Genomic DNA, 57,671 nt, shown 5'->3' with positions numbered 1-57,671 from the left:
AGCTGCCGCCGTTGGTGCGGCTGCTGGAGATGTCGATTCGGGTACTGCCGGCTGCTTTTCCGTACTGTCGGGCGCGGGAGGGTCGGCCGATGCGCCAGGCGCTTTCGACGCGGCGGCCACCTCCTCTTCCTTCTCCATAGTGCTTCCTTTCGCTTTGGCGATGTTGTTAGATAAACCTAACTTACTCCTTGGAGAAGGCGAGTGCAAGGGGAAATATGCAAGAGCGGCTACGAGGAGCGAACGCCGGAAAAACGGGCTTCCGTTGCGCTCGGGTGCTGCCTGCGGAGGAGGGTGCGGGCGCTTGGTCGTACGGGACAGCGTTGCACCGTTGGAGAGAAGGCGGCGGGAAAGGCGAATGTTTCACGTGAAACATTCGCCTGTGATCTGCGAATACCCGAGCATGGCACAGCGAGGGTTGCGATCAGGAGGGTGAACCTTGTGTAAGGGCGCTGGGGTGTCAGCGTGACAAAAGGGCGGGGATGCTGTCACGTCCAGGTTGGTGGATTTTCGGCGAGGCGCGCATGGCGTAGCCCGAAGGGCGAGAAGGGAGCGCCTCGTCTGCCTTTGTGAGGGGGGCGAAGCGGCACGTGCGCGCGGGATTGTGGGACAACGTTGCGCTTGCCGTGAGAAAGACGAGGAAGGGCGGTCGTTTCCCATGAAGCATTCGCCCGTGATCGGCGAACACTCGAGCATGATGCAGCGAAAGGCGCGAGCGAGAGGACGCGGGGCGGCCCGTCGGCAAAAGGCCCGGGTGGGAGAGTGTGACAAAAGGACGGGATGCTGTCACATCCAGGTTGTCGGATTCCGACGAGGCGCAGGGCGCGGCTCGCGAGGGAGGACGTGCGCACCGATTAGCCATGCGCGCCTCAGGCGGCCCGTCAAACGCCTTCTCTGACAGGTGCGGTAAAAATCCACAAGTTTTCTGACGATATTTTACCGTTTTGGCTACGGAAGGCGGCTACGGATGCGATTTTCATGCGGTTTCGGTAAACTATCTTGAATTTGTACCGAATTTCTTACCGTTTGGGGGGTTCGCGGCAGGCTATCGCGCCTTTGGGTGCCTAATCCGGTAAAATATCGTCGAAAAGTTGTGAATCCGTTACCGTAGGCGATCCGATTCGCGGTTTGCAAATCTGTCGCCGCAGATGCTTGCTACATAGCTTGTAACCCCATGGCCGCGAACCGGTTGCCGCGCGGTTTGCGGATTCGTTGCCGCATGCGTCCTGCTGCGAAAGGTGAGTTGTCCGCACAGCCTTCGCAAGCCGGAACCTCCGCTTTTCTGAGCTCCCTGTGTGTCGGGTGAGTCTGGATAAGTTGAACAGTCCAAACGATGAACGGGAGCGAACGGGAAGTCGGCGGGTGGAAGCGGTTCGCTTCTGTTCTGGCGAAAGTATGATCTTTATGGTAAATACTGAGTGGCGTCCTTGCGGATGCCCTTCTCGCGGACAATCATCACAGCGGAGTTGGGAGCGGATCGTCGCACGCACTGCGCAACGGGCGTGCAGCGCACGCTACTGGAAGCGAAGCGCAAGGCGTCGGGTGCAGCGAGCCAGGCGCAAGGGCACTCATTCGCCGGGCGCAGCGGGCCGAATGTCCAGACATCCGGCCACCGAGCACAGCGGGCCGGACGTCCAAGCGCCCAGGCGTTCGAGCGACCAAGCGCCCAGGCGTCCAGGCGCCGCGCGCGGGCGCTTTCCGGTGCCGCCCGCCTCCGCAGAGGGCCGAAAGCGACGGGGAGCGTAGAGGTGATCAAGCGCTACACGGGACAGACGGTATACGATGCGCTCCAAGAGCGCTTGCGCTTCGTGTTCTCCGAGTTCGACAACGTGTTCGTGTCGTTCTCCGGCGGCAAGGACAGCGGGCTTTTGCTGGAGCTTGTGCTCGACTTCCAGAAACGGCACTGCCCCGAGAAACGCATCGGCGTGTTCCACCAGGACTTCGAGGCCCAGTACAGCGCCACCACCGCCTACGTCGAGCGCACGTTCGACCGCCTTGAGCGCGAGCCCGCCGTCGAGCCGTACTGGGTGTGCCTGCCCATGGCCACGCGCACCGCCCTCAGCAGCTACGAGATGTTCTGGTACCCCTGGGACGACGAGCGGCAGGAGGCGTGGGTGCGCCCTCTGCCGAAGCGGCCGTACGTGATCAGTCTCGAGAACAACCCGATGACCACGTACCGTTACAAGATGCACCAGGAAGATCTCGCGCGCCAGTTCGGCCGGTGGTACCGCAAGGCGCACGGCGGCGGCAAGACGGTGTGTTTGCTGGGCATCCGGGCCGACGAATCGCTGCACCGCTACAGCGGCATCGTCAACAAACGCCACGGCTATCAGGGCGCATGCTGGATCACCGAGCAGTTCAAGAACGTGTGGAGCGCCAGCCCCCTCTACGATTGGTCGGTGAGCGACGTGTGGCACGCCAACGCCCTGTTCGGCTTCGACTACAATCGCCTGTACGACCTGTACTATCTGGCCGGCGTTTCCCCCGACCAGATGCGCGTGGCGTCTCCCTTCGGCGATTCCGCGAAGGACAGCCTCAACCTCTACCGCGTCATCGACCCCGACATCTGGGCGAAGCTCGTCGGACGCGTGCAGGGGGCCAACTTCGGCGCCATCTACGGGCGCACGAAAGCCATGGGCTATCGCAACCTGGAGCTTCCCAAAGGGCACACGTGGAAGTCGTTCACGTTCTTTTTGCTCGAGACGCTGCCGGAACGGCTGCGCGAGAACTATGTGCGCAAGTTCAAAACGTCCATCCAATTTTGGTACGAGACGGGCGGTGGCTTGGACGAGGCGGTCATCCAGGAGCTGCTTGACCGCGGCTACCGCATCCGCCGCAACGGCGTGTCGAACTACACGCTCAACAAGCGCTCGCGCGTGGTGTTCGTGGGAGAGTTGCCCGACAGCACCGACGACGTCAAGTCGACGAAGGACATACCTAGCTGGAAGCGCATGTGCTACTGCATCTTGAAGAACGACCATATCTGCCGGTTCATGGGGTTCGGGCTGACGCGCGAGCAGCAGCGCCACGTGAACGCGCTCAAGCGCGAGTACGCCGAGGTGGTTGAAAGGAAGGCGGTCGGATGACGTTTCAAAGCCCCGTGTACGGCGTTATCGCCGTGCCCATCGAGAAGGTGAAGCCGAACACCTACAATCCGAACTCCGTCGCCCCGCCGGAGCTTGAGCTGCTCTACGACAGCATCAAGGAGGACGGCTACACGATGCCCATCGTGTGCTACCATGACGAGGAAACCGACGAGTACGTGATCGTGGACGGCTTCCATCGCTACCGCGTCATGCTCGAGCACCCCGACATCCGCGAACGCGAGGGCGGTTTGCTGCCCGTCTCGGTGATCGACAAGCCCATCGACTGCCGCATGGCCAGCACCATCCGGCACAACCGGGCGCGCGGCTCGCACAGCGTGGACCTCATGAGCAACATCGTGGCCGATCTACATGAGCTCGGCCGCTCCGATGCGTGGATTTCCAAGCATCTGGGCATGGACCGCGACGAAATACTGCGCCTCAAGCAGATCACCGGCCTTGCGGCCCTGTTCAGGGAGGCCGATTTCGGCGAGGCGTGGGAGCCTCAGGAAGAAGGCGCGGATGCGTCTGCGCCCTCCGGACGCATCGCGTCTGCGCGACCGACGGCAGCGGCCAGCTGAGAGGCGGCGTCTGAGAGAGTCCGAGAGCCGCTCGTCGCAGGGAAGGTGCGGGGAAGGTGGCTGCCGGCTGCGTGCGTGCAGGCGGGGGAGGACGCTTGGCGCGCGGGCGCGCGCGGCGGGGCGGTGGCCGACGCGGCGAACGCGTCGGGAGGGGTGCTTGGCGCGGGCGCGCGGCGGGAGGCGCCGTGGGGCGTGCGGCGATGAAACAGCTAGGGAGCGCACGACGGTCGCAAGGGGCGGCGGTTGTGGCAGAGAACGTGAAAGGTGGCAGTCATGCGCAACGGTACGCGGCGCTTTGCGATTGCGAGCTGGGTGTTCGTGGCGCTGTGGGCGGCGTTCATCTTCTTCATGTCGTCGAACACCTCCACCGGCCTCAACGAGGGGCTGGGCGTGTTCTCGCGAATCTATCAGGTCATGAAGGACGTGCAAGCCAGTCTGCTGGGTCCAGGCGTCGACGTGCTCTCGTCGATTGCCCACTTCTGCGAGTACACGGTGTTCGGTGCGCTGTTGGCGAACGCGCTGCGCTGCCATATGCCGCTGGGTCGTGCGTGCGTGCTGGCTATTGTCTGCGGCAGCCTCTACGGCGTTACGGACGAGTTCCATCAGCTGTTCGTTCCGGGGCGCATGTGCGACCCGCTCGATTGGCTGGTGGACACGGCGGGTTCGGGCTTGGGGTCGGGCCTTGCGTGGCTGGCGCTCGGACACCGCGCCCCGCGCGCCAGATGCGATCTGCGTGACGGGGGCAAGCGCTAGAGCAGACGGGAATGGCGCGTCCCCAGAGAAGAAGAGAACGTGCGCGCGGGCTTTGCCTCGTGCGCTTCACGCGTTTCGTCGGTTGGCGCGCTTAACAACTCTTGAGGCGTCGTGTCCAGGGCGTCGGCGATGCGCACCACCACGTCAAGGCGGGGGTTCGCCGTGCCGTCTTCGATTTTATTGAGAAACGGACGACCGATGCCCACCATGAGCGCAAAGCGCTTCTTGTTGATCTTCGCTTGCTTGCGGAGACGTTGCACGTTCGCGGCGAAAACGGGCGCGAAGCGAAATCGCTCCGCGTTTTCGTCGGCCACGCTCTGTCTCTGCCCGAGATCCATGAAAGACAGACTACCCGCGCGCGCTCGGCCTCCTGTAACCGCGCGGATACGTTTCGATGCCTTTTTGAGAAATGTGGGGTTTATACCCGGGCCGTGACCATTTTATGATGAAGCCGCAAGGGTGTTACAATACCCTCTATATGCGAGAATTTTATGCGTGCGATCTCGTGTAACGTTTATGCAGATGGGTCGCGGGAAGCGCTGGTTCTCGGAAGCGCGCGACAAAACGAACTTCGACGCCGCATGCTGCGCCGAAAGGGGACGCCGGTTGCGGTGGGCGGGATATCGAACCTGCCGAGGCATCGAAGTTGCAGAGGAGAACGTATGACACCAAGGAATTCCCGGACGAACCGCCCTGCGCCGCGATCATCGCGAGAGCCCCAGTCGGCCCGTGCCGCTCGATCCGTTTCGCGCGCAACGCAATCCGAGCGTGTCGCTTCGTCTGCGTATCGGCCCGCATACACTCCGGGTAGCCAAGGTCGCAGCGCGAATGGCTCGTATGGGCGCCAAAGCGCGGCGAGCCAGTACTCGCGCACGAACCCGAACTACACTGCGGCGTCGTCGAAGCGGGCGAGCCGCGGGAAGAAGATCGCGCTGTGCGTGGTGGCCGCCGTTTTGGTGGCGGTCATCGGCACAGGGACGGCGTTCGCGCTGTACATCAATTCCATCAACGATCAGCTGAACCACGGGACGAAGACCCAAGAGGAGCTTAACGCCATCACTGATGTGCTCGCGCCCAAAACCTCGAGCAATTTCACCGAGCCGTTCTACATGATGCTCATCGGCTCGGATCGGCGCGTGGGCGACGATTCGATGGGCGCGCGTTCCGACACGAATATCGTCGTGCGAGTCGATCCGACGCAAAATCTGGTGACGATGGTGTCCATTCCGCGCGACACGTGCATCGAGATCGATGGCTACGGACAGAACAAGTTCAATGCCGCCTACAATTACGGTGGGGCGGCGGCCACCATCCGCGAGGCAAGCGAGCTGTGCAACATCGAGATATCTCACTATGCGGAAGTCAACTTCGAAGAACTGGTGGCGTTGGTGGACGCGGTTGGCGGTGTGGACGTGGAGGTGGACGAGCGCATCGACGACCCTGACGCTGGCAGCATCGTCATCGAGGAGGGTACGCAGCACCTCGACGGCGAGGCGGCGCTTGTGTTCGCCCGCAGCCGCGCGTACGTCGACGGCGACTTCACGCGCACGGCCAACCAGCGCAAGCTCATCATGGCTCTCGTCGAGAAGGTGCTTGCACTGCCGGTGACCGATCTTCCGGGCGTCATCCAGAGCGCTGCGCAGTGCGTGACGACGGATCTTTCGGTCAGCGACATTCTCTCGCTCGCTCAGCAGTTCAAGGATGAGGGTGATCTGACCATCTATTCGGCTATGGTGCCTTCCACAACGGGCTACATCGGCGAGGTGTCGTACGTGTTCACCGATGAGGCTGCGCTTAAGGAAATGATGGAAGTGGTTGAGGCGGGTGAGGATCCCAGCGGTATCGTCTCGTCGGGCGTAGTTTCGACGCCGGGTGCGTCGTCATCGTCGTCGGGTACGTCATCGTCGTCGAGCGGCGGTTCCAGCACGTACGACTACTCGTACAATGATGATTCCACGTACTACGATGATTCGGGCTACACGGACAATAGCTATTACGATCCCAATTACGGTTACGACACGGGCTACGATTCCGGGTATGTCGACCCAGGGTACACGGATCCCGGTTACAGTTCGGGGTACGATGCGGGGTACGCAGATCCCGGATACGACTCGGGGTACGTTGACCCCTCCGCTTACGCGGCGGGCGGTATGGCGGCGTAACGAAAGCATCGCCGCCGTCTGGGCGTTTCGCTTTTGATCCTTTGCTTGTGCGAATATGTGCGGCCCCGCTTCTCTTCTTGGGAAGCGGGGCCGCTTGGCGTGTTTGGCGTGCTTGACGCGTATGGTCGGGAGGATACGTGCAGCCGCGTCTTTACGCGGTGGCGTAGCCGTCGGGGTTGGTGGACTGCCAGCGCCAGCTGTCGGCGCACATGCGGTCGAGATCGTATTCGGCCGTCCAGCCCAGCTCGTCGCGCGCCTTGTCGCACGCCGCGTAGTTCTCGGCCACGTCTCCCGCGCGGCGTGGTTTGATCTCGTAGGGGATCTCGTGGCCGCAGGCGCGCTCGAAGGCGCGGATCACGTCGAGCACGCTTGAACCCTTCCCCGTTCCCAAGTTGAAGATGCCCACGCCGCGGCGCGTGCCGTCGGCTGCAGGTTCGCCCTCGATGGAGCCGAGGCCGATGGCCTTGCCCGTGCCCACTTTGCCGCCCATCCAATCGAGCGCCGCCACATGCCCGCGTGCGAGGTCGACCACGTGGATGTAGTCGCGCACGCCCGTGCCGTCGGGCGTGGGGTAGTCGTCGCCGAACACGCCCACGCACGCCAACTTGCCCACGGCCACCTGCGCCACGTAGGGCAGCAGGTTGTTCGGGATGCCTTTCGGATCCTCGCCGATGAGGCCGCTTTCGTGCGCGCCGATGGGGTTGAAGTAGCGCAGCAGCACGACGTTCCACTCGTTGTCGCCCACGTACAGGTCGGAAAGCACCTGCTCGAGCATGCTCTTCGTCCAGCCATAGGGGTTCGTGGCGTCGTGCTTGGGGCAGCTTTCCGTGATGGGGATGAACTCCGGCTCGCCGTACACGGTGGCGCTTGAGGAGAACACGATGTTCTTCACGCCGTGATCGCGCGCCACATCGCACAGCACGAGCGTGCCGGCCACGTTGTTCCAGTAGTACTCGAGCGGCTTGGCGACGCTCTCGCCCACGGCCTTGAAGCCGGCGAAGTGGATGATCGCGTCGATGTCGTGCGCGTCGAAGATGCGGGCGAGCGCGTCGCGGTCGAGGATGTCGTCTTCGTAGAACACGAGGCGGCTGTCGTCGGGGGCGAGCCCGGCGATGGCGCGGACGCGTTCGAGCGCCACTTCGCTCGAGTTGCTGAGGTCGTCCACCACCACGACGTGGTATCCGCGCGCGAGCAGTTCGACCACCGTGTGGCTGCCGATGAATCCCGCGCCGCCCGTCACGAGCACGCAGGTGTCGGCGTGGTCTTTGGCGAGGCTTCTGTTTGCCATTGAAGCTCCTTCCCTAGCTTGTGGCGTCGGCGTTCGGTAGGTGCCTTCCGCGAAGGCCGGCGGCCCGACGCGCCCTCTGTCGATGCGCCTTTTCTTCTGATGGTTCTGCTGTCATGGTATCAGGTGCGGCGAGATGCGGAAACCCGCGCCCCCGATGTTTCACGTGAAACATCGGGGACGGGCGGCGCGGGACAGGAGGTGCGGACGGCGGCGGTGCGTCGCAACGCGTCGGGTTGGATTGAGGTCGGATCTCCGTGACAAGCGCTTGCCCTCTACCCGATCTTGCCGACCTGCTGTCCTTCGACTTGCGGCGACCTGACGATCAGCGAGCGACCTGCGGCCCGCGACGACCAGCGGCCCGCGACGACCAGCGATCCGCGGGAGACCTGCGATCTGCCGACCTGCGATCGGGCGAGACGGCGACGGCAGCAAGTAGCGGCGACGACCTGCAGCGCCCTACGGCGCCCTTGCTGCGATCAACACGCATCAGGGCAGCACAGCGCGGCGGGGCGGCACGGCAGCCTGCCTGGGGTACGGTTTTGCAAATTATCCTTGACAAAGGATAATCTAACAGCTACACTAAGGGAGTGGAACAAACCGCCTCCGACGGTTTCTCCTCGTTTCACTCGTCCGTGCACAGGCCGCCTCCCCCGCGGCCTGTGCCGCGTTTTGGGCCGTTTTCCGCTTCGGGTGCCCCCCGCATCGAAGTCTCCGCGTTCAATGATCCCGCTTGCGGCGTGTTCGGTTCCGTTTGGGTTTCGCTGCCCCCTTCCTAACGAGGTGTTTTTTCGCGATCTTGGCGGGGCGTTCTCTTGCGATTCGCCCTGAGCGGCGGGTGCCGACCTATGGCCTTGGATGTTTCACGTGAAACACCCGAGGGACTCTTTCCGATGCTCGCTCGCTTGGCTCTCTTCTTCTTTTGCCCTCGCGCCTCCCTCGCTCGCTTCCGCATTGTTCGCCTTCCCGTTGTGGCATCTCCGCTGCTCCTCCCGTTCCTCCTGCTCCTTTCGCTCCTTTGCTTTCTCGCCTTCGCGCCCGCGTCTTTCGCCTGCCTTCTAACCCGTCTCTTTTTTCTCTCTCCCCTCTTCTCTTACCCCTCCGTTGCCGTCGTGTATTCGGATGTTTCACGTGAAACATCCGTTCCCTCAAGCGTGCTCGAGCGTCGTGCGATATACTGTGGCATCATGGTGCGAGAAAGGAGCCCCGTGGCAGACATACATTTCGGTACCGACGGATGGCGTGCCATCATCGACGAGGATTTCACGAACGACAATCTGGTGCGCGTGGTCGATGCGGCGGCGCGCGTCTTCAAGGAGGATGCGCTGGCGGCGGGCCGCGCGGACGATGCGCCAGGCACGCTGATCGTGGGGCACGACTGCCGTCGCGACGCGCATGCCTATGCGCAGCTGGCAGCCGAGGTGGCGGCGGCGCACGGCTTTCGCGTGAAGCTCACGCAGGACTACTGCCCCACGCCGACGCTGTGCTGGTCGGTGGCGCAGGATGCGGACGCGGTGGGCGGCATCATGCTCACGAGCAGCCACAACCCGGCCGAGTACCTGGGCGTGAAGCTGCGCATGGCCGACGGCGGCGCGGCGGGCAAGGACTTCACCGACCGCGTGGAAGCCGTGCTGCCCGACGAGGTGCCCGCAGCACGCGGGGCCTACGAGGAAGTCGACCTCATGACGCCCTACCTCGCCGCGCTCAAGGAGCGCGTGGACACGGAGGCCATCCGCAATGCCGGCTTGCGCGTGGTGGTGGACCCGCTGTACGGCGCCGGCCGCCACTATTTGGCCGATCTGCTGCGCGATCTGGGCGTGGAGGTGTGCGAGATCAACAACGACGCCGACCCCACGTTCGACGGCTTGCACCCCGAGCCCATCCCGCCGTGGGTGGACCGCTGCATCGCGAAGGTGCCCGAGCTGGGATTCGACGCCGGTTTCATCAACGACGGCGACGCCGACCGCATCGGTGCGGTGGACGAGCGCGGCAACTTCGTGAACCCGCACCGCATCATTGCGCTTATCGTGTCTCATCTTGCGGAGGACAAGGGCCTTTCCGGTCGCGTGGTGTCCACCATCACGGCGTCGGCCATGCTGGCGCGCCAGTGCAAGCGCCTCGGCCTCGCGCTCACCAGCACGCCCGTGGGCTTCAAATGGATCTACGCCGAGATGGAGAAGGGCGACGTCATGGTGGGCGGCGAGGAGTCCGGCGGCATTGGCATCCCCAGCCACGTGATGGAACGCGACGGCCTGCTGATGGCGCTTCTGCTGTGCGAGACGATGGCGCAGCGCGGCATGAGCTTGGGCCAGCTGTTGGACGACATGTTCGCCAAGATCGGCAAGCTGGAGTTCGAGCGCCAGGGCCTGTCCATCACCGAGGAACAGATGGCGCGCTTCCGCGCCGAGGTGGTGCCGAAGTACGCGCCCGAGGCCATCTGCGGCAAGAACGTGGTGGACGTGGATCGCCGCGACGGCGTGAAATTCTACCTTGAAGGCGATGCTTGGGTGATGATGCGTCCCTCCGGCACCGAGCCGCTCGTGCGCATCTACGCCGAGGCCGAGACGACAGACGAGGTGCGAGCCCTGCTCGACGAGGCGAAGCGCGTCGTCGTGGCATAGGTCGGCTGGCGCCTGGTACCGCAGGGGCTGATGCCGGGGCGGCGCAGGTTCGACCTGTGTCTCAGGTCGATGCCGAGGCGGTGCCGTCGGTTGGCAATCTGTCGTCCCGCAAGTTGCTGGACGCTTCGGAATGTTTCACGTGAAACATTCGTTCGGTTGATTGCGCGCTTGAAGATTCCGCGGCCTCTGCGCGATGGCGAAAGCCCGCGCAGGGGCCGCGGGTCGTTGTCGGAGGGCGCGCGTTGACGGAAGAGCGGTGCGGGTGTCGCGACGGTGCGGATGGGCCAGGGCATCCATGGGGATGAGGCAGGCGATACGCAGGCGGCGGGCTGCTCGTGCCACCCGCGCGTCAGCGTTCGCCGAAGTGCGGCAGCTTCTTCAAAAGCGCCCAGGCGACCTGCTTGTCCTGGGCGTCGTCGAGCATCGCGTCGAAATCGCGGAACGCCACCACCGTGCGTCCGAACGCGCGCGAGGCCTTCATGGGCTCGATACGGCAACGGTACGTTTGGCCGATCGCCCGCGCCGCCGCCTCATCCGTTGCGACGAGGCACAGCGGGTCGAGCCCTTCCAAGAGCAGGAACAGCGCGGAGGGGTCAAGCCCGTCGTTCAACGACGCGTACGTGCACGATCCGCGCCCATAGCCCAGCGCTTCGGCCGAGCTTTCCAGCGCCGCGCGACCCCGCGCGCTCAACGGGTGCCCGCTCACTGCGCACACGAGCGCCGAGCGCGCGCCGTCCAGATACGGGCCGAACAGCTCCCATGTTTCGTCGAGCGCGACTTCGTACATGTTACCTTTCACGGAATTTTTCACACTGTCCCTTGCGGTCGATCTCGGTAAGCCGTATAACCGTCATGATAGCAAGATTCTCTCGCCGCGGCGACCGCTGCGAGGGTGGTGCGATAGGAGGCAGCAACATGTGTACGAACGGGATCAACACGGGGCAGTTCGAGCAGATGATCGAGCAGATCGACGACCATGTGAAGCTCGAGCGCCGTTGGGCGCACAACCTGGCGCATCAGGCGGGCGACGCCGGCTTCTCCACCGTCTGCGAGAAGCTGCATGCCGCTCAGGCGCTGCTTGACGAGGTGCGCGCGGCGCTCGACGAGGCGAAAGACGCGCTTGAGGACGATGCCGCAGCCGGTGCCAACGTCACGGTCAGCCTGGTGTAGGCGCGCGAGCCCATGAGTAACGACCTCATGCGCTTCTCGGTGGCCATGCCCGAGGAGCTGCTTGTCCGCTTCGACCAGCTGGTGGCACGGCGCGGTCTGGCGAAGAACCGCAGCGAAGTGGTGCGCGATCTCGTGCGCGACGCTTTGGTGGAGGACGAGTGCGCCACGCCCGGTATGGAGGTGGTGGGCACGCTCACCATCGTGTTCGACCATCATGCCAACGACTTGCAGGAGAAGCTTCACGCCATCCAGCACGACTACTTCGAGTACATCGTCTCGTCCATGCACGTGCACCTCGACGCGCATCGCTGCCTCGAGGTCATCGTGCTGCGCGGCGAAACGGGGCTCGTGCAGGACATCGCGAACCTGATTCTGGGCACGAAGGGCGTGAAGAACGGCCGCCTCGTCGTGACCACCACGGGCCACGCTCTGTAGATGTAGGCAGGGCGCATGGCGTTAGGGCGCCCGGTCGGCGAACGAGCGGGGTCTGCGGCTTCGGGACGCCGTTCGCGGCTTTCGGGCTGGTGGTGTGCGCGATGCTCTGGGCGGGCCGCAGCGGTGCGGGTGGCCTGCGATTGATGCGCCCGTGTGCAGGCGCGCAAAGGCGGGGGTCGGCGGTTTTGAATTGCTTCCCGTCTGTGCTGTGCGTTCTGGACGCGCGGTCGGGTTGGTGTGGGCGCGTTCGTGCCGCTTGTCCGCGCAGACGTGGCAACGTCCCCCGCTGCCCGTTCGCGTTTGATCCGCGTGCAGAGCCTGGGCCGAACCGCGCGACGGCGGGGGACAGCGCTGGGATGCGACGCGCCGCGTGGGGCTTCGCCTTCGCAGCATGCCCCGGCGAAGATGTTTCACGTGAAACATCTGTATGAGTTAAAGGTAATCGAACCGAGGAGACGACAGGCCATGGATACGACGGTGATGCTGGGGCACGGCAGCGGCGGCACGATGATGAAGCGCATCATCGACGAGGTGTTCTTCGCCGCCTATGCGGGCGACGAGTTGCTGCGCGGCGACGACGCGGCGGTGCTGCCCGCGCCTGCGCCGGGCGAGCGCTTGGCGTTCTCCACGGACAGCTTCGTGGTGACGCCCCACTTCTTCCCCGGCGGCGACATCGGCCGTTTGGCCGTGTGCGGCACGGTGAACGACGTGGCCACGAGTGGTGCGCGCCCGCTGTACCTCAGCTGCGGCTTCATTTTGGAAGAGGGCTTTCCCATCGATGATCTGCGCCGCATCTGCGCCTCGATGGCCGAGGTGGCGCGCGAGGCCGGCGTGGCGCTGGTGACTGGCGACACGAAGGTGGTGAACCGCGGCCACGGCGACGGCGTGTTCATCAACACGAGCGGCGTGGGCGCGCTGCCCGCGGGCATAGAGCTGGGCGGCGCGCAGTGCCGACCGGGCGATAAGGTGCTGGTCACCGGCACGCTGGGCGACCACGGCATCACCATCATGAGCTGCCGCGAGGGGCTGAACTTCTCGGCCGACCTGCAAAGCGACGCCGCGCCGCTGAACCACCTGATAGCCGACGTGCTGGCCGCCGCGCCGCACACGCGCTGCTTCCGCGATCCCACGCGCGGCGGCTTGGCCTCCACGCTGAACGAGCTGGCGGCGCAGTCGAACGCCGACATCACGGTGGAGGAGGACGCGGTGCCCGTGAAGCCCGCCGTGCAGGGCGCGTGCGACATGCTGGGCTACGACGTGCTGCAGGTGGCGAACGAGGGCAAGATGGTGTGCGTGGTGGCACCCGACGAGGCCGAAGCCGCGCTCGCGGCCATGCGCGCGAACCGCTACGGGGCCGACGCGGCGCTTATCGGCGAGGTGGCGGCGGCGCAGCCCGAGCGCGGGCCGAAGGTGTTTTTGCGCACGGCGTTCGGCGGCACGCGCATCCTCGACATGCTGGTGGGCGAACAGCTTCCGCGCATCTGCTAGGTGCGCAGGGCGGGGCGTGTGGCGCGCGGAGGTTGGTGCACGGGCGGGGCGTGCGGCGAGGGAGGAGCGAGGACGGCACGCGGGGTGTGCGAATGCGTGCATGGCGGCATGTGCGGCGGCATCCGTCATGGTTCCGTCGGTGTCCCGACGCCCTTCCAACACCCTCTCAACGCCTTGCTTACACGTGAATGCGTTTTTCTGCCGCACCCTGATAAATTCGTCGTTTCTTATTGCATTTGCAGGGAACAATGGTATCTTGCGGCCATGCGGTTTTTGGGGAAGTGCCCGGCGCGTATCGTCGGCATGTTTTTAGACGAGAAGGAGTTTTGACATGTCTCACCCGGTTATCGAAGCCGATGAGTGCATCGGCTGCGGCATCTGCGTCGACGCGTGCCCGCAGGAAGTGCTCGAGGTCGTGGGCGGCGCAGCGGAGGTCGTGAACGAGGACGCCTGCATCGCGTGCGGCGACTGCGTCGAGGAGTGCCCGATGGGCGCCATCCCCGAGGTCGTCGAAGAGTAACGCCTCCTGAGCCTTTTAGAGCGCATCGGAAATCCCCGTCCCCGAGAGGGTGGCGGGGATTTTTCGTTTCCCATCGGTTCGGGGCAGATGTTTCATGTGGGGCATCCGCATCTAGCCAGGGTTGATGCTGCGCGATCGCGCTCCGGGCTTGCCTCTTTGTTGTGGCGCGGGCAAGAGGATGCGCAGGAACGTGGGAGAGGGAAAACTTCAGGTTTCGTTGTGCGTTGAGCTCGTGCGCGAATTTTGTCGATTTCTGGCCACGAAACCGCGTTCTGGCACGGATTCCGCTCCTCTCCGGTCGCGACGAAGCATATCCTGCAGAAAAAGCCCAGGTCAGCAAATTCAGCGGGGTAGACACGACATCGAAGCGAGTCTAATTCGTGCCAGAACGCGGTTCCGTGGCCAGAAACGAAGCTTTTTCATGCACGGGACGCGCATGGACATAGGAGATGGAAGGAAGAAAGGTCTTCGCGGCGTTTGGGCGACAAGCTTTTTGCAATGGACGCACAGGATGATGCGGACGGAAACGCGGCGAATTGGTGAACCCCTCTCGAAATTGCGATGATCGGGGGCAATCGAAGTTCTGGTTGGTGTATTGCGGATAGCGAACTTGCGGATGTCGGAGAGCGTGCCGATCCGGGGGGGGGGGGCTTTGCTCGGTGCCGCAAAATGGCTGAAAAGGCAGCTTTGCGTTCGCCGCGCTTTCGCGCGAGCGTTGGCAGGGTGCGGGGTATGCGGGGTGTGGAGCGCGTGAGGCGTGCGCCGTTCGGCGGGCTGCAGCCCGAGTACACTACGCTATCGCGCGGGACATGGAGCGCGCGAGGCGTGCAAGACGCGCGGGGTGCAGGGCGCAAAGCGCCCGCGATGCGCGGCGGTGTCGCGCCGGAAACAGGCGTTTGCTGGCCGCGTAACGATCGTCCGTCGGCCCTGTAAGGACCTTCCAGACGGGTATGGTGATGTACGTTGGCTGTGCTTATATAACGGTTCGGTAAATAACTTGACAACATCCGACTTAGATTATATATTCCAAAACATCGAAACGAGCTTGAGCGCGTCCGGCGAAAGCGCACTGACGCCCATCTCGCGCAAAGCTTCGCAACCGAGTGACAAACTCCGAAAGAGAGGAAGCGCATAATGGCTAAGATTCTGGGCATCGATTTGGGCACGACGAACTCCGCTATGGCCGTCATGGAAGGTTCTGAGCCCGAAATCCTCGTGAACGCCGAGGGCGACCGCACCACGCCGTCGGTCGAGGGTTTCCGCAAGGACGGCGAGCGCGTCGTCGGCAAGGCCGCGAAGAACCAGGCGGTCACGAACCCCGAGAACACCGTCTCGTCCGTCAAGCGCTTCATCGGTCGCTCGTACGACGAGACGTCCGAAGAGCGCAAGACCGTCAGCTACAAGGTGCAGAAGGGCAAGGACGGCCGCGCGGTGGTGGACATCGACGGCAAGGACTACACGCCCGAAGAGATCTCCGCGATGGTGCTGCAGAAGCTTAAGACCGATGCCGAGAAGCAGCTCGGCGGCCCGGTGACGCAGGCCGTCATCACCGTTCCCGCGTACTTCAATGACGCGCAGCGCCAGGCCACGAAGGACGCCGGCAAGATCGCGGGCCTCGAAGTGCTCCGCATCATCAACGAGCCGACGGCGGCGGCCCTGGCCTACGGCCTGGACAAGACGAACAAGGATCAGAAGATCCTCGTGTTCGACTTGGGCGGCGGCACGTTCGACGTGTCCATCCTGGAGTTGGGCGACGGCGTGTTCGAGGTGGCGTCCACCGCGGGCGACAATCACCTGGGCGGCGACGACTGGGATCAGCGCATCATCGACTGGATGGCCGACAAGTTCCAGTCCGAAAACGGCATCGACCTGCGTGCGGACAAGATGGCCCTCCAGCGTCTGAAGGAAGCCGCCGAGAAGGCGAAGATGGAGCTGTCCTCCACCACGCAGGCCAATATCAACCTGCCGTTCATCACCGCCGACGCATCCGGCCCGAAGCACCTCGACTACACGCTGACGCGCGCCGAGTTCGAGCGCATCACGAAGGACCTGCTCGACCGCGTGAAGAAGCCCGTTGAGCAGGCGCTCAAAGATGCGGGCCTCAAGACCGGCGACATCGACGAGGTCATCCTCGTGGGCGGCTCCACCCGTATGCCCGCCGTGCAGGATCTGGTGAAGAAGCTCACCGGAAAAGAGCCGAACATGTCCGTGAACCCCGACGAGGTCGTGGCCATGGGCGCGGCGGTGCAGGGCGGCGTGCTGTCCGGCGACGTGGAGGGCATCTTGCTGCTTGACGTGACCCCGCTGTCGCTGGGCGTGGAGACGATGGGCGGCGTCATGACGAAGATGATCGACCGCAACACCACCATCCCCACCCGCAAGACTGAGATCTACTCCACTGCCGCTGACAACCAGACGTCTGTTGAGGTGCATGTGCTGCAGGGCGAGCGCCAGATGGCCGCCGACAACAAGACGCTCGGCAAGTTCCAGCTCACCGGCATCCCGGCTGCGCGCCGCGGCGTGCCACAGATCGAGGTGACGTTCGACATCGACGCCAACGGCATCGTGAACGTGTCGGCGAAGGATCTGGGCACCGGCAAGCAGCAGCAGATCACCATCAGCGGTTCCACGGCGCTCAACGACGACGAGGTCGAGCGCATGGTGAAGGACGCCGAGGCCCATGCCGAGGAGGACAAGCGCCGCAAGGAAGAGGTCGAGGTCCGCAACAACGCCGACGCGCTCGTGAACGCCACCGAGCAGACGCTGCAGGAGCTGGGCGACAAGGCGCCGGCCGACGTGAAGGCCCAGGCCGAGGAGGCCATCTCCGAGGCGAAGAGCGCGCTCGAGGGCACCGACATCGACGCTATCAAGGCTGCGACCGAGAAGATGCAGCAGGCGGGCTACAAGCTGGCCGAGGTCGTGTACTCCACGCAGGGCGCGGAGGCCGGCGCTGGCGCGGCGGCTGCGAGCACGGCTCCGGCTGACGATACGATCGAGGCCGATTACGAGGTCGTCGAGGACGACGACAAGAAGGAAGGGAAGTAATCGCTATGCCCAAGCAGCCGAGCACGCCTTCGCCGGAGCGCGCGGCGCAAGGCGAGGCGAAAAAGATTCCCATCGAAGACGCACGTCCTGAGGCCGAGGAGGCTCGGCCTCAGGCCCCTGACACCGACACCGGCGACGGCACCGAACCCCCCACCCCCTCCCCGGATGCCGCCGCCGATACCGAAGCCCCTGAGGCCGACCCTGCGGGGTCGGCCGAGGGCGGCGCTCCTGCGGAAGCCGAGGAGAGCCCCGTCGAGGGCGAGTCTGCGGCTGCCGATGCGGAGCCGGCGGCAGACGAGCTGGTCGCCCAGGCGCAAACCGAGGCCAAGGAATGGCAGGACAAGTTCATGCGCTTGCACGCCGAGTGGGACACCTATCGTCGGCGAACCGCCGAGCAGCGCGAAGCCGAGAAGGCCCGTGCCGCCGAAAAGCTGGTCACGAACTTGTTGCCGGTGATCGACGACTTCGAGCGCACCATCGACTACGCGGCGAACAACGGCGAGGCCGGTCTGCTGGACGGCGTGAAGGCCGTTCACTCCAAACTGGTCAACACGCTCACGTCCGGCGGCGTTGAGGTGATCGATCCGAAGGGCGATGCGTTCGACGCGCTCGAGGCGCAGGCCGTCGCCACCGTGGACGACGCGAGCGTTCCCGACGAGACGGTGGCCGAGGTGTACCAGAAAGGTTACAAGATGGGAGCGAAAGTCTTGCGGCCCGCGATGGTAACCGTCACCACCGGAGGCCCGAAGCGGGAGAAAAAGCCCGATCAGGAGCAAGAGTAGGTTCCGTCGGCCTGACGGCCGCCGGAACGAGCCGCCGCTGCGGTTGGCTGAAGCACCCGATCTTCGCACGATCTCAGAGGCTCACGTACGAAGTACGCTTCGCCTCTGCGATCCTGCGAATCTCGGGCATTTCAGCCACCCTCGCTGACTTTGGTGGCCCTGCGGATGTTTAAGCAAGAACCGACTGACTGGGAGGGGCGGGCGTTTTGGCCCGCCCCTGCCGCATACGAAAAGGTGTGACAGGAAAGGTGGTGGGATGCATGGCGGCGACTCCCGATTATTACAAGACGCTCGGCGTTCCACGCACGGCGACGGCCGATGAGATCAAGAAGGCTTATCGCAAGCTCGCGCGCAAGCACCACCCCGACGCGGGAGGCGACGAAGGGAAGTTCAAGGAGATCAACGAAGCCTACGAGGTGCTGTCGGACGACAAGAAGCGCAAGCTCTACGACCAGTACGGCACGGCGAACGAGAACCACATACCCCAGGGTTGGGGCGGCGGCTCCGTGAACGTGGGCGACATCTTCGGCGGCGGCGCGGGCGGCTTCGGCAGCTGGGCCGACATCCTCGAAAGCATCCGCCGTGGCGAAGGCGCGTTCGGCACTGAATGGGATTTCAGTGACTTGGGCGGCTTCGGCGGGGCGCGCCAGCCCCGTCCGCGCGCGGGCCAGGACATGAACGTCACCCTCTCCGTGACGTTCGATGAGGCGTTCAAGGGCGTCGAGAAGCGCGTGACCGTGCGTGTGCCCGGCCGCAGCGAATCTGAAACGCTCTCCGTGAAGGTGCCGGCCGGTGCTGTGGACGGGGGTCGTTTGCGCTTCAAGGGCAAGGGCGGCCCTGGCGAGAACGGCGGCGCGGCGGGCGACCTTCTGATCACCACGAAGATCGAGCCGCATCCCTATTACACGCGCAAGGGAGCCGACGTGCTCATGGACGTGCCGGTGAGCGTGGCTGAAGCCGCGCTGGGGGCGAGCGTCGTGGTGCCCGCGCCCGACGGCACGAAGGTGCGGGTGAAGGTGCCGAAGGGCACGCAGGACGACACGGTCCTGTCCGTCAAGGGCAAGGGCGCTCCGCAGGTGAAGGGTGCTGGCTCGGGCGACCTCAAGATCACCGTGAAGGTGGTCGTGCCCACGGAGCTGAACGAGGGGCAGAAGAAGGCCATGGAGGACTTTTTGGCTGCCACCACCGCCGAGGTAAGGAGTTGGTCGTGAGCGATCGCACGGACCGCAACCGTCCGCTGTACATGATCAGCGTGGCCGCGCAGCTGGCGGGGGTCCATCCGCAGACGCTGCGCGCGTACGAGCAGAAGGGCCTCGTGTCGCCGCAGCGTACGAGCGGCAACACGCGCATGTACTCGCAGGCGGACATCGACCGGCTTGAGCTTATCAACGAGCTGACGAGCGAAGGCATCAATCTGGCCGGGGTCATCCGCATCCTCGACCTGCAGGGCAGGTTGGACGAGCGCGACGCCGAGCTTGACGATTTGCACAAGAAGGTGCGTCGGCTGGCCGACCGCGTGCACGAGCTCGAGACGCGCGAGAGCGTGAACGCCCTCGTTCGCGTTTCGGACCTGCCGCCGACCTTGCGACGGCTGCCGTAGGCTGCCATGGGCGACGGCGCGATCAGATGCGACGACGGTCCGCGTGCGGTGGGTGGCGGGCTGCAGGCTTCGGGCCGCGGCCCGCGTACAGCGGGCGGCGGGCGACAGGCTGCGGGCTACGGCCTGCGCGCTGCGGACGGTGGACGACAGGCTGCGGGTTGCAGGTTGCGATCTGCGGTTGCAGTGTCGCCAAGCGGTTTGGCGATGCGGCTTGTCTCGCGGCGGCAACCCGTTCGGCCTCGCTTCGACGGTCTCGGGATTCTGCCGTTCGTCTTGGCGCGATGCCCTGCCGATCGCATCCCGGCTGCGCTTCGCTCGCAAAGCCGCCCTACGCCAAGCTGCCGCAAGAGCGTTGCCGCATCGCCGTATGACGGTTCGGCGTTCGAGATGTTTCACGTGAAACATTTCATGATCGGAAAGATCATATAAAGGAGGAACACCATGAACATGGGCAACCTGAACAAACTGGCCCTGACCGCGCAGGAGGCGTTGCAGCAGACCATCGTCATCGCCTCGGAGAACGAGTCGTCGCAGGCAGAGCCCATCCACATGCTGAAGGCGCTGCTCGAGTCGAAGGAGAACAACCTGTCGGCCATCATCAAGCGCATCGGGGCCGAGCCGTTCCAGCTGCTTTCCAACGTGGATGCGGAGATCGCGCGCATGCCGAAAGTCAAAAGCAACGGCATGATGATGGCGGGCGCTCCGGGCCCTGCGCTCATGAACCTCATCGACAGCGCGGTGAAGATCGCCGAGAAGTTGGGCGACAGCTACGCCACGAGCGAACATCTGCTCATCGCGCTGTCGGAGGACAAGGGCGCTGCGGGCAAGATACTCAACGGCGCGGGCGTTACGCGCAAGACCATCGAGGCCGCCTACGACGAACTGCGCGGCGACACGCGCGTGACCGATCCGCAGAACAAAACGCAGTTCGAGGCGCTTGAGCAGTACGGTCAGAACCTTACGCAGAAGGCGCGCGAAGGCAAGCTCGATCCGGTCATCGGCCGCTCCGAGGAGATTCGCCGCACCATCCAGGTGCTTTCGCGCCGCACGAAGAACAATCCCGTGCTCATCGGCGAGCCGGGCACCGGCAAGACGGCCATCGTCGAAGGATTGGCCCAGCGCATCGTGGCGGGCGACGTGCCGTCGTCGCTGCGGGACCGCGATCTGGTGGCGCTCGATCTGGGCGCGATGGTGGCCGGCGCGAAGTACCGCGGCGAGTTCGAGGATCGCTTGAAGGCCGTGCTGCGCGAGGTGAAGCAGAGCGAGGGGCAGATCATCCTGTTCATCGACGAGCTGCACACCATCGTGGGCGCCGGCTCCACGGGCGATAGTTCCATGGACGCGGGCAACATGCTCAAGCCGGCGCTTGCCCGCGGCGAGCTGCACGCCATCGGCGCGACGACGCTCGACGAGTACCGCAAGTACATCGAGAAGGATGCCGCCCTCGAGCGCCGCTTCCAGCCGGTGCTGGTCACGGAACCCACGGTGGAGGACACCATCGCCATCCTGCGCGGCCTGAAGGAGAAGTACGAGATCCACCACGGCGTGCGCATCACCGACGCCGCCATCGTCGCCGCGGCCGAACTCTCGAACCGCTACATATCCGACCGCTTCCTTCCCGACAAGGCCATCGACCTCATGGACGAGGCCGCCAGCCGTCTGCGCATCGAGATCGACTCCATGCCCGAAGAGGTGGACGCCGCCGAACGCAAGCTCACGCAGATGCAGATCGAGGAGCAGGCGCTGATGAAGGAGAGCGACGAGGCCTCCAAGGAGCGCCTTGAAGCGCTGCGTCGCGACATCGCCGCTGCCCAGGAAAGCCTCGACAAGCAGAAGGCCGAATGGCAGAACGAGAAGGACGCCATCGAGAACGTGCAGAACCTGAAAAGCGAGCTCGAAGGCGCTCAGCTTGAGGAGGAGCGCGCCACGCGCGAAGGGGACCTCGTGAAGGCCTCCGAACTTCGCTACGCCCGCATTCCCGCGCTGCAGCAACAGCTGCATGCTGCCGAGGAGGCGCTTAACGTGAAGCAGCAGGACGGCGCCATTCTCAAGGAGGAGGTGTCGGAGGACGAGATCGCCGAGGTCGTGTCCACGTGGACGGGCATTCCCGTGCAGAAGATGATGCAGGGCGAGATGGCGAAGCTCGTCGACCTCGAAGACAAGCTGCACGAGCGCGTGGTGGGCCAGGACGAGGCCGTGTCGTCGGTGGCGGGCGCCATTCGCCGCAACCGCGCGGGTTTGTCCGACCCCGACCGCCCCATCGGCTCGTTTTTGTTCCTCGGCCCCACGGGCGTGGGCAAGACCGAGCTGGCGAAGGCGCTCGCAGAATACCTGTTCGACAGCGAGAAGGCCATGGTGCGCATCGACATGTCCGAGTACATGGAGAAGTTCAGCGTGCAGCGCCTGATCGGCGCGCCTCCGGGGTACGTGGGCTACGACGAGGGCGGCCAGCTCACCGAAGCCGTGCGCCGCAAGCCCTACAGCGTGGTGCTGCTCGACGAGATCGAGAAGGCGCACCCGGACGTGTTCAACGTCCTGCTGCAGGTGCTTGACGACGGCCGTTTGACCGACGGGCAAGGGCGCGTGGTGTCGTTCAAGAACGCCATCATCATCATGACCTCGAACGTGGGCAGCCAGTCCATCCGCGAGTTCTCCAGCCAGGAAACGGGCGGCGACACCATGGGCCAGATGGTCGAGGACATGATGAAGGGCGATATCGCCACCACGGCGAAACGCTTGGCAGAGCTGCAGCAGCAGGTGAACGAGGCGCTTCGCTCGACGTTCCGTCCCGAGTTCTTGAACCGCATCGACGACATCATCACGTTCAACGCGCTTTCCATATCGGCGATGGAGCCCATTGTCGAACTGCAGCTCAACGACGTCCGCGACCGTTTGGCCGCCCGCCGCATCACGCTCGACGTGACGCCCGCCGCCATGGAGCACCTGTCCATCGACGGCTACGATCCCATCTTCGGCGCGCGCCCTCTCAAGCGCCTTATTCAGCGCGAGATCGTGGACCGCATCGCCGAAAAGGTGGTGCAGGGCACGCTGCGCGACCGCAGCCACGTGCTGATCGACATCAACGCCGAGGGAGACTATGAGTGCACGGTGGAAGAACCGCTCGACCTCGACTCGATCACCCTCGACGCCGAGCCGGTGCAGTAGCCGCGGCGTCCGTGGGCCCTCTCGCGTGAGTGAGCGAGAGGGCGGGCGCGCTAAGCCTCTATGACGTACGCCCCCTGTCCGCAGCTCGCGGACAGGGGGCGTCGCTATTTGCAAGGGGGCGTCTTGGCCAAGAGGAAGGCTGGCTCGCTGGCTTCGATCAAGTCCCTTACCCTTCTCTTCGTTTCGTTGCCCGAAGAGCTGTGATCTCACCTGGCCGCTGGTGTGCCGGTGTTCGGCTGTCGGCTCATCTTCAGCCGATGGACGATGTGCTTCCAACCGTGTTCCTGTGGACGCGCCTGTGATCCGCGTAGGAGGCGAGGATTGCTGGAGCGCCGTCCTCAAGCCAGGTCGAATGGCGTTCGGGTGTTCCACGCGCGCGATTTGCGGGAAGAGACGCGTGTTTTTCTAGCTGCATGGGCGTTTCGCGCGAAACGCCCTTCTGTCGAGTTCGGTCGAACGCAAACATGAGAGAGCGCGTAGGACGGGCAGACCGAAACAAAATCTCAGGGAACGACATCCTCCCAGTTCAATCGCGTCATCCATCATGCATTAGCCCAGCAATTTCGACTGATGAGCGCATGGTTTCGCATGAATCACGCAGCACGACGCTGGCGCGTGGTGCGATCAGAGTCGATGATCGCACCGAGCCTGACGAGAGGGCTGCGATAAGGCGGGAACGCTTGCCTGTGGCGAGCGGAAGACGAGTGGCGCTTGGCGCGGACGGCTGGCGAGGGGCGATGCGAAACGAGAGCCCGCCATCGGCTGGAAGGGCGCGTTTGGGTTCGGCTTCGTTGGCATCTGTGCTGAGCGTGCAACGCGCATGCGGACCGCGGCGCGCCATGCGCGAGGCGACGGCTGTGCGCGATGCAGGCGACGCGCGCGGAGCTGGCGTGGTCGGAAAGAAGCAAAGGGGGAGCGTTCTATGGTTTCAGCGCACGATGGCGCAGCGACGACGTTCGATGAGCGATGCGAGCTTCTCGAGGACGCGCTCACGCGCCAATCGCTCCATAGGGAGGTGCTCTACAAGACGCTCGCGTTGTGCCAAGAGCGCCGCGAGCTTTCTGCGGTCGAGGCGGCTATAGCGGCGTTCCCCGAGTTCGCCGAGGCCACCCAAAGCCAATACCACCTGATCTCCGTGCTGGTGGATGCCGGCGGGCTTGCACGTTTCCTTCTTGACGAGGCTGGGGACCCCATTGATCCGGATGCCTTCGAGGGGTTGTCCGAAGACGAAGCCGACGACCTCGTCTTCGGCGAAGCGTACGAGACCACCGAAGTGGGCTGCGCGCTCGTTCGGCGGCACGACCCTCGCGCGCGCCTCGCCGAATTGATGGAGCGCGAGCCGCATCGAGCCGCCGTTTATCGTGATCTGTTGGCGATGTGCGCTGAAAGACCGCGCACGTACGGCGAGATCGATCAGGTGCTTCGCGGAAGCGAAGCGCTTGTGCGCGAGGAGGATGGCCGACGGTCGGTCATGCAGCCCAGCGTGCTGGTGGACAGGCTGCAGCGCGCCGCGGGGTTGGTGTGGCAAAACGCATGGAAGACGACACCGGAGGGAAAGGAGTTTCTCGAACGCAATGACGAGAGGGGCGCGACGGATGGGTCGAAGCGGTCGGGTGGCCAAAGATAACCAGGAGGCTCGAGCAATCCGAAGCGCCCAAAGGCGCGACACGAGGAGGAAAGGAAGAAACTATGGCAATGAAAGCGAGCATGACGCGTCGAAGCTTTGTCAAGACGACGGCGCTCGCGGGCGCAGCGGCTGCGATCGGCGTGTCGCTATCGGATTCGCTTGTGGAGGTTGATCCGGCATATGCAGACGAGCCGGTCGAGACGAAGGTCGTGAAGACATCGTGTCACGGCTGCATTCAGATGTGCCCCGCGCGTGCGACCGTGGAGAACGGCGTGGTGACGAAGCTCGAAGGCGATCCCGATGCCCCGGTGAGCCGCGGCAGCCTGTGCATGAAGGGCTTGAACCAGCTGCACACCATGTACAGCCCCCGTCGCGTGCTGCATCCGCTCAAGCGTGCCGGCGAGCGCGGCGAGAACAAATGGGAGGTCATTAGCTGGGACGAGGCTATCGAGGAAGCCGCCACGCATATCTGCGACGCCATCGACAAGTACGGCCCGTACGCGTTCTTCGCAAGCGTGGGAGGCGGCGGGTCGTATTCGTTCATGGAGGCGATGACGCTGCCGATGGCGTTCGGCTCGCCCACCGTGTTCGAGCCGGGATGCGCGCAGTGCTATCTTCCGCGCTGGAGCCTGTCGAAGCTGTTCTACGGCGGCATCGACCAGTCCATCGCCGACAACGCCGTGCAGGAGATATTCCGCACGGGCGACGACAACAAGGCCGAGGTCGTGGTGTTGTGGGGCGCTCAGCCATCGGTGAGCCAGACAGCCGAATCGGGCCGCGGCATGGCCGAGTTGCGCGCCAAAGGCGTGAAGACCATCGTCGTCGACCCCAACTTCTCGCCTGATGCGGTGAAGGCCGACGTGTGGCTGCCCGTCCGTCCTGCCACCGACACCGGGCTTCTGCTGGCATGGTTCCGCTACATCTTCGAGAACAAGCTCTACAACGAAGAGTTCACGAAGTACTGGACGAACCTGCCCTTCCTCATCGACCCGGACACGAAGCTGCCCGTGGAGGCCAAAGAGCTGTTCCCCGATTACGTGTCCCCCACGCCGGACAACACCCCCGCCTACGCATGCTTCGATGCAAGGACGAACGCGGTCGCCCCCTTCCCTTACAGCGCCCCTGCGGATTCGCCGGTGGACCCCGAGGTGTTCTGGGCGGGCGAATTCAACGGCAAGACCTACAAGACGGCGGGGCAGATCTACAAAGAGCAGGCCGACCCGTGGACGCTCGAGCATGCCGAGGAGGTGTGCTGGGTGCCAGCCGAGCGCATCGAGGAGGCCATCAAACTCTACACCGGCGCGGGCGTGGCCGGCATCGCCAACGGCGTGGCCTCCGACATGACCGAGAGCGCGAGCCAGGTGCCGCTCGGCTGCATGGGCCTCGACTCCATCATGGGCTACATCAACAAGCCCGGGTGCACCATGACGCAGTACGGCGCGGCGGGCGCTCCTCCCACGAAGCGCCCGGTCACGTACAACAACGGTTTCGACGGCATGTTCTCCGACATGTACGGAATCGGCGCGGTCGTGGGCATGAGCCCGGCTGAGAACGAGGCGCGCGCAAAAGCCCTCGGCGAGGCGAATCCGCAGCAAAAGTTGGCGAACCAGCTGCTTATCGATCGCTTGGGCATGAAGGACCACAAGGGGCTGTACGCGTGGTGCCACTCCCACATCCCCACCGTCCGCGAGGCCATCGCCACCGGCGAGCCGTACAAGCCGCGCGTGTGGTTCGACATGTCGGGCAACAAGCTGGCGATGCTCGGCAACGCGAAGTCGTGGTACGAGGTGTTCCCGGAGATCGACTACATCATCGGCCAGTATCCCATGCTCACGTCGTTTCACATCGAAGCCGCCGACCTGGTGTTCCCTGTGCGCGAATGGCTCGAAGAGCCCATGGTGAACATGACGCAGCTGAACACCCAGTGGCTGCAAAACGAAGTGGTCCACATCGGCGAGACGGTGTCGCATTCCATTCCGGCGGCGCAGGTCATAGCACGATGCAAGGAGAAATGGGGCGGCTCGCTGCCCGGTCTTGTTCCCGGCTACATCGGCAACGCCACCGAGGAGGAGGTCAAGGCGAGCGTCGCAGAGACGCTGCACGCGCCCAGCTGGGACGAGCTGGTGAACAACACCGACACGTACGTGCCCTACGTCACGCCGCCCGAGGAGTACTGGCATTACAACCAGCATGAGACGATCGTGGACGACGGGTTGCCGGCGGGCTTCGGCACCGAGAGCCGCAAGGTCGAGACGTACTGCCAGATACTGATCAAGCTGGCGCGCACGGGCTATCCGTTCTGCTATCCCGAGCCGCAGGAGGCGTGCGAGGACTACAGTCCCATCTGCGAGTTCATCGAGCCGGCAGAAAGCCCCGTCAACGACGACACCGACGAGTACCCGTTTGTCCTCACGTCTGGTCGCGTGCCGTACTTCCATCACGGCACTATGCGCCATGCGGCTTTTGCGCGCGAGCTGTATCCGGCACCCGATGTGCGCATTAACCCGCGCAGCGCAGCCGAACTGGGCATCGAGCATATGGATTGGGTGAAGGTGAGCAGCCGACGCGGCGAGATTCACGGTCGCGCCTATCTCACCGAGGGCGTGCATCCCGGAGTCGTGTGGATGGAGCGCTTCTGGAATCCCGAGTGCTACGACGCGTCCGTTCCGGAGGAGAAGCAGACGGCGGGGTGGCGCGAGTGCAACGTCAACGTGCTCACGAAGAACGACGCCCCGTTCAACGAGGTGTACGGCTCCTATACAAACCGCGGCTTCACGGTGAAGGTGGAGAAATCGGAGAAGCCCGACAACATCTGGGTGGAACCGGAGCAGTTCGCGCCCTTCCTGCCGACGCTCCACAGCGAGCCGATTACGAAGGATGTGTTCTAGATGAGGAACTGTCTTGTCATCGACCTCGACCGTTGCAGCGGCTGCGATTCGTGCATCGTCGCGTGCAAGCTCGAGAACAACATCGATCTGGGCAATTATTGGAACCAGGTGATAGCCGTGGGTCCTACGGGCACCCACCCCGACATCGAGCAGTACTGGCTGCCCGTGCAGTGCCAACAGTGCGAGAACGCCGCCTGCGTGCACGTGTGCCCCACCGGTGCCAGCTACCGCGACGAGAAGACGGGCGTGGTGCTTATCGACAAGGCCAAATGCATCGGATGCCAGTACTGCATGATGGCGTGTCCCTACGGCGTGCGCTCGTTCAACCAGAAGGAGAAGGTGGTGGAGAAGTGCACGCTGTGCAGCCATCGCACGGCTGATGGCGAGGGCGTTCCCGCTTGCGTGCACAACTGCTGCTGCGGCGCGCGTCTCTACGGCGATTTGGATGATCCATCCAGCGACGTGGCGAAGGCCGTGGCCGCCGCCTCTCCCGACGCAGTGCACCATCTGCCCGATCCGGGCAGTGCGAAGCCTGCGACGGTGTATCTGCTGTCGCCGAAGACGGCAGCATGGAAGGAGCTGGTGTGAATGTCTGCGACGGGTACGCCGGCGGGACGCTTCTCCCGTGCGCGTCGGGCCGCTTCGTGCGGCGTCTCTCTTGAGGAAAGGGGTTGAGATCCATGGCGATCCAATGGCCTTTGGTCATTTTCAGTCTGCTCGCGGGAGCGGGTGGGGCGTTGCTTGCGTTTGTCGGCTTGTCCGGGGTGCTGGGCCTGGCCAAGAAAGCTCGCGTTCCCGCGGCGGTCGGCGCGCTTGTGCTGCTGGTGGTGGGAGGATGCGCGTCGGTGGCGCACCTGGCGCAACCCGCCAACATCATGGCCGCTGCCGCGAACGTGTTCTCGTTCAGCGGTATCTCGGTCGAGCTCATCATGCTGGGCGTCAACGCCATCGTGGCCGTGGCGTACGTGCTGACCGCACGCGGTGAAAGCGCGAATGCGACAAAGATCGTGGGCATTGTGGGCATCGTGACGGGCGTGGCCATGACCTTCGTCGTGGGCAACGGTTACGTCATGGAGGCGCAGCCGAACTGGAACACGCCTGCGTTGCCGTTCGCCTACCTGGGCAGCGGACTGGCCACGGGCGGCGCGCTGTTTGCCACGCTCATGGCCGCGCTCAAAACGGATGAAGCCGATTTCAGGGGCATCATGCCATGGGTGCTGGGCGCGACTGTCGTCCAACTGGTTGCGTTTTTGGCGTACGGGTTCGCGATCGGGTTCGCCGCTGACGTGCTGCTGTACTGGGGCGGTGCGGTGATCGTGGGTTCTGTAGGTGCTATCGCGTGCGCGGCGTTCATAGCGAAGGCGTCCACGATGGCCTATGCGACGCTCGTGTGCGCGGTCGTGGGCGGCATCTGCCTACGTGCGCTCATGTGGCTTGTGGGAACCGGATTCCTCGATGCTTTCGGCACCGCCGCAGTGCGCGGCGTGTGGGGAGTCTGACGTTTGCTCGTCGGCGGGCGCGGCTGCAAGCGCCCGCCGACGCCTTCGCACTGCGCGCCTCCATTTCTCCCTCCCTCCCCGGCGAGGCGCGCGGTGCGAAGGCTTGGCGAAAGAAAAGAGAGGGGTTGGAGATGGGCGAGGCGAGCGAGAGCGTGCGCGAGGCGTTGGGCGGCGGTGCGAACGGAGCAGCGACGGCGGTTGCGACGGCGGTCGCGGCACCGGGCACGCAGGCAGATGCAACAGGCAAGGACGCAGCGGATGCCCAAGCGGATGCGATGGGCGGGAAAGCGGTTGGCAGTCGTGCGGGCTCCAAGGGCGCAAAGGCGGTGCCGAGCGCGGCAACGTGCGCTGATCTGCGCGCCGTGCTGGAAGCGCGCGCGTCGTTTTACGAGACGTTGGCGAGCCTGTATTTCAAGCCGCTCACGCAGGAGCAGATCGACGCCATGGCCGCCGCAGACTTCTCGGCTTACGCCGACGTCAACGATGTGTTCGCCGAAGGCCTCAACGACATGGCGCGTTATCTGCGCCATCGCAACAGCGGCACGCGCCAGGAGCTTGCCGTGGACTTCACCGGAGCGTTCGCCGGCACGTCGGCGTACGAGGGCAAGACGGCGGTGCCGTACAAGTCGGTGTTCACCAGTGATAAAGGGCTCATGTACCAAGAGGGCTACCAGGAGGTGTTCGCCGCATTCAAGCATGAGGCGGTGAAGCGCCGTGCGGGGCTCGACTGGCCCGATGACCACCTGTCGTTCATGTGCCAGTTCATGGCCATTCTGAGCCGACGGGCTTCTCGTGCCCTCGAGCAAGGGGACGTGAGCGGCGCCGTCCACGATCTCGAGGCGTCGCGCGAATTTTTGGAACGGCATATGGCCTCGTGGTTCACGGACTTCGCCTCGCTGGCGAGCCGTTTGCTGAGCACGCGCTTTTACCGCGGCGTCCTCAAGGTGACCGAAGGTTTTTTCAAGCTTGATGGGGAAACCGTGGCCGATTTGCTCGACGAGGTGAGGGGGTAGGCCATGGGCGGCTTTCGTACTGCCAAGTCGAACCCTGCCGTTGTCGCGACCGCCGTTCGCGATGATGGCGAGCGTGCTGTTGTAGACGGCTCTTCGGACGGCGCCGTGCGTATCTCGCGGCGTGAAGTGGTGACGGGCGGCGTGGCCGTCGCCGCTTTGCTGGCTTTGGGCGGGACAGGCGTGGCGCTTGCGGGCGAGCGGCAGCTCCTGCGCCCTCCGGGCGGCCAGAACGAGGGGCGTTTATGGGGCGCGTGCATCAAATGCGACCGGTGCCGCAGCGCGTGCCCGCATGGCGCGATCGACGTGGCGCATCTCGAGGATGGCATCGTGAACGCGCGGACGCCGAAGATGAACTTCCGCAAAGGTTTCTGCGACTTCTGCTTGCCCGATGGGGCGCACGTCGCAGAGGGCGCTGGCGCGGTGCAGCTCGACCCGCTGTGCGTCCGGGCCTGCCCCACGGGCGCGCTCGTTTTCGGGTTCGACTGCATGCCCGGTGGCGACAAGATCGGCGTGGCGCGCGTGGACGTTTCCGAGTGCCTACTGTACCGCTCGGGATCGGGCCGCTGCTCGAAGCAGTGCGTGGAAGCATGCGCGTTCGGTGCGCTGTCGTTGGGGGAGGACGGCCGTCTGATGGTCGATGAAGAGCGTTGCAACGGGTGCGGCGCGTGCGAATGGTCGTGCCCGTCCAGCTCGTATGCAAGCTACACCGGCTCCGGTCGGCGCGGTATCAACGTCGAGGCGCGGGGAGGCGAATCGTCATGAGCGATGCCAATGACCAAAAGGCGGGCGGCGCGCCGTTCAAAGGGAGCGAAAGGGGCAGGGCGGGTTCGTCGCGTCAGGGAAGGCGGTTCCGAAGCGCCACGGCGCGGGGGCTTGTGGCCGCCGCCGTGCTCGCGGTGGTGGCGGTTGGCCTTGCGCTGCCCACGGGCACGGGAACGCTTTCGTCCATGGGATGGGGCGCCATCGCGGCGGTGTGTCCTCTCGGCGCACTCGAATCCTTGTTCGGGGCATGGGCGTTCGTTCCGCGCGCTCTCATCGCGTTTGCGGCAATCGTGCTGATCGTGGTGGTTGCGGGCAAGGCGTTCTGCTCGTGGGTGTGTCCGATCCCCCACGTGCAGAGCCTGTTCAAGACGAAGAGGCGGGCGCGCGAGGAGGCTGCCGAGCGCAATGCCGCCGCAGACGCGGCGCTTGGACGCTGGCGGCGCGGCGAGAAGCCGGCCCGTCCCAAAGTTGCCGTCGATTCGCGCCACGCGGTGCTCGGCGGGGCCTTGCTTTCGACGGCCATCTTCGGTTTTCCGGTGTTCTGCCTCGTATGCCCCGTGGGGCTGACGTTCGCCACGTTCATAGTGCTTTGGCGGTTCGTGCAGTTCAACGAACCCACCTGGGGATTGCTCGTGTTTCCAGCCGTCATCGTGCTCGAAGTGGTGGTGCTGCGGAAATGGTGCGGCAGGATATGTCCTTTAGGGGCGCTGCTGTCGCTTGTGTCCACGTTCAATCGGCGGTTCCGTCCCACGGTCGATTCCAAGGCATGTCTGCGTGATGTCGAGGACGTTGGATGCAAGGCGTGCGCTCAGGCATGTCCTGAGCTTATCGACCCGTATGCCGATCTGGGGAATCGTTCTATGACGGAGTGCGTGAAGTGCCGCAGCTGCGCCGATGCCTGTCCGGCGCGCGCCATCACGTTGCCGTTTCGCGCTGTGCGCCGTGCCGAATCGGATGGCCCCTCGGGTTTTGACGAGCATGGCGGGCGGTTTGAAGAGCCCGATCGGAGCGAGCGGGGCGTCCGGGCCGGGGGCGATGAGAAGCGTGACGAGTCGTGCTTGGGCGCGATCGGAAAGTGACGGCATCGGCTTGAATGATAACCGGGAAACCTGGCGTATACTGTCGAGAGGGCGGCGGCGCGATGGAGGCGGGGGCTTTCGTCGCTGCTCTTAGTTGGCTGGGATCCGAAGGGGGAGGTCATGCCAGAGGAGAAAGGGAGGAAAGCCGAAGCGCGTCCGGGTATTGTACGCGAGCTGGTTTCGCTGTGGCCCTCTCTGCCGTATTTGGGATACGGCGTGTGGTTGGCGTGGGCGTGCCTTGCGTACAGCGGCACGCTGTGGCTTTCGGATGTTGAGACGAACGGCGAGAACCTTTCGCAACTCTACATGGTGTCCACGGCTGCTTTCGGCATCGTGTGCTTGGTGGTTCCGTTCGCGGTAAGGCGCTTCACGCAAGTGTTCGAGCGACGCAGCGTGGTTGTCGGCGCCGGCGTGTGCGCAGCGTTGGGATGCGTGCTCGTAGTGGCGGTGGGGCCGTATTATCTTGGCCAGTTCGTCGAGATGCGTCCGCTGTTCTGGCTCGGAGCGGCTTTGAGCGGCATTGGCACGGGCGTTGTGGGGCTGAAGTGCGGCGTTATGTACGGAGCGCTGGCACCGCGGCGCGTGCTGCTGTACGCGGCCACGTCGCAGATCGTGGTGGCGTTCATCTACTTTGCCGTCATAGGGTCGCCGCCGTGGGCGCTGGCACCGGGAGGCCCCTCGGTCGTGGGCATTCTTTCGTTCACGCTGTTGCCGGTGGCAGCGGCCTTGCTGACGGTGCTGCCGACGGGCTCTTTCGCGAGCAGCGAAGCAGGGATGCGCCCTCTCACGTTTGGCGAGAGCAAGCGGGCGTTGCCAGGAGCGTTCTGGCGGCTTGTGGCGTTGTCGTTTTTGCTGCCCGCGGTGGCCTCCATGATGCGTGGCGTGGTGGTGGACGCGCATGCGCTTGCCGTGACGCTTGAAGGCAACAACATCCTCATGCTGCTGCGCGTGCTCATGGCGGCGGCGTTCGTGGTGGTGGCCGTGCGCGTGGACGCGAGCCATATGAACTTCGGGAAGCTGTACTCGCTCATCGCCATCTGCATGGTGGTGACCATTGCGTGCGTGCCGGTGTTCGGCGCGCACAGCAACGAGTGGAGTTTGCTGATCTACTGCGCATCGAGCGTGTTCGAGTTCGTCATGTGGTGTCTGCTCGCGTTCGTGGTGTTCCAGAAGCGCATCTCGCCGATCATCGTGTTCGGCATCGGGCGCGGCGCGTTCATGTTGGGCAGTGCGCTGGGGTGGTCGTTCGGCGTGTACGCCCTGCCTTCTATCTCGGGGGGGGGGGCAGTTCAGAGTTTGCGTTTTACATGATATGCGCTGGCGTGGTGCTGGTGCTGTCGTTCGTGCTGTTCTCCGAACGCGACTTCGAGCGGATGTTCTCGCCCATTGGCGAAAACGAATTGTCGTTCGAGAGTTTGATGGATGTGGATTTGCGCGAGCGCACGCAACGGGAAGGCGGGCGCGGCAAGTTCTCGCGAGCGCTTGAGGGCATCGCCGAAGGGCATGGGCTGTCGGCACGCGAAGCCGAGGTGTTCCGCTATCTGGCCATGGGCCGGGGCAGCGACTATATCGCTGACAAGTTGCAGGTGTCGTGGAACACCGCGCGCACACATACCCACAATGTGTATGTGAAGCTGGGCGTGCATTCTCGGCAGGAGCTTATCGACCTGGTGGACGAGGCCGTTCGGAAATGATGTGCCCGCATGATGGCTGCGCGGATGCGGAAGGCGTCGTTCGTGGCGGGAAATGACGGAAAACCGCTTTTGCCCTCGCTAACTTTCGGCCAATCGGTTACGCGTCGATATGCCGAGCAGGGGAAACGCCAAAGGGGCTTCGTTGCCGTAGTCCCATTGACCCTGCCGAAAGGCGGTTTTCCGTCATTTCCCGCCACGAAACCGCTTTCGTAAGCCTCTGCCTTGCTGCGTCTTCTGGCTTTCGCCATGCAACCGCTTTGCATTCTGAAAATGCCCCTGCAAGTGCGAGGGGACGCGCGGGCGGCTCGGGTCGTGCGGGCGGTTTGGGACGGGCGGGCGGTTCGGGTAGCTCGCGCGGCTTGGGACGCACGGGCGGCTTGGGACGGGTGGGTGCGTCGGTCGATCGCGTGGCTTGGGACGCGCGTGCGGCGCTCGCAGATGCGGAGCGTGCGGGGGCGAGGCTGCAAGGTCGCTGATTCGGCATTCGGGGGAAGGCGCGCTTGCGGCCGAGATGGAGGGTGGGGGCGAAGGGGGCTCTCCTAGCGGGTTTTCCGGTAGCGCGTTGCCCTGGCCGCCCCCACTTTCTCGATGCGGCCTTCGGCTTGAAGTTTCTGCAGAATGCGTTCGATGGTCCTTTGGCTCATGGTGGGGTTGGCGTCCATGATCTCGCGTTTGCTTGCGCTTGCGACCAAGGAATCGAAGTAGCCTTCGAGCGCGCTTTCGTTGGACTCGCTCGACGAGAGCAGGGAGAGCCGAGAATCGAGCGTTGCGTAGCATGCTCCGATCACCCCGAGCAGGTAGGTGACGAACGGCGTGTAGTCGTTTTTCCCCTCGCTCCATCCGGTGGAACTTGCGCGAAGGACCTCGTAATAGGTTTCTTTCGATTTCTCTATCTCTGCCTCGATAGACACGTACTTTCCAACAGTGTATCCGTTTTGATAGAGCAGCAGCAGGGTCAAAAGCCTGCTCATCCTGCCGTTGCCATCGTTGAACGGATGGATGCTCACGAAGTCGAAGACGAAGACGAGGCTGACGAGCAGCGGGTCGTAGATGCCTTTCTTTATCTCGCTGGCGTACGCGTCGCAGATTTCCTGTACGGCACCGGGCGTCGCTGCGGAAGGGGTCGGCGCGAAACGGGTGACGAGCTCTCCCGAGGGTAGCCGTTCCGCAATCGTGTTGTCTGTATCTTTCCATCTTCCGGCGAACGAGACATCGAGGTATCGATAAAGATCCCGATGGAATTGGAGGATGACCCCAGGGGTCACGGGTATGTCGCCATGAGGCTCGTGGATCATGTCGAGCACGTAGCGGTATCCTGATATCTCGCGTTCGTCGCGGTTTCTCGGCTCGATCTTCTGCTCCACCAGCTCGCGCAGCCGTTTGTCCGTGGTCGATATGTTCTCTATCCGGTTGGACGCGCCGGTGCTCTGGATTCTCGCCACTTCCTCCAGACTGTTCAGAATATCGGGTGTCGTTGCGATGTAGAGCGATTGCCTTCCTCGATGCTCGCGCACATTTCCCAGCGCCGACATGATTTCGGGACTCATGAGGCGGGAGAGTTTCTTGCTGTAATCGAATTGCATCACGGCCCTCCTGAGACAGGAATCATCGCCATTTGATCTGAATATGGCGATGATACTACACCGGTGGCGAAGATACGCTTGCAAACAGAGAGGGATTACGCGACAGATTGATGAAGCGTGCTGAACGGACGGCGCCTATCTTGTTGTCGGGCGCGTCGGATGAGCGGCGACCTTGCTGGCGACGGGCCGACGCGCCAATCGGGGCGTCGGCCCGTCGCTAAAGAAGCCGCTGGCACCTGTCCTGCCTTTGTGCATGCGGCTGACTGCGTGCGTGAAGGCGCAAGGAGAGAGGGGCGTGCCTCCCTCCTCGCGCGCTTTGCGCCCTGCCTACGCCTCCGTCGCCTCGCCTAGAACCTTGCCGATGGTGTAGCCCATCAGGCAGTTGCGGGTATGGCTCAGGCAATTCAGATTATGCGGGTACGTGTTGAAGAACATGCCTCCCGACGTGATGCCGGCTGCGAACAAGCCCTCGATAGGCTGGCGCTCCTTGTTCAGCACACGGCATTCGGTGTCCACGAGCAATCCTCCGCAGGTGTTCAGGCCGTCGGCGTACTCCTTCGTCGCATAGAATGGCGGCGTGTCGATGGTCATCATCATGCTTCCCGGGAAATTGAAGTCCTCGTCCTTGCCCGCTGCGGCCATCTCGTTCCAACGCTCGATGGTGGCCACGAACTCGTCTGCCGGAACCTCCATAAGCTCCGCAAGCTCTTCGAGCGTGTCGGCTTTGAGCGCGTTCTCGCTCGTGGCCGCAGCCACCCACACTTCCTTCGGACCGTAGCACGACGAGCTGGGCGTCCAGATCTTGTCGATCTTCTCGCCGATGGCCCCGTCCACGATGTAGAAGTCGTACGTGCCGGGCTGCGCTTGGATGGCCATTGCCAGATGGCCGTACGGCTCGTATTCGGGCGTGAAGCGTTTGCCCAGCTTGTTCACGCGCAAATACGGCATGAGCTGTTCGGGATCGAGCGCTATGGGCTGCGGGAACTCGTCTTCGGCAGCGCCTACGGCAAGGCCCATCTGATGCCCATCGCCGGTGTTGCCGAACGCACCGGTCAGCCAGTGGCCGGGGACGCTGCGCGGGCGGCAACGCTCCTTGAGCATCTGCTGGTTGAACTCGTAGCCGCCGGTGGCCAGCACCACGCCCTTGGCGCAGTTGTACTGCTCGTAGCCCTGCTCGCTCTTCACGATGACGCCGGTCACTTTGCCCGCGTCGTCGGTGACCAGCTGGCAGGCTGGGCAGTTGTAGCGGATCTCGACGCCGGCGTCTTGCAGGATGCCGGCAAGGATGCCCGCCAACTCGCCCGGAGGGTACGGAAGGTTGAGCGAGGTGTTCCATGAGCGCGACATGCTCGTCGCGTCCCATTCGTCGCGGAAGTTGGGGAAGTCGCCTGCAGCGAATGTGAGCGGGTAGTCGTCAAGATTCTGATTGTCGAAGTGACCGACGTACCAGTCCACGGCCTCTCCGTTCGCCTCGAGCCAATGGCGGTACAGGGCGACGTCGCCTTGGAACGAGCAGTCGATCATCGCGTCGGCCAGCCAGGCCTCAGTGTCGTACGTCATGCCCCAGTGCTGATGGATCTTGGAGTTCGTGCCGCCGATGGTGGCAGAGTTGTAATTGCCGGTGGACTGCTTTTCCACGGCGACGGTTTTCAGGCCGTGCTCGGCGCAGGAGAGCGCTGCCGCGTCGCCGGCGGGGCCGAGGCCGCACACCACCACATCCACGTCGTGCGTGGCCACGATGTCGTCGGCGGCGATGGGATCGGCCACGAACGCGATCTCGCCTTCGCCGGCGGCGTTCACCTCGACTTCTTCCACGACGGGCCATACGGCTTGCGAAGGATCGGTTGTCTGCATGGCACCTGTCGCTGCGTCGGTTCCCTTGCCGGCCGCGCCCGCGCTTGCGTCTTGCGCGGCGTCCGATGCGGCTTGCGGTGCGCAGCCGGCAAGGCCGGCGAGCGCGGCCAAGCCCGCCGTGGCGGCAGCGCCCGAAAGGAACGTGCGGCGGCTCAAACCTTCGTGCGCCATGTTCTCGCGTGCGGAATGCTTCATGTCATCCTCCCTTGTTTCGCGGTGTGCATCACGGCGTCCGGTGCAGTGCCGGATCGCCTTCGATCATGCCTCTTATCGTGGGCGTCCTGGGGAAGCGGCGCATCTTCCAAAACGGTATATTTTGCATTGATCGAGGTCAGAAGGCTCCGTTCTCGCGTGAAGGCGAAGTGCGCTTGCGGTATGATGCTGCCGGAACCGAGAGGGAGGGGATGCCATGCGTCGTTCTCGGAGCGCGCGCGGATCCGAGCAGGCGCGCGTGGAGGCCCGCTCGCTGATCAAGACGGTGGCGGGGTCGTCGTTTCTGTGGGCGTGGGGGTTCTTATGCTATCTGAGCCCGGCGCTCATTCCCCAGCCGAATGCGGGTGGCCAGAGCGTCGGGCTTGAGTACGGCTTTTTCGCGTCCCAAGGGGCGGTGGTGCTGTTCGCATTCGTCGTGGCGCTGCGGGCTCGCCGCCGTCGCATCGTCGTGCGAACGCCCGTGTTCCTTGCGGCGGCGGTTGTCTCGTCGCTTACCGTGGTCGTTCTTGCGCAAGCCGTGCGCGCGAGCGCGCTGCCGGCTGTTCTCGCATGCGGGGTCGTCGACGGCTTCTGCGTCGCGCTGCTTGGGGCGGCGTGGGGTGCGCGGTACTCGTTGGGGTCGCGCGGCATGCGCCCGCTCGTGGTGGTGTCGTTTTTGGTGGCGTATGTGCTGTACCTGTTGGTGGCCCATGTGCCCGAACCTTGGTCGATGGCGGTCGCGTGTGCGCTGCCCCTCGCTTCATGGGCGCTGTGGATGAGCGACGCTTCGGCACGCCACGAATTGTCTGCCGATGTGTTTCCGGATCGCGATGCAAACGAGGCGGCTTCGATGCCCGGCGAGTTGTCGGCTGGTTTATGGGAGGCGCGCGTGCTTCCGTGGCGGGCGGTCGGCGTGCTGGTGGCGGCTGCGTTTGTGGGCAACCTCGTGGCTTCGGTGGTTATGGGGCGTGGGTATGCGAGCGTTGACAGTCTGTTCTTCGGCGGCGTCGTTGTGTGCGCATGCATTGCCACGATGTCGCTCGTGCCGTTGACGGCCGGTCGCAACGCGCTTTCAGTGGAGGGGGTCTATCGCATCACGCTCACGTTCACGGCAGTGGGGCTGGTGGCTATCATGGTGTTCGGCACGGCGGGCATCCCGGTGGGAGGGGCCCTGGTGCAAGGCAGCGCGTTCTTCCTGCAGGTGCTCGTGTTCTTGGTCATCACGCAGAGCACGCAGGAGGAGGGCTTGTCGCCTTTGCTGTCGTTCAGCGTGGGGCAGGCCCTTATCGCGGGGGTAGTGTTCGCGGGCAACGTGCTGGGAAAGCAGGTGTTCGCGCTGTTCGGTTCCGATGCGTTTGTGCTCGACGTTGTGTGCGGATGCGGACTGCTCGCGCTGTTCTTCATGTTGGTGTCGCGCGCGAGCGCGGGCGGGGGGATTGAAGGGGCCGGGACGGTCGCGGAGGAAGAGGGGGAAAGCGGAGAAGGTCGGGAAATGGAGAAGGAGGGGAAGCTGCGGGCTTCTCCCCTGCGAGGGGGACGAGGACCGTCCTCGTCCCCCTCGCCTTCTCGTCCGTGCCCCGAGCCGGAACAGGTGGAGTTCGCTCCTTTCGCGGCGCGCTATGCTCTCACGCCGCGCGAGACGGAGGTGCTTGGTTACCTTGTACGGGGTCGCACGCTTCCCTATATCGCCGACGCTCTGTTCGTGACGACGGGGACAGTGAAAACGCACACGGTGCACATCTACCGCAAGCTGCAGGTGAACTCTCGCCAGGAACTGCTCGACCTGTTCGAGGCGAGCGCTTAGACGAACTCCCCCTCGCAGATGACGCGCTCGTCGTCGAGGTAGAGGGTGGGGCGAAGGACGATGCCGTCGAGATGGCAGTCGGCTTTCGTGACGCCGCCGAACGAGGTGTTGGTGCCGAAGGCCACGTGGACGGTGCCGTAGAGCTTTTCGTCTTCGAGGATGATGCCGCACAGCTTGGCCGCCTCGTTCGTGCCGATGCCCAGCTCGGCGATGGTGCCGTTCTCGGGACGCTCGAACAGCACGCCGAGGCGGTCGGCGTACGGGCCGTGCTCGTCGGCGCCCTCGATGCGCACGAGGCGGCCGTGCTCGATGGTGGCGATCATCGGCGAGGCGAGCGTTCCGATGCCCACCATCGAGCCGTCGATGACCACGCTTCCGTTCGCCTCGGCCTCAAGCGGCGCGATGTAGGCTTCGCCCGAGGGGAAGTTGCCGCTCGCGCCCGGCTCGCGGTAGACGCCGGGGCTTGGCACGCCCGGGCGTCCGGCCAGGGAAAGCTCCAGCACACGGTCGTCCTTCTCGATGCGGGCGGTGCGGGCCTGCGTGAGGCGGTCGGCAAGCTGGCGGGTGCGGCGCTCCACTTCGGCGTAGTCGGCGCAGGCCGCGCCCTCGCGCAGCATGTCGAGGGTGATGCCGGGCATCGTGACCACGCGGGCGCCGGCCTTTGCGGCTTCGATGCGCGCGTTCGTGTGGGTGATCGACTGCGCTGTGGGGCAGAGCGCGACGTCGGCTTCGCGCATGGCCGCGGCGACGGCGGCGGGCGGCTCTTCGCCGGCCACGCGGCCTTCGGGCATGCGCAGGATGAGCGCCCGCCGGCCAAGCGCGCGGGCGGCTTCGTAGAAGAGCTCGCCCACCTCGCGCGTGGCGTCGTCGGTGACCACGAGCAGCGTTTCGTGCGCGGCAAGCGCGAGGTTGGTTTCGACGATGGTGCGCGCTCGCTTGTCCAGATCCATGCGGTTTCGTCCTTTCAGTTCGTTTTTGCTGTTCAGCGTGGAATGTTTCACGTGAAACATTCCAGGGATGGCGCTGTGTGGTTCTCCGCGCGGCCCTCCGCGATGCCGCCGCTTCGCTTGCGGGATGGTGGGGCTTACGCCTGCGGGTCCTCCGCAGGGAGCGCTCCCATGCCCTGCAGATGCCTCATCGAGCCGTAGCGCGCCACGAAGCACTCGAACTCCCCCTCATCGTAAAACGCGCATTTCCCTTCGCCGAACGCCTTCGCCACCTCTATCATGAACGATCCCGCCTCGTCCAGATCGCCCAAGCGCGTGGCACCGGTGGCGCAGCCGGGGACGGCAGTCTCGGTGGTGACGGCCACGCCCACGACGGGCGCGTCGGTGGCGGTGCAGGGCTGCAGGATGGAGTTCAGGTGGTACAGGCCGTTGCCGTAGGGTGTGATGTCGGCCATCGACAGCGGGTAGGTGCGGGCACGCCGACCCGTCGCGATTTCCATGAGCGACACGAGGTCTTCGCTCACGCGCAGAATGCACCCTTCCTTCACCGTGGGGGAGATCATGAAGCCGCGTTCGTTCATGATGCGGTTGCCCTTCGTCGTGTCCACCACGAGCACGGCATCCAGCTGCGCGCCGCCCACTTCCTCGCGGTTCACGTCTGCCGTGGCCACAGGCGAGCCCATGAACGCCACCGGCTCGTGCGGGAACGTGGGCGCGTGCGGGCACACGTGCGTGGAGATCACCACGTCGCCTGCCAGCACGTCGCCGCGCGCATGCATCGACACGAGCTTCGCCGCGCAGGCCAGCGCGGTGAGCGCGCCGTCGCCGTCCGACACGAAGCCGATGCGCTCCGGTCGCGCCCCCAGCCCGCCCAAACGCCCGAGCAGCCCGATGGTGGGCGCGTCGCCGCCCGCTGCACGCCCGCGCGAGCCGGGTATGCGCACGCGCACCATGTCGGTGGTGCCCTTCGGTCCCTCGAGCACGTACGTTTCGGCGTCGCATGCGGGGTCGATGCCGCGCAGGTGCTCGACGACGGCCACTCCGCTGGTGGCGGGGTCGTCCAGCAGGTCGTACAGCTCGATCAATTGTTTGAAGATCATGGGATGCTCTCTTTCTTGTCGATGGCTCTAAACGCAAACGAGACGCAAGCGCGATGTCCGCTACTGGGGGCGCGTCAGCCGGTACCGTTTTTTTCTGCTGCTTCCCGGTTCCGTTGCTTCAAGCAGCCCTTGGCGAATCAAGTTGTTGATGTGCTTGAGGACGGTTCCGCGCGACAGGCGCGATGCCTCCTCCACTTCTTTTGCGCTGACGGTATCGTACTCGGTTGCCATGGCGAGGATGGCGTTCTCGATATTCCCACTCGAGTAATCGTGTTGTTTGCCGAGGGTCGGACGTCTTTTGCAGAGCGTGAGCGAGAACGATCCGGGCCGATCATGGGGCTTTGGCGGCTCCATGTACGCGGCTGCCAATCGCGACGCTATCTCCGCATACCCCGACCCTTTGTTCTCCACGACATAGCGCGCTTTGCCGGGTGTTTGGGGGTAGGGGGTGCTCCCGAGTATCTTGGACAAGAACTCGTTTCGGCTCGACGACAGCCCGAGGGTTCCCAGGGTGTCGACGGTCACACTTCCGTACAGGCCGCCTGGATTGAGAATTTCAAGCCGATCTGCGTACAGGTTGACCTGCACTTGAGTTCCCCAGGCCTCTGGCGAGTAATCGCGATGCATAAGGGCGTTCGCAACGGCCTCCCGCACCGCTTCCTGAGGGTAGTCGGGCACGTCTTCACGAAACGCCCCTTCGAAGAACGAGCCGGTTCGCGTGTTCTTCGCAACGGCTGCAACCGCTTCTGCGATCATGACGGGGATAGGCCCCACGAAATCGCCCGAATCGAGGAACCGCTGACCCGTCTCGGCGAGCGTGGCCTTCGTTGTGCCCGGATATGCGGCGAACGACACCGTGAGCCGCGGGAAGTACTTCTGCGGGTATATTCCGAGGGCGAGCAACCCTGCAAGCGTGGGCCGCAGGATCCCGCGTTCGTCCTCGTCCAACACGCGTAGGGCTTTGAGGATGTCGCGCTTGCCAAACTTCTCGAAAACGCGAGGATGCAAAAAGCGCTCGCGTTCGACGAGGGCCTCGACCAGCGCGTCATCGAGATCCTCCTCGGTCGCTCCTTCGACGATGCGCGCGTCGTGGCGTGGCTGCGAGCGCTCCTCGATCAATCGATCGATTTCGTAGTGGCTCAGCTTCCGATCGCCATCTCCGGTACGTATAAAGGAGCCCTCGTAGGTTCCTTTCGTCGTCACGTGGCAAGGTTTGTCGCGAGGGGGAAGTTCGGGAATCGAGGCGATGAGGATGGGTGCCTCTTCGAACGTCTCGATGTCTATGCTTGGTCGAATGGCGGGGGCAAGCTTGTTGGCGCACACTTCGGCCAGGGCATCTTGCGTGCGCTTAGGATCGAATCCGGACGCCGGCTTGAAGCCCTCTTCTTCGGAAAGGCCCAAAACGATGGTACCGCCCGAGCCGTTTGAGAAAGCGGAGATGGATTCAGCGAGGTCTTTGGGAAGCTTGCCGACTGCGCTCTTCACTTCGCACGATTGAAGGTCGGTGCCTGCTGCGCGCATGCGTGCAATGGTTTTGGCAAGGTCGAACGAAAGGACCTCGTCTTTCATTGTATTCGCACCTCCTGGTTTGCATGCGATTGCTCACGACGAGTATGAAAGCAATGCGAGCAATTTGCAAGGATAAAAGGAAATTTGCAAGCAATGAAAGCAAAAATGAAAGCAATGCGAGCAATTTGCAAGGATGGGACGGAGACGAGGACGAGCCCTTCCTTCTCGGTGCGTGAGTGGTGAAAGTGCGACATTTCAGCGCAGAGCCGCTTCGATGTTCCGGTTCCCAATGCCGTCCAGTACAATCGTACAATCGGCGTTAAGATTGTTCGAACGGTGGCCGCGGGAGAAAGGTTCTATCCGGCATGAGAAGGATGATCGGCATCAAGGAGATCGAGGACATGGCGCTTGGCGCGACGGTCCTCGGTGCGGGCGGGGGTGGCGACCCCTACGTCGGCAAGCTCATGGCCATCGAGGCCATCAGGAAGTACGGCGAGGTGGAGCTCATCACGCCCGATGAGGTTCCCGACGACGCGATGGTGTGCGTCTCGCAGATGATGGGCGCGCCCACCATCATGGTGGAGAAGATCTGCAGCGGCCTCGAGCCCATGGCCACCTACGACGAGCTGGTGCGCGAGTTGGGGCAGGAGCCCTATGCCATCTACGCGGTGGAGGCGGGCGGTGTGAACTCCACCATCCCGTTCATCCTCGCGGCGACGCGTCGCATCCCCGTGGTGGACTGCGACCTCATGGGCCGCGCGTTCCCCGAGCTGCAGATGACGACGCTCGGCATCAACGGCGTGAAGGGCCAGCCGGCGGTCCTCGCCGACGAGAAGGGCAACACGGTGACGGTGCGCGGCATTGACGACCGCTGGCTTGAGCGCATCGCGCGTCAGGCCACGTCGGTGATGGGCGGCTACACCATCCTCGCGTCGTATCCCTGCACGGGGCGCCAGCTGAAGGACTACTGCATTCCGGGCACGCCCACGCTGTGCGAGGAGATCGGCCGGACGCTGCGCGAGGCGCGCGAGCAGCACGCCGACCCCATCGATGCCGTGCTGGGCGTGACGGGCGGGTTTCGCCTGTTCCACGGCAAGGTGGTGGACGTGGAGCGCAAGACCGACGGCATGTTCGTGCGCGGTCGCGCCGTGGTGACCGGCCTTGACGAGGACAAGGACAGCGAGTTGGTCATCGAGTTCCAGAACGAGAACCTTATCGCGCTGCGCGACGGCGAGCCGGTTGTGACGGCCCCCGACCTCATTATGTCGCTCGACAGGGAGTCGGGCGTGCCGGTGACCACCGAGGGCCTTAAGTACGGTGCCCGCATCGTGGTGGTGGGCATGCCCTGTGCGCCGCAGTGGCGCGAGCCGCAGGGTCTGGCCGTGGTTGGCCCGCGCGCGTTCGGCTACGACGTGGACTACGTGCCGGTGGAGGAGCGCGTGGCGGCTTCGCGGGCGTGCGATGCGGCGGGCGAGAACGAGGAGGTGCGGGCGCGATGAGCGGAAGCCAAAAGGAGCGCGTGAAGACCGCGATCCGCGAGATGAGGGAATCGTACGGTCAGGCCGTCGCCGACAAGGCAAAGGGTGCGGCGAATCGTGCGGCGAGCTTGACGGGCCATGCGACCGTGCCGGACGCGTCGAAGAAACGCACGTGGCGTCTCGGCATCGACGTGGGCGGCACGAACACCGATGCCGTGATCATCGACGACGACCTCAACCTGGTCGCCGCCACGAAGAGCCCCACCACCGAGGACGTCATGGGCGGCATCGTGGCCGCCATGCACGAGGTGATCACGCAGATCGGCGCGGAGGCGGCCAAGAATATCGGGTTCGCCATGCTGGGCACCACGCACTGCACGAACGCCATCGTCGAGCGCAAGCGCCTCAACAAGGTGGCCGCGCTGCGCGTGGGCGCGCCGGCCACGACGGCCATCAGCTGCATGGCCGACTGGCCCGACGAGCTGAAGGATGCCATGCGCGTGCGCGACTTCCTCGTACACGGCGGCAACGAGTTCGACGGTCGCGAGATCAGCGCGCTGTCCGAGGACGAGATCCGCGAGGTGGCGCGCGTCGTGCGCGACGAGGGCTTCGAGTCCGTGGCGGTGACCAGCGTGTTTTCGCCGGTGTCCGACGCGCACGAGAAGCGCGCGGCCGCGGTGCTGCGCGATGAGCTGGGCGAGGACTTCCCCGTCACGTTGTCCTCGGAAATCGGTTCGCTCGGCTTCCTCGAGCGCGAAAACGCCTCCATTCTGAACGCGGCGCTCTACGACGTGGCGCGCACGACGGCCGACAGCTTCGAGGCCGCACTCGCGTCCGAGGGCCTCACCGATGTCGCGGTGTACCTGGGACAGAACGACGGCACGCTCATGTCCGTGGACTACGCGAAGCGCTACCCCATCTTCACCATCGCCTGCGGGCCGACGAACTCCATCCGCGGCGCGTCGTTCCTCACGCGAGAGTTGGACGCCGTGGTCGTGGACATCGGCGGCACCACCACCGACGTGGGCGTGCTGGCGCACGGCTTCCCGCGCGAGAGCATGGTGGCGGTGGAAATCGGCGACGTGCGCACGAACTTCCGCATGCCCGACCTCGTGTCCGTGGGCTTGGGCGGCGGTTCGCTCGTGCGGCAGCTTGACGACGGCCACGTGACCGTGGGCCCCGACAGCGTGGGCTACCTCGTCACGCAGAAGGCGCTCTGCTTCGGCGGCGACACGCTCACGGCCACCGACATCGTGGTGGCGAAGGGCTTGGCCGAAGGCGTGGGCGATCCCGCGCTGGTGGCCGACCTCGACCCGGCGCTCGTGGACGCGGCGTATGCCGAGATCACGCGCATTATCGAAGATGCGGTGGACGCCATGAAGACGTCGGCTGGCGATGTGACCGTGATCCTCGTGGGCGGCGGCTCCATCCTGGCCCCCGACCATCTTGAGGGTTCCGATAACGTGCTGCGTCCGGAGAACTTCGGTGTGGCGAATGCTGTGGGTTCCGCCATCGCGCAGGTATCGGGCCAAATTGCGAAGGTGTTCTCGCTGTCCGAGACGCCGCGCGACCAGGCGCTTGCCGAATCGAAGCGCCGTGCGTGCGACGAGGCCGTGGCTGCCGGAGCGAACCCGGACACCGTGGAGGTCGTGGACGTGGAGGACATTCCCATGGCATACCTCGGCGATGCGCTGTGCATTCGCGTGAAGGCTGTGGGGGATTTGATGCTGTGACGCCGTCGCGATGGGCGATGTCGTGCGGAGCCGGCTTCGGGTTTGCTCCGAAGCCGGCTCCGAAGGGCCCTGCGCGGTCTGCGGTTGGGGACGTTTCGAGCCGGTTTCGCGCTGCTGGCGGCATTTCGAGCCCGGTATCTCTGTCAAACCGCCGTTGACGTGAGGCGGGCCAGGGGCTCGGCTCAGGATCCGGCGAGCGCGAGCTTGCGCCAACGGAGGCTTGGTACAAACGCGTCGATGCGGTAGCACAAAATCACGGTTAAGAACGATTTTTCGATCAGATCGAATTTCGCGACCTGGCGTTTCTCCGAAAACGCTCCTGCAGGAAGCAGGAAAATCGTTCTTAACCGTGATTTTGTGCTAAGGGGATCGCCTTCCGCTGTTAAACCAAGATTGATATGGGCCCGGTCGGCCCCGCCGCGCGCGGATCGCCCAGGCGCCTCGGAAGCCCCCGATCCGTCAGGCGGGGGCCTTGCGGGGTGCCTGACCAGAGGGGTCTGGCTCAGAGCTGGAAGAGCATGGGTTCGTGCCAATCTTGGCTTAACAGAGACTTTTCCGGTCGCTGCAAGGCCAGGGTTGACGGAGGTTGGGTCGGTCCAATGCGCAAAGCCCTTCGACGGTGCAGAGGTCCTCGCCTCAGGATCGAGCGAACATGGGCTCGTATTGTTTTTGGTTTGACAGAGACAGCCCGGTTTCGTGGCGATTTTTGACGGAAAACCGCTATCGTGCGCACCGTCTTTCGACCGAATGGACACGAGTAGATATGCCGACCAGGGACTATGCGGCGACATCCAGCATCTCTCGGGCCGTCGGGCTCGTCGGATAGCGGTTTTCCGTCATTTCCCGCCATAAGTGGCGGCATCTCGCGCGCTCGCTCGGGAGGGCTTGCCGCGAGCGGCGTTTCCCACGTGCTCTCTAGGGGAGGAAAGGCGGCGCGCCGCAGGTTGGGCGCATTCGTGTTGTGGGATAATGCAACCCGGAGAGTATCGGTAAAAAGGAGCGACCCATGTTGAAAGAGAATCGGTCGATGGAAGAGAGTCGGTCGAGTAAAGGGCGGTTCGGCAAGAAGAGGCCGTGCGAGAAGCGCACGGCGCATCTTGCGCTCATCCAGTTCGAGAGCGTGCTGTGCGATCCGGCGGCCAACGTCGAGAAAGCGTGCCGGATGATCGCCGAGGCGGCGGCGCAAGGGGCCGATCTCGTGGCGCTGCCCGAGTTGTTCTCGACGGGCTACCAGCTGAACATCGTCGGCCCGCGCATGCCCGATTTGGCCGAGCCGGTTGACGGCCCTACGGTGCGCGCGCTGCAAGAGGCGGCCCGCGCTGGCGGCTGCTACGTGGTGGCGGGCCTTGCGCTTACGCACGGGTTGGCGGGCGTGGCGTTCAACAGCGCAGTGTTCATCGACCGCGACGGCGAGGTACAAGGCACCTACGACAAACAGCATTTGTGGGCGCTTGAGCGCTTCTATTTCCGCTCTGGTTGCGACTGCCCGGTATTCGATACCGACTTTGGGCGCGTTGGTGTGATGATCTGCTACGACATGGGATTTCCCGAGGTGGCGCGCATGCTGGCTTTGCAGGGGGCCGAGCTGGTCGTGTGCCCGTCGGCCTGGTGCGCCGAGGACATGGACGTGTGGGACGTGAACGTGCCCGCCCGCGCGCTCGAGAACACGGTGTTCGTGGCGGCTGTCAACCGCTTTGGTGAGGAGGACGGACTTGTGATGCCGGGTCATACGAAAGTGTGCGATCCACGGGGGCACGTGGTGGCCGAGCTGGCTGAGGAGGCCGAAGGTGTGCTGCATGCGCGAATCGACCTTGATGCCCTCGCTGCAGCGCGGCAAGTGAGCCCTTACCTGCGCGATCGTCGCCCCGATCTCTACAACGCCGTGCTTCTGCCGTAGCGCGTCGTCCGTTCGCGGTGGCTACCGCTTTGAAACGGGGCTTCTGCCGCTCGGCTGCAATGCTTGCCGTCCGAAGCGGGAACCTTGCTGCTCAGGTGCAATGTTTGCTGCTTTGGAACAGGGGTCCCGCCGCTCGGGTGCAGCGCCTGTTGCTCGCAACGATCAGCATCGAGCGGGTCGTTGTCGCCCGAAAAACTCGGAATTTGCGCGAAAACCGAGTTTTTCGGGCGACAACGGCTGTGCATGATGCGCCCATTCGACCGCCGATACGGGTCGGCTCTATTCAAAAGTACAAAATTTTGTACTTTCACTCTCAAACATTGTACTTTTTCTCAAGCATTGTACTTTCATGTGTGCATCGATGTACGTTGATACGGTTGGCCAATTTGCCGGAGCCCGAATTCGTCGACACGCACGATTCGTTCACGGTGACCTTGCGCAAGCATCCGACCGAACGGCAGGATTCCGCAAGCGCGGGAGGGGCCGACCTCGTCGCATTCTGCTCGGTGCCGCGCTCGCGGATTGAGATCGCCCAGTTCCTTGGCTTGGAATCGGTGCCCTATGCGAGCCGCGTGTACATCGCGCCCGCCGTTCGCGAGGGGGTGCTTCGGATGACGCTGCCGGACAAGCCCCGCAGCTCGAAGCAGCGCTACGTCGCAGCTCGGTAAGCTCCTTGGCGCGTCCGAGAGCCCTCGGATGCGCCAAGGAGCGCTCGGGCGCGCAGGAATGCGGCTGGCATCGCAGTTCAAGTTGGATTTTGATCGCTTTTGTCGGCATCGCAGCTCGGAGCGAATCCGTCCGACTTTATGGTGCCGCATAGGGGCATGAGGGGCGGCTGCGTCGGTCTTCGATGCGGTTGCCTCGCTGGGTGTCGGGAGCATGTGCCGCGTCGGGCACGCATGCCGGATTGCCACGTTGGCCGACGCCCGATGCCCGCTGTCGGATTGCCGCGCCGCCCGCCGCCCGAAACGGATCGTTGCCGCCTGAAGTCGACCGTTTCAGGCAGCAACAACCCGCAGATGGTCGCGCAAGCGCAGCGTCTACAGCACCTGGTCGGTTTCGGCGAACGCGACGGCCTCGACGTTCTTCGCCTTCGCGTACGCTGCCATGACAACCCAGTACAGCACGCCGGCCAGCACGAGCGAGTTCAGCCCAGGGATGCCGACGTTCATGATGCTCGTGACTTCACCCACGATGAAACCGGCGATCCAGCAGACGATGGCGATGGGATTCCATTTCTCCACCTTGGCCGGCAGCTCGCCGTGCGCGCGCGACGCGTCCAGCGTGGAGCGGCTGCGCTTCAAGACGAAGTAGTCCACCACCATGATGCCTGCCACCGGCGGGATGGCCACGCCGAGCAGTGTGAGGAAGTCCGTAAAGTAGTTGATGATGCCGATCACCGACAGGAACGTGCCCACGATGCCGAGCGTCCACACCAGGCCGTTGCGGCTGAGCTTCTTGTTGAACAGCGCGTTCACCATCGTGGCCAGGCCAAGCGACGAGGAGTACAGGTTGATGTCGTTGAGCTTCACCGTGGAGGCCACCACGATGATGACGCCGATCACGCCGGAGGTGCCCATCATGATGTCGACGACGTTCTCGGTTCCCATGGCGTGCGCCAAAAGCACGGCCAAGAGGTTCATGCCCAGCTCTCCCACGAACGTGCCGATGAGCGTCATCCAGAACACCTGCGTGCCGCTCTTCAGGAAGCGCGCGTAATCGGGCGTGCAGATGGCGCCGGCGATGAAGCCGCCCGCCACCATGGTGGTGGCCGCTCCCAGCGTGAGGGCCGGCCCCGGAGGTGCCGTGGTGAGAAGCTCGGTGAGTGAATGATCCTGCAGGATGATGGCCGCGGCCACGATGACCACGATCACGAACAGCGGCACGAACACGGCGGCGAAGTTCGCGATGGCCTTGATGCCGAACACCACGAGCAGCGTGATGCCCAGCCCGGTGATGATCGCCCACAGGATGTACTCGGGCGTGACGCCAGGCATGAGGCCGGGCAGGATTTCCTCGGTGCCGAGGAAATCCGTGAATGGGACGATCTCGGCCATGCCCTCGCCGAACACCGCGTTCTGCACGCCGAACCAGCCCACCATGGAGATGGCAACTACGCCTCCGAACAGCGCCGATCCCACCTTGCCGAAGCCCGCCCAGCGCGAAAGCAAACTGGTGGACAGCCCTTCGCGCGCGGCCGCCGTGCCCAGCGCCCAGCTGACCACCTGCAAGAGCACCGAGCCCAGCATGGTGGCCAGAAACGCGTCCCAGAACGTTAGGCCGAAGCCCAACGATGCGCCCAGCATGAGCTGGGAGACGCAGCAGATCGCGCCGATCCTGATGAAGAGAACTCGCCAGAAAGGCTGTTTCGCTTCATCAGGAACGCGCGACAGCGAGTAGTCGATGTCGCGTTCCGATGCCATGGTGTTCCTTTCTCGTCTTGTGCTCGCGAGCTCCCTGTCACCGCATGGCGATGGGTGCGATTCGCGGCGTTCTCTGCGCGGCGACGAAGGCGATTCGTGCCGCAAGGCCGCTTGCGGGTGGCACATGCGTTTTGCTGTTCGCTCTCGCCGTGGGCAAGATGGGGGGATTATACTCCGAAGCGACCCTGGTTGCCGCGGGATGAGGCAAGTTTGCCGGTTGGAAACGCGGGATAGCCTGCCGCCGTGCGCAAGGGTGCAAACGGCAGGTGGTGGAAGCGGCGTGGAATGGCGTTCTCTTTGCCAAACCGTCGTTAACGTTTCCCAGCCATTGCGCTGTCGCCAGTGCTCGGGCCGGCGCTCCCGGCGGCAGAGTTGAAGGTGTCGGACGGGCGCGCTGCGAACGGGCCTCTGCCAACGGCGGTTCAGCAGTGGAAGTCGCCTGAACTAGTGCGGGTTGCGCCTTGTGCATAGGTTCTCAGGCTGCGGGACGCGCAGGGGAAACCTCGACCCGGGGTTGCGCCCCGGCCTCCAACTTTGCACGACGAAAACGCGGACGAAGCCTGTGCATAAGATGCGGTCTGCGCCGGTTCGCGTCAATCTTGGTTTAACAGGGGGAAGGGACGCAAGACGAACGTGCAAGGAAGAATGCGCATGCTCGGGTGCGACATGCATCTTTATCATGCTGCTTCTGCCTGTTTCCATACCACGTGATGGGGAAGTTCGCGGGCGTTCGCGGGTGTTGCCAAGCTGGACGTATCGTGCAACGGCCTTTGGTGTTAGAATGCCCGCATGCGCAAAAGGCCGCAGGACATCCGCCAGATGCTCGAGACCCCGCTCACGGGGTTCGGTATCGTGCTGCTCTCGCTCGTATGCTTTCTGATCATGCTCTGGATGCTCATCGTTCTTGTAAGGGTTGTGCTGGGTTGAGTTCCGTCACCGAAAACGCCGACACGTTCGGCGCGCGACAGGGGTAGAGCACGTCCATGTGGCAGAGGTTCACATTGTACGACGTGCGGGTTATCGGCCATTATCTCGGCGTGCTCGTGCTGTTCTCGTCGCTGGCGCTGCTGGTGCCGTTCATCACGGCCATCGCATGCCAAGAATGGAGGCCGGCAGCGCATTACCTGCTTGCCATCGGCGTGTCCCTTACCGTGGGTGCGGCTCTGCGTTTTCTGCGTATCGAACCGGGACGTCTCGATCGCCAGCAGGCGCTCGCCGTCACCGGGTTTGCTTGGATCGTGCTCTCCTTTATCGCGACCATCCCTCTGTATTTGTCCGGCCACTATGTCACGTACCTTGACACGCTGTTCGACTGCGTGTCGGGCATGACCACCACAGGCGCGAGCATCATCGTCGATCTCGATCACCTGTCGAATGCCGACAACATGTGGCGTTTCATGATGCACCTCATGGGTGGTTTCGGATTGATCGTGGTGGCGCTGTCGTTCGGGCTGTTCGGCAAGCGCGTGGATGCGAGCCTGTACATGTCCGAGGGTCGCAGCGAGCACGTGGTGCCCAACGTCGTGCAAACCACGCAATTCATCGCGAAGATCGGCATGGGCATCATCTTGGTGGCCACGGTCATCCTGACAGGGTTGTGCCTGTTCATCGGCATGGAGCCGTTGCGGGCGTTTCTGCAGGCGCTGTGGCTGTCCATCTCGGGTTTCATCACGGGCGGTTTTGCGCCTATGAGCCAAAGCGTGATGTACTACCACTCGTTTCCCATCGAGGTGGTGCTCATGCTGGTCATGTTGGTGGGCTCTATCAGCTTCGTACTGCATGCGGAGGTGTGGAAGGGTCGCGTGGCGGTGTTCTTCCGCGATCTTGAGATACGCACGATGGTGCTCTGGCTCGCAGTGGTGACGTGCGTGTTCGCCGCTTCGCTGAGCGCGAGCGCCGACTTCTCCAACTTGCCCGCCATGCTGCGGCGCGGCCTGTTCATGGTGATCTCGGCGTTCTCCACCACGGGATTCCAGAACATCACGACGAACCAGCTGGAAACATCGCTCACGTCGGGTGCGTTTCTCGTGCTGGCGATGCTCATGGCGGTGGGCGGCAGCGGCGGTTCCACGTCGGGCGGCATCAAGTTCAGCCGTATGGGCATCATCGCGAAGTCCATGGTGTCCACTATCAAAGAGGCGCTTGCGCCCGATTCGGCTCGTGTGGTGGTGGCGTACAACCATGTCGGGCGACGTGTGCTCACGCCCGACATCGTGAAAGAAGCCATGACGGTGTTCATCCTGTACGTTGTCACGTACGCAGTGGGGGCGCTCGTGGGCATCGCGCACGGGTTCGAGGCGGCGCCGGCCATCTTCGAGTCGGTGTCGATGGCGAGCAACGGCGGCATCGTGTCGTCGCTCGCGGCACCGGGGATGGCGCCGACGCTCGAAGTGTTCTACATCGTGCAGATGTGGGCGGGCCGCTTGGAATTCGTGACGCTCATCGCCTTGCTGGTGGAGATCGTGGTGTCGCTCAACCCGAGGAAGTGGGTGGTGAAGCGGTGAGGATGCGCGCGTGGGTGGTAGCAAGGACGCAAGCGGGGTTGGCGTCGGGGTCGAAGCCGGTGCGATCTGCGGCCTCGCGAGCGGTGCGGCGTGGCGCGGTCTTGGGGTCGGCGCGTACGCTGACGGCGGCGCTGGCGCTTGCGGCGGCGCTGGCGCTGGTGCTTTCGCTGACGCCTGGCTTCGCGGGCATGTTGACGCCCGGCTGCACGGGTGCGCTTTCGGCCGTGGCGTACGCCGACGAACCCGCCGAGGGTGACAACGCGGTGAACACCCAGCAGCTTCCCGACAGCTCGTTCATCTACGACACCTCCATCGGCGATCTCGCCCAGGCTGATTCCTACTTCGACAACCAGACCGTGCAGGTGGTGGGAGAGGCTGTGGGCGACGCCATCCGCTCAGGTTTGGACGGCCGCCATCGGTGGATCACGCTTTCGGCCGAGGGGGATTCGTCCACGATCTCGGTGCACATGACTTCGGAGCAAGCTGCGAAGATCGACACGTTCGGCAAATACGGCGCGCGTGGAACCATGCTGCAGGTGCGCGGGACGTTCTATCTGGTGTGCCCCGACCATGACGGTATATCCGACCTTCACGCCGAAGTGGTGACGGTGGTGTCGCGGGGCGAGGAGGTTCCGGACGAGTTCGACGCGAACGCGTTCGTGCCCGGAATCGTGACGGTGGTGGCAGGCTTGGCCCTGCTCGGGGTGTTCTACTGGCTGCGCGAGCGGCAGCGTTAGGCGCGAAAAGGGAGGTTGCGTGCAGAAGGGCCAGGTCGTCAAGCTTGATCGCGGATATCCTCTCGTGCGCACCGAGCACGGCGAGCTTGTGCGCTGCGAGCATGCCACCGCGCTTGTGAAAGGCGAAGAGGCGCGCGCCGTCATCGGCGACTTCGTGGACGTCGACGTGCCGGAGGGCCACGACAAGGGCATCATCGGCGGCATCCTTCCGCGCACGCGCGCGTTCGTGCGCAAAGACCCCACCGAGCGCGCGCTGCCGCAGGTGCTGGCGGCGAACTTCGACCGGGTGTTCGTGGCGCAGCCGTTGGCCGATGTGAACGTGCGGCGGCTTGAGCGCGAGTTGGTGCTGGCGTACGAGACGGGTGCCGCGGTGACCGTGGTGTTGACGAAGGCCGATCTCGCCGAAAGCGAAGAGCACGCCGTCGCCGTGCGCGACCGCGTGCGTGCTCTCGTGGGGCCCGACGTGCGGACGCTCGTCGTGTCGGAGAACGATCCGGCCAGCATCGAGGCCGTGCGCGCGCTCGTGCCCGCGGGCACCACGGCCGTGCTCATCGGAAAGAGCGGCGTGGGGAAGTCGAGCATGGTGAACATGCTGGTGGGTTCTGCCGTGCAGGAGACGACGCCCGTGCGCGATGATGGCAAGGGCCGCCACACCACGGTGAGCCGCGAGATGGTGGCCGTGCCCGGCGGCGGCTTCATCGTGGACATGCCTGGCGTGCGCGGCTTGGGGCTGTGGGAGGCCGATGCCGGCATCGGAGCGGCTTTCGCCGACGTGGAGGAGTTGGCCGCGCGCTGCCGATTCCGCGATTGCCGGCATGCGGACGAACCCGGATGCGCCGTGCGCGCCGCTGTGGACGCTGGCGAGCTGAGCGCCGAGCGGTTCGCGTCCTACCAGGCGCTTAAACGCGAGACGGACGAGCTGCGCGACCGCCGCGAGGAAGCGCGCCGCATGCGCGGCGAGAAAGCGTCCGACCGTACGAAGGCCCCCGCCCGCAAAGGCAAGCCCCGCAAGAAACGGTAGGGCGGCGTGCGTGCCCGGCATCGCGACTCTGGCATGAGCATACGTCAACTATGCAAAGTGTAAAAAATTTTTAACGGATTATGCTATACTTGCCAAAGTGTTAAAAAATGACAACTCGTATAACGAGAGTGGGGGTGCCGCATGGTTTTACGAGAGCTGTACCTGAAGCGCATCAGACCCTTTTACCATTCGGAGTTTGTCAAGATTCTGACGGGCGTTCGCCGTTGCGGAAAATCTACGCTGCTGCGCCAAATATCAGAAGAACTTATCGCTTCTGGCATCTCCTCCGACAAAATCATCGATATAAACTTTGAAAACTATGCGTACAACTCCTTGCGAAATCCAGACGCGTTCTATCGGCATGTGGAAGACCGCATCGAGGATGCGACGGGTAAGACCTATCTGCTCTTTGACGAGGTGCAATTCGTTGATGGGTTCGAGCGCGTGGTGAATTCGTTTCGTGCAACGCACGACGTAAGCATGTTTTTGACCGGGTCGAATTCCAAGCTGTTATCCGGAGATCTTGCCTCCGAATTGGGAGGGCGCACGCTTTCGTTCAGGATCATGCCGTTCACGTTCGGCGAGTTCTGCGACTTTCGAGGTGTCCAAGGTGCCGCTCGCGCATCGTTGTTCGACGAGTACCTTCGTTGGGGCGGCTTTCCACTGGTGTGTGCCGAGCGGGACGAGGCGAGCAAGGCGGTTGTGCTTGACAACCTGTACGATTCCATCGTGCTCAAAGATGTCATTTTGCGCAACAAGATAGCATCTCCGCACACCTTGGAGACAGTGCTCAATTTCGTGGTTAGCCAATCAGGGTCGACTTTGTCGGGCAGGACCATTGCCGCTTCTTTGAGCGATCAGAATCGAAAGGTTTCAGCTCCGACCGTCTACGATTACCTGCGTGCGATAGAGAGCGCCTGCATAGTGGGCAAAGCTACGAGATACGATGTCCGGGGAAAGAAGGTGCTTGCGTTCGAAGAGAAGCTTTACGTGTGCGACCTCGGGTTGTTCCAGCAAAGAAAAAGCCCCGTTGCGGAGGATATAGGCCATGCGTTGGAAACCCTGGTTTTCAACGAGCTCGTGGCGCGCGGGTTCAAGGTGTTCGTGGGCAAGATCGACGCCATGGAAATCGACTTCATGATCTCGGGGCCGGAGGGAAAGGCGTATGTGCAGGTTGCCTACATGCTTGCGAGCGAAAAGACAAGAGAGCGGGAGTTCGGCTCGCTCGAAGCGGTGAGGGACAACTATCCGAAGTACGTCGTCACGCTCGATCCGGTGACGCGGAACCGAAACGGCATCATCCATCTGGGACTTATCGATTTCTTGCTTGACGAGGGGCTTTTGGTTTTGGGCTGAAGCGTCCTTCTGATGGCGCGTCGCTTTGTTCCGCAAAGTGCTCCGTTCAACAAAGATGCCGCCCCGAAAGGCGGCATCTTTCGTGTGCGCGATACAGCTGCAGGGGCTATGCCTTCGCAGCTTTCCGCTCGGCATCGGTCACGGGCTGACCGTTCTCGAAGCCTACATGGAACTCGGCGCGTTCGAGCGCTTCGCGATAGTCCTTCGTGCTGGTGAACATCTCGTGCTTCCACCAATTCTTCTTGAGCGTGCGGGACCGGTAAACGGCTGCCGCCACCAATGCCAGATTGGACACCAGGGCAAGCGCCGACACCACGGTCATGGGCACCACGTTGACCGCGCCGTTCGTCATGACGCCGTCGGCGTACATGGTGGGCAGCACGCTGAACGGCGCCTGCTCCATGAACAGGGGGAAGACCTGCGCGAACATGCACCAGAATGTGAGCGTGTGCCCGCGGTTGATGAGCCACGATCCGCGGTTCCACACGAACGCGAGGATGGTCGGAGCCAGCAGCAGCGCGACGCCGCAATACCAGGAATGTGTGGGCAGGTTGTTGTAGGTATAGGCGAAGTTCCACAAGTCGTAGGGAATGATCCAGACCCAGGTCATGTCGGCCCAGATGACGTCGCGCCCGCCGTCTTTGCCGAGCGGTTTGCTCACGTAGATGTGCATGACGGCGGTGAGCCCCACGATGCACAGGATGCCGGCAATCGCGTTCATAACGTTGTGCCAGCCGCCGTAGAGCCACACGCCTTCGCTGGAGAGCTCCCACGTGTACCACGCGCCGACGGCGTGCTCAACGTCGCTGATCACGGCGATGAGGATATTGAGGATCAAGATGCCCGGAACGGTGTAGACGAACCACTTCTTCTTGCCGATGCCCCATTGGAAGCGGATGAGCAGGAAGCTGATGCAGGAAAGCAGAGCTGCGTACAGCTTTGCGTAATGGAACCATCCGTTCATATACAGGTTCGTCGGGCTTTGCAGCGCCCATTCGGCTCCGCTGGCTGCGCCGACGGCGACGGCGGTGCAGTATGCGGTGACGACGGCGGGCACGGCGATAAGCATGATGATGGCGCCCCGTTTGCTCTTGATGGAGTACCAGTTGAGCAGCATGAGAACCAGCAGCACGGCGATGAGGCCGCCCCACTGGAACAATGCGTTCTCCCCGTACACTTGGAATAACATGTCCCGCTCCTTTCTTCGTATCTGTTTCTGTGGTATGACCACAAGGGCAATATATCACCATGCGAAGAAAATGTGAAGCAATCTATGAGAAGTTCCTGTTGAATTTGATCAATTCGTATTGCAATGTCTGAATGATTCTGGTATTACCAAATACCAGAAATCAGTTGGATTGATCAAAGGAAGTCCTGCTATGAAATTTGAGCGCATCGCATCGCCCAGCCTGAAGGATCTTTTTGTGCAGCAGCTTGAGCGCATGATCCTGTCGGGCGAGCTGGCCGTGGGCGACCAGATTCCTCCCGAGCGCGATCTGGCCGAGCAGATGGGGGTCAGCCGCACGGTCATCAACGCGGGCGTAGCCGACATGGCGTCGAAGGGCTTTCTGGAAATCCGTCCGCGCAAGGGGGTGTTCGTCGCTGACTACCGCCGCAGCGGATCGCTCGCCACGCTCGTGTCCATCATGGACTACAACGGAGGGTTGCTGCCGCGACGGGAAATCAAGTCGTTGTTGGAATTGCGCATGGCGCTCGAGGTGCTTTGCCTGCGCGGTGCCATTCCAGCTATGACCGAGGAAGGGCTCGCTGTGTTGCAGCAACGGCTCGATGAGCTGATGGCCGCCACGACCCCGTCCGAGGCCGCTGAAGGCCGTTTCGCGTTCGGCCACGAGCTTGACTGCCTGAGCGGAAACGCCATTCTGCCTCTGCTGGGCCATTCGTTCAAAAAGCCCATCGTCGCGCTGTGGGCCGAATACGGCCGTCGGTACGGCGTGCAGTCGCTCAAAGACCGCTGCGCGAAGCGCTTCGAGTACATCGAGGCGGGCGACGTCGAGGGAGCCGTCGCCTGGACGAAGCAATGCTTGCAGGAAGCCATCGAAGGCGACCATCAGCTGTACGGGGATCGATAGCAAGCACCGCCGCAGCGGGTTCCCGCGCGCCTCGCGTCCTTCCCACCGGATGTTTCACATGAGACTTGGGGGTGCGGACAAAAAGTTGGACACTCCGGTGTCCGGATTGGAGTCCGCATGTACCCGTTGGAGACCAGGGAGCTCGCCGTGGAGGCCGTCGCGGCGGGGTTCAGCCTGACCGAGGCGGCCGAGCT

At 63.8% G+C, this 57,671-nt stretch carries 45 protein-coding genes (1 of these 45 running past the window's edge); 34 read left to right on the top strand and 11 right to left on the bottom strand.

What is annotated here, in order from left to right:
- Nucleotides 1–138 carry the start of an ABC transporter ATP-binding protein gene (locus tag C2L80_RS02665; RefSeq protein ID WP_204600517.1) on the bottom strand. 2,133 nt of this gene lie to the left of the window's left edge, so the window shows 138 of its 2,271 coding nt (coding positions 1–138); the start codon lies at nt 136–138; its stop codon lies off the left edge, out of view.
- 1,607 nt (nt 139–1,745) lie between these two features.
- Between C2L80_RS02665 and C2L80_RS02660 the strand changes: the two genes are divergently transcribed.
- From C2L80_RS02660 to C2L80_RS02650, 3 genes are all read left to right on the top strand, one after another.
- Nucleotides 1,746–3,083, top strand: a complete 1,338-nt coding sequence (locus C2L80_RS02660; RefSeq protein WP_171899937.1) for a phosphoadenosine phosphosulfate reductase — start codon at nt 1,746–1,748, stop codon at nt 3,081–3,083.
- Complete coding sequence (locus C2L80_RS02655) at nt 3,080–3,661, top strand: IbrB-like domain-containing protein (protein ID WP_087196851.1); 582 nt, start codon at nt 3,080–3,082, stop codon at nt 3,659–3,661. The genes C2L80_RS02660 and C2L80_RS02655 overlap by 4 nt, the downstream gene beginning before the upstream one ends.
- 273 nt (nt 3,662–3,934) lie before the next feature.
- On the top strand, nt 3,935–4,414 hold the full coding sequence (locus tag C2L80_RS02650; RefSeq protein ID WP_087196849.1) for a VanZ family protein: 480 nt from the start codon (nt 3,935–3,937) through the stop codon (nt 4,412–4,414).
- On the opposite strand, the gene C2L80_RS02645 is transcribed toward C2L80_RS02650, so the two are convergent.
- Complete coding sequence (locus tag C2L80_RS02645; RefSeq protein WP_224758769.1) at nt 4,411–4,728, bottom strand: helix-turn-helix domain-containing protein; 318 nt, start codon at nt 4,726–4,728, stop codon at nt 4,411–4,413. The genes C2L80_RS02650 and C2L80_RS02645 overlap by 4 nt on opposite strands.
- A 348-nt stretch (nt 4,729–5,076) precedes the next feature.
- Between C2L80_RS02645 and C2L80_RS02640 the strand changes: the two genes are divergently transcribed.
- Nucleotides 5,077–6,576 (top strand): LCP family protein, encoded by a 1,500-nt coding sequence (locus tag C2L80_RS02640; RefSeq protein WP_103262576.1) that lies wholly within the window; start codon nt 5,077–5,079, stop codon nt 6,574–6,576.
- 151 nt (nt 6,577–6,727) lie between these two features.
- On the opposite strand, the gene galE is transcribed toward C2L80_RS02640, so the two are convergent.
- A complete protein-coding gene (galE, locus tag C2L80_RS02635; RefSeq protein ID WP_087196843.1) occupies nt 6,728–7,864 on the bottom strand; it encodes a UDP-glucose 4-epimerase GalE in 1,137 nt (378 codons plus the stop codon).
- A gap of 1,205 nt (nt 7,865–9,069) precedes the next feature.
- Between galE and C2L80_RS02630 the strand changes: the two genes are divergently transcribed.
- Nucleotides 9,070–10,482, top strand: a complete 1,413-nt coding sequence (locus C2L80_RS02630) for a phosphohexomutase domain-containing protein (protein WP_103262575.1) — start codon at nt 9,070–9,072, stop codon at nt 10,480–10,482.
- Nucleotides 10,483–10,831: 349 nt separating this feature from the next.
- On the opposite strand, the gene C2L80_RS02625 is transcribed toward C2L80_RS02630, so the two are convergent.
- Nucleotides 10,832–11,269, bottom strand: coding sequence for a hypothetical protein (locus C2L80_RS02625; RefSeq protein ID WP_193602617.1), 438 nt, complete (start codon nt 11,267–11,269; stop codon nt 10,832–10,834).
- A 128-nt stretch (nt 11,270–11,397) separates the two neighbouring features.
- On the opposite strand from C2L80_RS02625, the gene C2L80_RS02620 reads away from it, so the two are divergent.
- From C2L80_RS02620 to C2L80_RS02530, 18 genes are all read left to right on the top strand, one after another.
- The gene (locus C2L80_RS02620) at nt 11,398–11,652 is read left to right on the top strand and encodes a dynein gamma chain protein (RefSeq protein ID WP_087193518.1); all 255 of its coding nucleotides are present in this window, start codon (nt 11,398–11,400) and stop codon (nt 11,650–11,652) included.
- A gap of 12 nt (nt 11,653–11,664) precedes the next feature.
- Nucleotides 11,665–12,087, top strand: coding sequence for a nickel-responsive transcriptional regulator NikR (gene nikR / locus C2L80_RS02615; RefSeq protein WP_087196837.1), 423 nt, complete (start codon nt 11,665–11,667; stop codon nt 12,085–12,087).
- A gap of 465 nt (nt 12,088–12,552) precedes the next feature.
- Entirely contained in the window at nt 12,553–13,575 is a 1,023-nt protein-coding gene (gene hypE / locus C2L80_RS02610) for a hydrogenase expression/formation protein HypE (RefSeq protein ID WP_087196835.1), read from the top strand.
- 331 nt (nt 13,576–13,906) lie between these two features.
- Nucleotides 13,907–14,095 (top strand): ATP-binding protein, encoded by a 189-nt coding sequence (locus C2L80_RS02605; RefSeq protein WP_087196833.1) that lies wholly within the window; start codon nt 13,907–13,909, stop codon nt 14,093–14,095.
- A gap of 1,134 nt (nt 14,096–15,229) precedes the next feature.
- Nucleotides 15,230–17,140, top strand: a complete 1,911-nt coding sequence (gene dnaK, locus C2L80_RS02600; RefSeq protein ID WP_103262574.1) for a molecular chaperone DnaK — start codon at nt 15,230–15,232, stop codon at nt 17,138–17,140.
- Nucleotides 17,141–17,145: 5 nt separating this feature from the next.
- Entirely contained in the window at nt 17,146–17,922 is a 777-nt protein-coding gene (locus C2L80_RS02595; protein WP_087196829.1) for a nucleotide exchange factor GrpE, read from the top strand.
- Between the two features lie 260 nt (nt 17,923–18,182).
- On the top strand, nt 18,183–19,133 hold the full coding sequence (locus C2L80_RS02590; protein WP_087196827.1) for a DnaJ C-terminal domain-containing protein: 951 nt from the start codon (nt 18,183–18,185) through the stop codon (nt 19,131–19,133).
- Nucleotides 19,130–19,522 carry a heat shock protein transcriptional repressor HspR gene (locus C2L80_RS02585; protein WP_087196825.1) on the top strand — a complete coding sequence of 131 codons (393 nt, stop codon included), beginning with the start codon at nt 19,130–19,132 and terminating at the stop codon, nt 19,520–19,522. The genes C2L80_RS02590 and C2L80_RS02585 overlap by 4 nt, the downstream gene beginning before the upstream one ends.
- A 441-nt stretch (nt 19,523–19,963) precedes the next feature.
- Complete coding sequence (gene clpB, locus C2L80_RS02575) at nt 19,964–22,687, top strand: ATP-dependent chaperone ClpB (protein ID WP_103262573.1); 2,724 nt, start codon at nt 19,964–19,966, stop codon at nt 22,685–22,687.
- A gap of 922 nt (nt 22,688–23,609) precedes the next feature.
- The gene (locus C2L80_RS02570; protein ID WP_103262572.1) at nt 23,610–24,314 is read left to right on the top strand and encodes a hypothetical protein; all 705 of its coding nucleotides are present in this window, start codon (nt 23,610–23,612) and stop codon (nt 24,312–24,314) included.
- Between the two features lie 62 nt (nt 24,315–24,376).
- Nucleotides 24,377–27,202, top strand: coding sequence for a molybdopterin-containing oxidoreductase family protein (locus tag C2L80_RS02565; protein ID WP_103262571.1), 2,826 nt, complete (start codon nt 24,377–24,379; stop codon nt 27,200–27,202).
- Complete coding sequence (locus C2L80_RS02560; protein ID WP_087196815.1) at nt 27,203–27,790, top strand: 4Fe-4S dicluster domain-containing protein; 588 nt, start codon at nt 27,203–27,205, stop codon at nt 27,788–27,790. It begins immediately after the preceding gene.
- 92 nt (nt 27,791–27,882) lie between these two features.
- Nucleotides 27,883–28,701, top strand: a complete 819-nt coding sequence (locus C2L80_RS02555; protein ID WP_103262570.1) for a DmsC/YnfH family molybdoenzyme membrane anchor subunit — start codon at nt 27,883–27,885, stop codon at nt 28,699–28,701.
- A gap of 131 nt (nt 28,702–28,832) precedes the next feature.
- The gene (locus C2L80_RS02550) at nt 28,833–29,714 is read left to right on the top strand and encodes a TorD/DmsD family molecular chaperone (RefSeq protein ID WP_224758817.1); all 882 of its coding nucleotides are present in this window, start codon (nt 28,833–28,835) and stop codon (nt 29,712–29,714) included.
- A gap of 3 nt (nt 29,715–29,717) precedes the next feature.
- On the top strand, nt 29,718–30,476 hold the full coding sequence (locus C2L80_RS02545; RefSeq protein ID WP_103262569.1) for a 4Fe-4S dicluster domain-containing protein: 759 nt from the start codon (nt 29,718–29,720) through the stop codon (nt 30,474–30,476).
- Nucleotides 30,473–31,555: a 4Fe-4S binding protein gene (locus tag C2L80_RS02540; RefSeq protein WP_169998959.1), complete on the top strand. Its 1,083-nt coding sequence runs from the start codon at nt 30,473–30,475 to the stop codon at nt 31,553–31,555. The genes C2L80_RS02545 and C2L80_RS02540 overlap by 4 nt, the downstream gene beginning before the upstream one ends.
- A 120-nt stretch (nt 31,556–31,675) precedes the next feature.
- Nucleotides 31,676–32,866 carry a LuxR family transcriptional regulator gene (locus tag C2L80_RS02535; RefSeq protein WP_103262567.1) on the top strand — a complete coding sequence of 397 codons (1,191 nt, stop codon included), beginning with the start codon at nt 31,676–31,678 and terminating at the stop codon, nt 32,864–32,866.
- A complete protein-coding gene (locus C2L80_RS02530) occupies nt 32,863–33,249 on the top strand; it encodes a response regulator transcription factor (RefSeq protein ID WP_103262566.1) in 387 nt (128 codons plus the stop codon). Before C2L80_RS02535 ends, C2L80_RS02530 begins: the two co-directional genes overlap by 4 nt.
- Nucleotides 33,250–33,788: 539 nt before the next feature.
- Here C2L80_RS02530 and C2L80_RS02525 read toward each other — a convergent pair.
- Entirely contained in the window at nt 33,789–34,832 is a 1,044-nt protein-coding gene (locus C2L80_RS02525; protein ID WP_193602616.1) for a Fic family protein, read from the bottom strand.
- A gap of 327 nt (nt 34,833–35,159) precedes the next feature.
- Nucleotides 35,160–36,881 (bottom strand): FAD-dependent oxidoreductase, encoded by a 1,722-nt coding sequence (locus C2L80_RS02520; protein WP_239938667.1) that lies wholly within the window; start codon nt 36,879–36,881, stop codon nt 35,160–35,162.
- A 214-nt stretch (nt 36,882–37,095) separates the two neighbouring features.
- Here C2L80_RS02520 and C2L80_RS02515 point away from each other — a divergent pair, with 214 nt between their 5' ends.
- Nucleotides 37,096–38,682 carry a response regulator transcription factor gene (locus tag C2L80_RS02515; protein ID WP_103262564.1) on the top strand — a complete coding sequence of 529 codons (1,587 nt, stop codon included), beginning with the start codon at nt 37,096–37,098 and terminating at the stop codon, nt 38,680–38,682.
- On the opposite strand, the gene C2L80_RS02510 is transcribed toward C2L80_RS02515, so the two are convergent.
- The 3 genes from C2L80_RS02510 to C2L80_RS02500 form a co-directional block, all read right to left on the bottom strand.
- Nucleotides 38,679–39,632 carry an aminopeptidase gene (locus tag C2L80_RS02510; RefSeq protein WP_103262563.1) on the bottom strand — a complete coding sequence of 318 codons (954 nt, stop codon included), beginning with the start codon at nt 39,630–39,632 and terminating at the stop codon, nt 38,679–38,681. The genes C2L80_RS02515 and C2L80_RS02510 overlap by 4 nt on opposite strands.
- 134 nt (nt 39,633–39,766) lie before the next feature.
- Entirely contained in the window at nt 39,767–40,729 is a 963-nt protein-coding gene (locus C2L80_RS02505) for a DUF1177 domain-containing protein (protein ID WP_103262562.1), read from the bottom strand.
- 60 nt (nt 40,730–40,789) lie between these two features.
- Nucleotides 40,790–42,298, bottom strand: a complete 1,509-nt coding sequence (locus tag C2L80_RS02500; protein ID WP_087196794.1) for an ATP-binding protein — start codon at nt 42,296–42,298, stop codon at nt 40,790–40,792.
- A gap of 305 nt (nt 42,299–42,603) precedes the next feature.
- On the opposite strand from C2L80_RS02500, the gene C2L80_RS02495 reads away from it, so the two are divergent.
- From C2L80_RS02495 to C2L80_RS02480, 4 genes are all read left to right on the top strand, one after another.
- Nucleotides 42,604–43,737 (top strand): DUF917 domain-containing protein, encoded by a 1,134-nt coding sequence (locus C2L80_RS02495; RefSeq protein ID WP_087196792.1) that lies wholly within the window; start codon nt 42,604–42,606, stop codon nt 43,735–43,737.
- A complete protein-coding gene (locus C2L80_RS02490) occupies nt 43,734–45,449 on the top strand; it encodes a hydantoinase/oxoprolinase family protein (protein ID WP_239938665.1) in 1,716 nt (571 codons plus the stop codon). The genes C2L80_RS02495 and C2L80_RS02490 overlap by 4 nt, the downstream gene beginning before the upstream one ends.
- A 1,006-nt stretch (nt 45,450–46,455) precedes the next feature.
- Nucleotides 46,456–47,346 (top strand): nitrilase-related carbon-nitrogen hydrolase, encoded by an 891-nt coding sequence (locus C2L80_RS02485; protein ID WP_224759308.1) that lies wholly within the window; start codon nt 46,456–46,458, stop codon nt 47,344–47,346.
- A 386-nt stretch (nt 47,347–47,732) separates the two neighbouring features.
- Nucleotides 47,733–48,014 carry a Fic family protein gene (locus C2L80_RS02480; protein ID WP_087197132.1) on the top strand — a complete coding sequence of 94 codons (282 nt, stop codon included), beginning with the start codon at nt 47,733–47,735 and terminating at the stop codon, nt 48,012–48,014.
- A gap of 372 nt (nt 48,015–48,386) precedes the next feature.
- Here C2L80_RS02480 and C2L80_RS02475 read toward each other — a convergent pair whose 3' ends face one another.
- On the bottom strand, nt 48,387–49,769 hold the full coding sequence (locus C2L80_RS02475) for a purine-cytosine permease family protein (RefSeq protein WP_103262561.1): 1,383 nt from the start codon (nt 49,767–49,769) through the stop codon (nt 48,387–48,389).
- Between the two features lie 789 nt (nt 49,770–50,558).
- On the opposite strand from C2L80_RS02475, the gene C2L80_RS14010 reads away from it, so the two are divergent.
- The 5 genes from C2L80_RS14010 (at nt 50,559) to C2L80_RS02455 (ending at nt 55,387) form a co-directional block, all read left to right on the top strand.
- Entirely contained in the window at nt 50,559–50,696 is a 138-nt protein-coding gene (locus C2L80_RS14010; RefSeq protein WP_169998953.1) for a hypothetical protein, read from the top strand.
- Nucleotides 50,697–50,752: 56 nt separating this feature from the next.
- A complete protein-coding gene (locus tag C2L80_RS02470) occupies nt 50,753–52,273 on the top strand; it encodes a TrkH family potassium uptake protein (protein ID WP_103262560.1) in 1,521 nt (506 codons plus the stop codon).
- Between the two features lie 14 nt (nt 52,274–52,287).
- A complete protein-coding gene (locus C2L80_RS02465; protein WP_239938663.1) occupies nt 52,288–53,010 on the top strand; it encodes a hydrolase in 723 nt (240 codons plus the stop codon).
- Nucleotides 53,011–53,029: 19 nt separating this feature from the next.
- A complete protein-coding gene (gene rsgA / locus C2L80_RS02460; protein ID WP_103262559.1) occupies nt 53,030–54,031 on the top strand; it encodes a ribosome small subunit-dependent GTPase A in 1,002 nt (333 codons plus the stop codon).
- Between the two features lie 141 nt (nt 54,032–54,172).
- The gene (locus C2L80_RS02455) at nt 54,173–55,387 is read left to right on the top strand and encodes an ATP-binding protein (RefSeq protein ID WP_092199050.1); all 1,215 of its coding nucleotides are present in this window, start codon (nt 54,173–54,175) and stop codon (nt 55,385–55,387) included.
- A 106-nt stretch (nt 55,388–55,493) separates the two neighbouring features.
- Here C2L80_RS02455 and C2L80_RS02450 read toward each other — a convergent pair whose 3' ends face one another.
- Nucleotides 55,494–56,576 carry a DUF5692 family protein gene (locus tag C2L80_RS02450; RefSeq protein WP_204600515.1) on the bottom strand — a complete coding sequence of 361 codons (1,083 nt, stop codon included), beginning with the start codon at nt 56,574–56,576 and terminating at the stop codon, nt 55,494–55,496.
- 190 nt (nt 56,577–56,766) lie between these two features.
- Between C2L80_RS02450 and C2L80_RS02445 the strand changes: the two genes are divergently transcribed.
- Nucleotides 56,767–57,477 carry a FadR/GntR family transcriptional regulator gene (locus C2L80_RS02445; RefSeq protein ID WP_087197141.1) on the top strand — a complete coding sequence of 237 codons (711 nt, stop codon included), beginning with the start codon at nt 56,767–56,769 and terminating at the stop codon, nt 57,475–57,477.
- Nucleotides 57,478–57,671: the final 194 nt, after the last annotated feature.

The organism is Rubneribacter badeniensis (assembly GCF_002899695.1).
Lineage (GTDB): Bacteria > Actinomycetota > Coriobacteriia > Coriobacteriales > Eggerthellaceae > Rubneribacter > Rubneribacter badeniensis.
Note: the sequence above shows the minus strand (reverse complement) of the source record. Positions and strands in the feature narration are given on the sequence as shown.

What these genes read in the sequence shown, in the direction of transcription:
- C2L80_RS02470 (WP_103262560.1), top strand. Translation starts at nt 50,753, where the DNA reads ATGTGGCAGAGGTTCACATTGTACGACGTGCGGGTTATCGGCCATTAT.
- C2L80_RS02530 (WP_103262566.1), top strand. Translation starts at nt 32,863, where the DNA reads ATGATATGCGCTGGCGTGGTGCTGGTGCTGTCGTTCGTGCTGTTCTCC.
- C2L80_RS02545 (WP_103262569.1), top strand. Translation starts at nt 29,718, where the DNA reads ATGGGCGGCTTTCGTACTGCCAAGTCGAACCCTGCCGTTGTCGCGACC.
- C2L80_RS02560 (WP_087196815.1), top strand. Translation starts at nt 27,203, where the DNA reads ATGAGGAACTGTCTTGTCATCGACCTCGACCGTTGCAGCGGCTGCGAT.
- clpB (WP_103262573.1), top strand. Translation starts at nt 19,964, where the DNA reads ATGAACATGGGCAACCTGAACAAACTGGCCCTGACCGCGCAGGAGGCG.
- C2L80_RS02515 (WP_103262564.1), top strand. Translation starts at nt 37,096, where the DNA reads ATGCGTCGTTCTCGGAGCGCGCGCGGATCCGAGCAGGCGCGCGTGGAG.
- galE (WP_087196843.1), bottom strand. Translation starts at nt 7,864, where the DNA reads ATGGCAAACAGAAGCCTCGCCAAAGACCACGCCGACACCTGCGTGCTC.
- C2L80_RS02565 (WP_103262571.1), top strand. Translation starts at nt 24,377, where the DNA reads ATGGCAATGAAAGCGAGCATGACGCGTCGAAGCTTTGTCAAGACGACG.
- C2L80_RS02555 (WP_103262570.1), top strand. Translation starts at nt 27,883, where the DNA reads ATGGCGATCCAATGGCCTTTGGTCATTTTCAGTCTGCTCGCGGGAGCG.
- C2L80_RS02605 (WP_087196833.1), top strand. Translation starts at nt 13,907, where the DNA reads ATGTCTCACCCGGTTATCGAAGCCGATGAGTGCATCGGCTGCGGCATC.
- C2L80_RS02505 (WP_103262562.1), bottom strand. Translation starts at nt 40,729, where the DNA reads ATGATCTTCAAACAATTGATCGAGCTGTACGACCTGCTGGACGACCCC.
- C2L80_RS02525 (WP_193602616.1), bottom strand. Translation starts at nt 34,832, where the DNA reads ATGCAATTCGATTACAGCAAGAAACTCTCCCGCCTCATGAGTCCCGAA.
- C2L80_RS02450 (WP_204600515.1), bottom strand. Translation starts at nt 56,576, where the DNA reads ATGTTATTCCAAGTGTACGGGGAGAACGCATTGTTCCAGTGGGGCGGC.
- C2L80_RS02640 (WP_103262576.1), top strand. Translation starts at nt 5,077, where the DNA reads ATGACACCAAGGAATTCCCGGACGAACCGCCCTGCGCCGCGATCATCG.
- C2L80_RS14010 (WP_169998953.1), top strand. Translation starts at nt 50,559, where the DNA reads ATGCGCAAAAGGCCGCAGGACATCCGCCAGATGCTCGAGACCCCGCTC.
- C2L80_RS02500 (WP_087196794.1), bottom strand. Translation starts at nt 42,298, where the DNA reads ATGAAAGACGAGGTCCTTTCGTTCGACCTTGCCAAAACCATTGCACGC.
- hypE (WP_087196835.1), top strand. Translation starts at nt 12,553, where the DNA reads ATGGATACGACGGTGATGCTGGGGCACGGCAGCGGCGGCACGATGATG.
- C2L80_RS02495 (WP_087196792.1), top strand. Translation starts at nt 42,604, where the DNA reads ATGAGAAGGATGATCGGCATCAAGGAGATCGAGGACATGGCGCTTGGC.
- C2L80_RS02510 (WP_103262563.1), bottom strand. Translation starts at nt 39,632, where the DNA reads ATGGATCTGGACAAGCGAGCGCGCACCATCGTCGAAACCAACCTCGCG.
- C2L80_RS02650 (WP_087196849.1), top strand. Translation starts at nt 3,935, where the DNA reads ATGCGCAACGGTACGCGGCGCTTTGCGATTGCGAGCTGGGTGTTCGTG.
- C2L80_RS02535 (WP_103262567.1), top strand. Translation starts at nt 31,676, where the DNA reads ATGCCAGAGGAGAAAGGGAGGAAAGCCGAAGCGCGTCCGGGTATTGTA.
- nikR (WP_087196837.1), top strand. Translation starts at nt 11,665, where the DNA reads ATGAGTAACGACCTCATGCGCTTCTCGGTGGCCATGCCCGAGGAGCTG.
- C2L80_RS02540 (WP_169998959.1), top strand. Translation starts at nt 30,473, where the DNA reads ATGAGCGATGCCAATGACCAAAAGGCGGGCGGCGCGCCGTTCAAAGGG.
- C2L80_RS02655 (WP_087196851.1), top strand. Translation starts at nt 3,080, where the DNA reads ATGACGTTTCAAAGCCCCGTGTACGGCGTTATCGCCGTGCCCATCGAG.
- C2L80_RS02455 (WP_092199050.1), top strand. Translation starts at nt 54,173, where the DNA reads ATGGTTTTACGAGAGCTGTACCTGAAGCGCATCAGACCCTTTTACCAT.
- C2L80_RS02475 (WP_103262561.1), bottom strand. Translation starts at nt 49,769, where the DNA reads ATGGCATCGGAACGCGACATCGACTACTCGCTGTCGCGCGTTCCTGAT.
- C2L80_RS02570 (WP_103262572.1), top strand. Translation starts at nt 23,610, where the DNA reads ATGGTTTCAGCGCACGATGGCGCAGCGACGACGTTCGATGAGCGATGC.
- C2L80_RS02620 (WP_087193518.1), top strand. Translation starts at nt 11,398, where the DNA reads ATGTGTACGAACGGGATCAACACGGGGCAGTTCGAGCAGATGATCGAG.
- dnaK (WP_103262574.1), top strand. Translation starts at nt 15,230, where the DNA reads ATGGCTAAGATTCTGGGCATCGATTTGGGCACGACGAACTCCGCTATG.
- C2L80_RS02445 (WP_087197141.1), top strand. Translation starts at nt 56,767, where the DNA reads ATGAAATTTGAGCGCATCGCATCGCCCAGCCTGAAGGATCTTTTTGTG.
- C2L80_RS02590 (WP_087196827.1), top strand. Translation starts at nt 18,183, where the DNA reads ATGGCGGCGACTCCCGATTATTACAAGACGCTCGGCGTTCCACGCACG.
- C2L80_RS02625 (WP_193602617.1), bottom strand. Translation starts at nt 11,269, where the DNA reads ATGTACGAAGTCGCGCTCGACGAAACATGGGAGCTGTTCGGCCCGTAT.
- C2L80_RS02595 (WP_087196829.1), top strand. Translation starts at nt 17,146, where the DNA reads ATGCCCAAGCAGCCGAGCACGCCTTCGCCGGAGCGCGCGGCGCAAGGC.
- C2L80_RS02490 (WP_239938665.1), top strand. Translation starts at nt 43,734, where the DNA reads ATGAGCGGAAGCCAAAAGGAGCGCGTGAAGACCGCGATCCGCGAGATG.
- C2L80_RS02485 (WP_224759308.1), top strand. Translation starts at nt 46,456, where the DNA reads ATGTTGAAAGAGAATCGGTCGATGGAAGAGAGTCGGTCGAGTAAAGGG.
- C2L80_RS02550 (WP_224758817.1), top strand. Translation starts at nt 28,833, where the DNA reads ATGGGCGAGGCGAGCGAGAGCGTGCGCGAGGCGTTGGGCGGCGGTGCG.
- C2L80_RS02520 (WP_239938667.1), bottom strand. Translation starts at nt 36,881, where the DNA reads ATGAAGCATTCCGCACGCGAGAACATGGCGCACGAAGGTTTGAGCCGC.